Annotated in this window: 47 protein-coding genes, 1 tRNA gene and 1 pseudogene (2 of these 49 cut by a window edge); 29 read left to right on the top strand and 20 right to left on the bottom strand. The window is 35.1% G+C overall.

The annotated features are described in order from the left end of the window. Together IPM51_15955 and IPM51_15950 are read left to right on the top strand one after the other, a co-directional pair. A protein-coding gene (locus IPM51_15955; protein MBK9285790.1) for a carbohydrate binding family 9 domain-containing protein crosses the window boundary here: on the top strand, positions 1-982 show its final stretch. 1,421 nt of this gene lie to the left of the window's left edge; only the last 982 of its 2,403 coding nucleotides appear in the window; the start codon falls outside the window, past its left edge; the stop codon is at positions 980-982. A gap of 39 nt (positions 983-1,021) precedes the next feature. Beyond that, complete coding sequence (locus IPM51_15950) at positions 1,022-2,578, top strand: hypothetical protein (protein MBK9285789.1); 1,557 nt, start codon at positions 1,022-1,024, stop codon at positions 2,576-2,578. A 9-nt stretch (positions 2,579-2,587) separates the two neighbouring features. On the opposite strand, the gene IPM51_15945 is transcribed toward IPM51_15950, so the two are convergent. Then, the gene (locus IPM51_15945) at positions 2,588-3,940 is read right to left on the bottom strand and encodes a PhoH family protein (protein ID MBK9285788.1); all 1,353 of its coding nucleotides are present in this window, start codon (positions 3,938-3,940) and stop codon (positions 2,588-2,590) included. A 182-nt stretch (positions 3,941-4,122) separates the two neighbouring features. Between IPM51_15945 and IPM51_15940 the strand changes: the two genes are divergently transcribed. After that, positions 4,123-6,594: a T9SS type A sorting domain-containing protein gene (locus IPM51_15940; GenBank protein ID MBK9285787.1), complete on the top strand. Its 2,472-nt coding sequence runs from the start codon at positions 4,123-4,125 to the stop codon at positions 6,592-6,594. Positions 6,595-6,666: 72 nt separating this feature from the next. On the opposite strand, the gene typA is transcribed toward IPM51_15940, so the two are convergent. Beyond that, positions 6,667-8,475 (bottom strand): translational GTPase TypA, encoded by a 1,809-nt coding sequence (gene typA / locus IPM51_15935; protein ID MBK9285786.1) that lies wholly within the window; start codon positions 8,473-8,475, stop codon positions 6,667-6,669. A gap of 160 nt (positions 8,476-8,635) precedes the next feature. Here typA and IPM51_15930 point away from each other — a divergent pair, with 160 nt between their 5' ends. Then, on the top strand, positions 8,636-10,906 hold the full coding sequence (locus IPM51_15930) for a SpoIIE family protein phosphatase (protein MBK9285785.1): 2,271 nt from the start codon (positions 8,636-8,638) through the stop codon (positions 10,904-10,906). On the opposite strand, the gene hemE is transcribed toward IPM51_15930, so the two are convergent. The 3 genes from hemE to IPM51_15915 form a co-directional block, all read right to left on the bottom strand. Further along, entirely contained in the window at positions 10,903-11,931 is a 1,029-nt protein-coding gene (gene hemE, locus IPM51_15925) for a uroporphyrinogen decarboxylase (protein MBK9285784.1), read from the bottom strand. The two genes, IPM51_15930 and hemE, sit on opposite strands and share 4 nt — an antisense overlap. Positions 11,932-12,053: 122 nt before the next feature. Next, positions 12,054-15,734: a gliding motility-associated C-terminal domain-containing protein gene (locus IPM51_15920; GenBank protein ID MBK9285783.1), complete on the bottom strand. Its 3,681-nt coding sequence runs from the start codon at positions 15,732-15,734 to the stop codon at positions 12,054-12,056. A 233-nt stretch (positions 15,735-15,967) separates the two neighbouring features. Beyond that, positions 15,968-16,042, bottom strand: a tRNA-Arg gene (locus IPM51_15915). Between the two features lie 328 nt (positions 16,043-16,370). Here IPM51_15915 and IPM51_15910 point away from each other — a divergent pair. Then, entirely contained in the window at positions 16,371-19,094 is a 2,724-nt protein-coding gene (locus IPM51_15910; GenBank protein MBK9285782.1) for a T9SS type A sorting domain-containing protein, read from the top strand. Positions 19,095-19,126: 32 nt separating this feature from the next. On the opposite strand, the gene IPM51_15905 is transcribed toward IPM51_15910, so the two are convergent. Continuing rightward, positions 19,127-20,782, bottom strand: coding sequence for an AarF/ABC1/UbiB kinase family protein (locus tag IPM51_15905; GenBank protein MBK9285781.1), 1,656 nt, complete (start codon positions 20,780-20,782; stop codon positions 19,127-19,129). 140 nt (positions 20,783-20,922) lie between these two features. Here IPM51_15905 and IPM51_15900 point away from each other — a divergent pair, with 140 nt between their 5' ends. After that, positions 20,923-21,303: an SPOR domain-containing protein gene (locus IPM51_15900; protein ID MBK9285780.1), complete on the top strand. Its 381-nt coding sequence runs from the start codon at positions 20,923-20,925 to the stop codon at positions 21,301-21,303. Positions 21,304-21,307: 4 nt separating this feature from the next. Here IPM51_15900 and IPM51_15895 read toward each other — a convergent pair whose 3' ends face one another. The 3 genes from IPM51_15895 to IPM51_15885 are packed head-to-tail and all read right to left on the bottom strand — an operon-like array spanning position 21,308 to position 22,758. Then, a complete protein-coding gene (locus IPM51_15895; protein MBK9285779.1) occupies positions 21,308-21,649 on the bottom strand; it encodes a translation initiation factor in 342 nt (113 codons plus the stop codon). Next, entirely contained in the window at positions 21,646-21,822 is a 177-nt protein-coding gene (locus IPM51_15890; GenBank protein MBK9285778.1) for a hypothetical protein, read from the bottom strand. The genes IPM51_15895 and IPM51_15890 overlap by 4 nt, the downstream gene beginning before the upstream one ends. Positions 21,823-21,876: 54 nt before the next feature. Next, positions 21,877-22,758, bottom strand: coding sequence for a tetratricopeptide repeat protein (locus IPM51_15885; GenBank protein MBK9285777.1), 882 nt, complete (start codon positions 22,756-22,758; stop codon positions 21,877-21,879). A 38-nt stretch (positions 22,759-22,796) separates the two neighbouring features. Between IPM51_15885 and IPM51_15880 the strand changes: the two genes are divergently transcribed. From IPM51_15880 to cysQ, 20 genes are all read left to right on the top strand, one after another. Beyond that, positions 22,797-24,524: a M61 family peptidase gene (locus IPM51_15880; protein ID MBK9285776.1), complete on the top strand. Its 1,728-nt coding sequence runs from the start codon at positions 22,797-22,799 to the stop codon at positions 24,522-24,524. Between the two features lie 121 nt (positions 24,525-24,645). Continuing rightward, positions 24,646-25,116: a hypothetical protein gene (locus IPM51_15875; protein ID MBK9285775.1), complete on the top strand. Its 471-nt coding sequence runs from the start codon at positions 24,646-24,648 to the stop codon at positions 25,114-25,116. A 114-nt stretch (positions 25,117-25,230) separates the two neighbouring features. Continuing rightward, a complete protein-coding gene (locus IPM51_15870) occupies positions 25,231-25,635 on the top strand; it encodes a DUF4190 domain-containing protein (protein MBK9285774.1) in 405 nt (134 codons plus the stop codon). Between the two features lies 1 nt (position 25,636). Continuing rightward, positions 25,637-26,026, top strand: a complete 390-nt coding sequence (locus IPM51_15865) for a DUF2752 domain-containing protein (GenBank protein MBK9285773.1) — start codon at positions 25,637-25,639, stop codon at positions 26,024-26,026. 7 nt (positions 26,027-26,033) lie between these two features. After that, positions 26,034-26,561 carry a hypothetical protein gene (locus IPM51_15860; GenBank protein MBK9285772.1) on the top strand — a complete coding sequence of 176 codons (528 nt, stop codon included), beginning with the start codon at positions 26,034-26,036 and terminating at the stop codon, positions 26,559-26,561. A 9-nt stretch (positions 26,562-26,570) separates the two neighbouring features. Next, positions 26,571-28,208: a peptide MFS transporter gene (locus tag IPM51_15855; protein MBK9285771.1), complete on the top strand. Its 1,638-nt coding sequence runs from the start codon at positions 26,571-26,573 to the stop codon at positions 28,206-28,208. Positions 28,209-28,255: 47 nt separating this feature from the next. Then, positions 28,256-28,906: a pyridoxamine 5'-phosphate oxidase gene (gene pdxH / locus IPM51_15850; GenBank protein MBK9285770.1), complete on the top strand. Its 651-nt coding sequence runs from the start codon at positions 28,256-28,258 to the stop codon at positions 28,904-28,906. Between the two features lie 11 nt (positions 28,907-28,917). Further along, positions 28,918-29,970: an agmatinase family protein gene (locus IPM51_15845; GenBank protein ID MBK9285769.1), complete on the top strand. Its 1,053-nt coding sequence runs from the start codon at positions 28,918-28,920 to the stop codon at positions 29,968-29,970. 1 nt (position 29,971) lies between these two features. Beyond that, entirely contained in the window at positions 29,972-31,183 is a 1,212-nt protein-coding gene (locus tag IPM51_15840) for a TlpA family protein disulfide reductase (protein MBK9285768.1), read from the top strand. Then, positions 31,183-31,770 (top strand): riboflavin synthase, encoded by a 588-nt coding sequence (locus IPM51_15835; GenBank protein MBK9285767.1) that lies wholly within the window; start codon positions 31,183-31,185, stop codon positions 31,768-31,770. Before IPM51_15840 ends, IPM51_15835 begins: the two co-directional genes overlap by 1 nt. Positions 31,771-31,911: 141 nt before the next feature. Then, positions 31,912-34,143, top strand: coding sequence for a SpoIIE family protein phosphatase (locus IPM51_15830; GenBank protein MBK9285766.1), 2,232 nt, complete (start codon positions 31,912-31,914; stop codon positions 34,141-34,143). A gap of 9 nt (positions 34,144-34,152) precedes the next feature. Continuing rightward, complete coding sequence (gene mnmH, locus IPM51_15825; GenBank protein ID MBK9285765.1) at positions 34,153-35,184, top strand: tRNA 2-selenouridine(34) synthase MnmH; 1,032 nt, start codon at positions 34,153-34,155, stop codon at positions 35,182-35,184. After that, complete coding sequence (selD, locus tag IPM51_15820) at positions 35,181-36,230, top strand: selenide, water dikinase SelD (GenBank protein ID MBK9285764.1); 1,050 nt, start codon at positions 35,181-35,183, stop codon at positions 36,228-36,230. Before mnmH ends, selD begins: the two co-directional genes overlap by 4 nt. Before the next feature lie 33 nt (positions 36,231-36,263). Beyond that, positions 36,264-36,632: a VOC family protein gene (locus IPM51_15815; GenBank protein MBK9285763.1), complete on the top strand. Its 369-nt coding sequence runs from the start codon at positions 36,264-36,266 to the stop codon at positions 36,630-36,632. Continuing rightward, positions 36,632-36,982: a hypothetical protein gene (locus IPM51_15810; protein ID MBK9285762.1), complete on the top strand. Its 351-nt coding sequence runs from the start codon at positions 36,632-36,634 to the stop codon at positions 36,980-36,982. Before IPM51_15815 ends, IPM51_15810 begins: the two co-directional genes overlap by 1 nt. A gap of 54 nt (positions 36,983-37,036) precedes the next feature. Then, positions 37,037-39,940 carry a T9SS type A sorting domain-containing protein gene (locus IPM51_15805; GenBank protein ID MBK9285761.1) on the top strand — a complete coding sequence of 968 codons (2,904 nt, stop codon included), beginning with the start codon at positions 37,037-37,039 and terminating at the stop codon, positions 39,938-39,940. A gap of 142 nt (positions 39,941-40,082) precedes the next feature. Next, on the top strand, positions 40,083-42,782 hold the full coding sequence (locus IPM51_15800) for a gliding motility-associated C-terminal domain-containing protein (GenBank protein MBK9285760.1): 2,700 nt from the start codon (positions 40,083-40,085) through the stop codon (positions 42,780-42,782). 18 nt (positions 42,783-42,800) lie between these two features. Further along, positions 42,801-43,988 carry an RsmB/NOP family class I SAM-dependent RNA methyltransferase gene (locus tag IPM51_15795; GenBank protein ID MBK9285759.1) on the top strand — a complete coding sequence of 396 codons (1,188 nt, stop codon included), beginning with the start codon at positions 42,801-42,803 and terminating at the stop codon, positions 43,986-43,988. A gap of 2 nt (positions 43,989-43,990) precedes the next feature. Further along, the gene (locus IPM51_15790; GenBank protein MBK9285758.1) at positions 43,991-44,374 is read left to right on the top strand and encodes a rhodanese-like domain-containing protein; all 384 of its coding nucleotides are present in this window, start codon (positions 43,991-43,993) and stop codon (positions 44,372-44,374) included. Beyond that, a complete protein-coding gene (gene cysQ / locus IPM51_15785) occupies positions 44,328-45,194 on the top strand; it encodes a 3'(2'),5'-bisphosphate nucleotidase CysQ (protein MBK9285757.1) in 867 nt (288 codons plus the stop codon). The genes IPM51_15790 and cysQ overlap by 47 nt, the downstream gene beginning before the upstream one ends. Here cysQ and IPM51_15780 read toward each other — a convergent pair. Genes IPM51_15780 through IPM51_15770 form a run of 3 tightly spaced genes read right to left on the bottom strand, consistent with a single transcriptional unit; the run spans position 45,191 to position 46,809 of the window. Further along, entirely contained in the window at positions 45,191-45,784 is a 594-nt protein-coding gene (locus IPM51_15780) for a hypothetical protein (GenBank protein ID MBK9285756.1), read from the bottom strand. The genes cysQ and IPM51_15780 overlap by 4 nt on opposite strands. Further along, on the bottom strand, positions 45,778-46,164 hold the full coding sequence (locus IPM51_15775; protein ID MBK9285755.1) for a hypothetical protein: 387 nt from the start codon (positions 46,162-46,164) through the stop codon (positions 45,778-45,780). The genes IPM51_15780 and IPM51_15775 overlap by 7 nt, the downstream gene beginning before the upstream one ends. Then, positions 46,165-46,809, bottom strand: coding sequence for a hypothetical protein (locus IPM51_15770; GenBank protein ID MBK9285754.1), 645 nt, complete (start codon positions 46,807-46,809; stop codon positions 46,165-46,167). 106 nt (positions 46,810-46,915) lie between these two features. Here IPM51_15770 and IPM51_15765 point away from each other — a divergent pair. Together IPM51_15765 and IPM51_15760 are read left to right on the top strand one after the other, a co-directional pair. Next, a pseudogene (locus IPM51_15765) lies at positions 46,916-47,086 on the top strand (hypothetical protein). A gap of 138 nt (positions 47,087-47,224) precedes the next feature. After that, positions 47,225-50,101, top strand: a complete 2,877-nt coding sequence (locus IPM51_15760) for a SpoIIE family protein phosphatase (protein MBK9285753.1) — start codon at positions 47,225-47,227, stop codon at positions 50,099-50,101. Here the strand turns inward: IPM51_15760 and IPM51_15755 are convergent, their stop codons facing one another. The 8 genes from IPM51_15755 to IPM51_15720 form a co-directional block, all read right to left on the bottom strand. After that, positions 50,102-51,667: a caspase family protein gene (locus IPM51_15755; GenBank protein ID MBK9285752.1), complete on the bottom strand. Its 1,566-nt coding sequence runs from the start codon at positions 51,665-51,667 to the stop codon at positions 50,102-50,104. A 98-nt stretch (positions 51,668-51,765) separates the two neighbouring features. After that, complete coding sequence (locus IPM51_15750) at positions 51,766-52,974, bottom strand: leucine-rich repeat domain-containing protein (protein ID MBK9285751.1); 1,209 nt, start codon at positions 52,972-52,974, stop codon at positions 51,766-51,768. A 36-nt stretch (positions 52,975-53,010) separates the two neighbouring features. After that, a complete protein-coding gene (locus IPM51_15745) occupies positions 53,011-53,610 on the bottom strand; it encodes a hypothetical protein (protein ID MBK9285750.1) in 600 nt (199 codons plus the stop codon). Positions 53,611-53,641: 31 nt separating this feature from the next. Next, a complete protein-coding gene (locus IPM51_15740) occupies positions 53,642-54,457 on the bottom strand; it encodes a hypothetical protein (GenBank protein MBK9285749.1) in 816 nt (271 codons plus the stop codon). After that, positions 54,426-55,316, bottom strand: a complete 891-nt coding sequence (locus IPM51_15735) for a hypothetical protein (GenBank protein MBK9285748.1) — start codon at positions 55,314-55,316, stop codon at positions 54,426-54,428. Before IPM51_15735 ends, IPM51_15740 begins: the two co-directional genes overlap by 32 nt. Positions 55,317-55,345: 29 nt before the next feature. Further along, positions 55,346-55,738 (bottom strand): membrane protein insertion efficiency factor YidD, encoded by a 393-nt coding sequence (gene yidD / locus IPM51_15730; protein MBK9285747.1) that lies wholly within the window; start codon positions 55,736-55,738, stop codon positions 55,346-55,348. 3 nt (positions 55,739-55,741) lie between these two features. Beyond that, positions 55,742-56,869: a CofH family radical SAM protein gene (locus IPM51_15725; GenBank protein MBK9285746.1), complete on the bottom strand. Its 1,128-nt coding sequence runs from the start codon at positions 56,867-56,869 to the stop codon at positions 55,742-55,744. A 70-nt stretch (positions 56,870-56,939) separates the two neighbouring features. Beyond that, entirely contained in the window at positions 56,940-57,275 is a 336-nt protein-coding gene (locus IPM51_15720) for an MmcQ/YjbR family DNA-binding protein (protein MBK9285745.1), read from the bottom strand. Positions 57,276-57,481: 206 nt separating this feature from the next. Here IPM51_15720 and IPM51_15715 point away from each other — a divergent pair, with 206 nt between their 5' ends. Next, a protein-coding gene (locus IPM51_15715) for a MotA/TolQ/ExbB proton channel family protein (GenBank protein MBK9285744.1) crosses the window boundary here: on the top strand, positions 57,482-57,671 show its start. It continues 614 nt past the right edge of the window; only the first 190 of its 804 coding nucleotides appear in the window; its start codon is at positions 57,482-57,484; its stop codon lies off the right edge, out of view.

The following is a 57,671-nucleotide window of genomic DNA, read 5'->3' as shown; positions in this document are numbered from 1 at the left end:
TAATGTTTATCACACCATAAATTCTGATCAATTTGATCCCAATGATTTAGGAATTCTTAATATGAGGAATAATACAGAAGCCGGGTTGGTGTTACATTACCGGATTTTTAAACCCTTTTGGAAAGTAAATAATTTAAACAATACCTTACGTGTAGTGTATCAACGCATGTTTAATCCAAATGCTTTTTGGAATTTTGGAGTGTACGGTAATAGCAATACTACTTTTACAAAACATTTTTTTACCTGCGGAATAGATTATGGTATTGAGCCCATACTAACCTATGATTATTATGAAGCACGTATTCAAGGGAGATATTATGAATTTCCGATCAATTATAATATGGGTGGATTTATTTCAAGTGACTATCGTAAAAAATTTGCCTTAGACATAAGAGCAAACTATAAATACTTTATTGAAAATTTACGTACGGATAATTCAATTTCTATTTCACCTCGTTATCGGGTAAACGACAAGCTTTCATTTATCTATGAGGTTTCGAACACGTTGCAAGATGACAACATTGGATTTGTTAATTACAATTACTTAACCGATACAATTACCTTTGGAAGAAGAAATCTGCAAACCGTTAGTAACATTTTCTCCGGGGCTTTAAAATTCAATAATAAAATGGCCGTTACTTTTAGAATGCGTCATTATTGGTCAACCGCTAAATATTTGCAGTATTATACTTTATTAAGTAATGGCAAATTACAAGTGAGCAATTATTCAAATAACCACGATGTAAATTTTAATGCGTTCAATATTGATGTGGTTTATTTCTGGCAATTTGCTCCCGGCAGTGAATTAAATATTGTTTGGAAAAGCGCTTTGTTGAGCAGGGTTAATCAAATGGAATTCGATTATTACACCAATTTTAGAAGTTCATTAAATTCGCCGCAGGATAATTTGTTATCAATAAAATTACTTTACTATTTAGATTTTAACCAGGTTAAAAAAGGATTCAGAAAAAGAACTGCATAACTAAATATTTTCTTTTATATTTATCCGAAAGTATTAGTTATGAATCAAAAAATTGGGTATTTAATTTCATTTAATTTATTATTTATTGCTTTAAATTTATGTGGTCAGGATACGCATTATTGGACAAATCAATTCGGCCCACGATCAGCCTTATTAGGCGGAGCTGTAGTTGGAGGTGTAAGAGATAATAGCGCAGTTTATTATAATCCCGGAGCTTTGGCCTTAATTGATACGAATGCGCTTTCTGTTAGTGCTACCGGTTACCAATATGATATTTTAAACATCAAAGGAGGTGCAGGTGAGGGATACGACCTTAAATCAAATCAAACTCGCATTATACCTTTAATAATGACCGGGATTTTTAAATTAAAAAAATTACCAAGGCATTCGTTTGGCTATGCTATTCTAACGAAGGACCAAACGGGGATGAAAATGTCGGCACGAAATGATTCTGAAATGAAAATACTACCGGATAGTAATTGTGCGGGAAATCAGGATTACATTGGTCAGTTTAATTTAAAAAGCGCTTTGAATGAACAATGGTTTGGAGGTGCCTGGGCATATAAATTAAACGAACATATATCTGCGGGCATTACATTATTTGGAGCGTTAAGGGATCAAAGCTTAGAGTATTCATTTATTTCGAGAGTATCACCTGACGATACTTCATTTTACTCACTTTTTGTATCGCCGGTTATCTCATTCAGTGATGTACAATCAATTAACTATACTCACATGAGAGGATTTGCAAAAATGGGATTAGCATTTGATTATAAAAAGTTTAAGTTTGGTTTTGGAATTACAACACCCGGATTTAAAATATTTTCTTCGGGCTCTATCATCAGAGATGTTCAATACAATAATTTAAATTTAGATAATCAGAACTTAACAAGCTACACCGTTGGCGCGGTAAACTATGCTAATCTTGTTGTAAAAGCCGATTCATTTAGAACAAATTTACATAGTTATGTAATTAACGACAGACAAACCACAGATGAAAATAATCTACAGGTAAATTATAAGTCGCCAACCTCTATCAGTGCTGGTTTTGAGTATATTTTCAAAAGAAGTTCTCTTTCCTTTAGTATGGAGTGGTTTGCCGAAATATGGGATTACAGTTTAATTGAACCTGAAGACAGAGAAGTTATGCGACCAAAAAAATCAAAATTTGGAGTTTCGAGTTTCGATTTAATGCATGTATATGGCGGAACATTAGGTGTAACTAATTTTGCCTTTGCTTATCAATATCACATTAATTCAAAACTTACAGCCATGAGTAGTTTCAGAACAAATTGGTCAAGTAGCATAGGAGAAAATAACACGAGAAAAACCGGCGATGTAGGCATGATTGTAAATCAAACAGATTGGGACTTATACCACATAACACTTGGGGCCAAGTATAAAAAGAAAAAATCTGACGTGTCCATCGGCATAGGTTACGCCTGGTCTAACGCTGTTTCGCCACAGGAACAATTGGTTAATTTAAAAGAACCTTCAGAGGAATTTAACTTGGCCGGTGACACTTATGATCGACATGCATTTGTAGACTATAAATCCATTTCGCTCATACTTGGCTATACGTATTATTTTAAGTAATTTTTCTTCTTACAATAAATCATTCGCCAAATTAGCTAATGCACTTCTCTCTCCTTTTTCTAAAGTAATATGCGCATAAAGCGGTTGTCCTTTAACCTTATCAATCAAATAACTTAGGCCATTACTTTGTGCATCTAAGTATGGAGTATCTATTTGATGAACATCGCCTGTAAAAACAATTTTGGTATTCTCCCCCGCCCGCGTAATAATGGTTTTTACTTCGTGTGGCGTTAAGTTCTGCGCTTCATCCACAATAAAAAAAACATTACTTAAACTTCTTCCGCGTATATAAGCTAATGGACAAACCACTAATTTTTGAGATTCCACCATCTCATTGAGCTGTTTATGCTCTTTATCCTTTTCACTAAACTGACTTCTTATATATTTTAAATTATCCCAAAGCGGTTCCATGTAAGGATTCAACTTACTATTTACATCTCCCGGTAAATAACCAATATCCTTATTACTCAAGGGAACAATTGGGCGCGCTAAATATATTTGATGGTAGTTTCTTCTTAGCTCCAAAGCGCCGGCCAGCGATAATAAAGTTTTTCCGGTACCGGCTACCCCTTGAATTGTAACCAACTTAATATCCGGATTCATGATTGCATCTAATGCAAAAGACTGCTCTGCATTTTTTGGAATTACACCAAAAGCCGCGGTTTTAATTACACGCTCCATGGTTTCCTCTTCTTGATTATATCTGGCTAAAACACTTTGCGATCCGTTTTTTAAAATATAGTATTGATTAGGTAAGCTTTTTGTCTTTTTTAGCACAGCGCTGGCTTTACAATTTCCTTGATTATAAATGGCCGCAATATTGTTATTGTCTACCTTATTAATTTCAGAATATCCGCTATATAATTCATCTACCTCTTTTATTTTACCGGTTTCATAATCTTCCGCTTGCAAATTCAATCCTTTTGCTTTAATGCGTAAATTAATATCCTTAGTTACTAAAATAACTTTTCTGCCGGGATTCTGTTCTGAAACGTATAAAGCCGTGTTTAATATACGATGATCAGCTTTTCGATCATCAAAAATCTTTTCGGCGTTTACGGTGCTTTTCGAATGCATTTCGATTTTAAACTTTCCTCTATTCGGACCATTTATGGGTGTCCAGTCTTGTAAAGAGTTTTTACCGCTTAATTTGTCTACATATCTCGTGAATTCTCTGGCCGCGTAGTTTTTAGTATCGTTTCCTTTTTTGAAGTTGTCCAGTTCTTCCAAAACAGTTATAGGTATAACCACATCATGTTCTGCAAAATTTTTAATTGCGGTGTGGTCGTAGATGATAACAGAGGTATCCAAAACAAAGATTTTTCGTGCTCCGATACTTGCCTTTTTAGATTTTAAAGCCATGAGAAATAAAGTAAATAACTGGTATCAAAACTATTCATCGAAGTGGTTAATTGAGGGTTATACTCAAATTGATTTTAACATCTAACTGTTTATTCAGCCTAAAAGGCTGGATTTCAGAAAATAGACGAGCGGTTTGTTTTGAATCCTTTTTTTAAATACATTCGGTCATATAAAAATATACCATGAAAAAAATTTATTCTACCCTATTCTTTTTATTGAGCGCAATCTTAACACATGCTCAATGTATGTTAGTACCTATTTCATCAAACGAAAAGGTAAACAACAGTTCACTTATAATAGAAGGTGAAGTAATTTCTAAAAAAGCATTTTGGAATACAGCCCATGACTATATTTATACTTCAAATCTCATTCGGGTTGATCAAATTTTAAAAGGAAGCGTATCTCAATCTTTTGTAGAAGTGATTACGCAAGGTGGAATAGTTGAATCTTTTAAAATTGAAGTTGAGCCTGCCTTAATACTATCGGCTGAAGAGCATGGTGTGTTTATGTTGAATACTTCTGCCCTACCCAATCAGCATGGTTATAACACTTATGAAGCTTATGGCGATCCTCAGGGATTTATAAAATTTAATGTAGATGGTTCTGCTAACACTCCCTTTAAAGCATATAAGCAGATTAATGTTGAATTGAAAAATGAGTTGGCCTCATTATTAAATAAATCCTTAGCAGATTTTAAAGACTTAAATCCGCAATCTAAATTTTTAGGAGCTAACCAAATTATGGCTATGCCGGTAACTGCATTTTCGCCGAATAATATTACCGCCGGTACGGCAAGTCAGTTAACTATAACAGGCACAGGCTTTGGTGCAACTCAAGGCGCCAATTTTGTGCAATTCAGAAATGCGGATGATGGCGGTGCAACAAACATAACTCCGCACTCTACACAATATATATCTTGGAGCAATACACAAATAGTAGTGCAAATTCCTTCCCGAACTACGAGTACCGCCGGCGTTATGAGTGGTCAGGCTGGATCAGGAACCTTTACCGTAAATATTGGCGGTACACCAAACGTTAGCCCGTCTAGTTTAACCGTTACTTATGGGCATTTAAATATATTTACGACCAGCACACTAACTGCTCAAAAAATATTCGACACCCGTCATCATGGTTTAAATGGTTCTGGTGGAATGACCTGGAGAATGTTTACCGGATTTGACTCCAATACTCCGGCAAAAAATGATTTTCAAACCGCATTTGTTACCTGGAGATGTAATACCTATATCAATTGGCAAATTGGAGCAACCACTGCTGTGAATACAATAGCTTCTGATGGCACAAACGTAATACGTTTTGATATTGGAGGAGAATTACCGGGCGGCGTTTTAGGAAGATGTACTTCTTATTTCAGCGGTTGCTTTTCAGGTGGCACCTGGAGATGGCATGTAACTGAATTGGATATTGTATTTGACAGTGGAACAAACTGGCAATATGGAGCAGGACCCGTTGGTGGTTCTCAATTTGATTTTGAGTCGGTTGTTTTACACGAATTAGGACATGGTCATCAATTATCCCACGTTATTAATAACTTGGGAGTAATGCATTATTCTATTGGTGGTGGTCAAATAAAAAACACCTTAAATGTAAATGATATTGCCGGAGGAAATGCAGTAATGACTAGAAATTTATCCGGAGCAGTTTGCGGAAATCCAATCATGGTAGCATTAACACCGGGCAGTTGTAATTTGGCAGCACCGGTAGCATCATTTAATGTAACTTCTCCGGTTTGCACTGGACAAGTAATTAATTTAAATGATAATTCAGCTAACAATCCTAATCAATGGCTATGGACTATGACAGGAGGATCACCTGCAACAGCAACTACACAAAATGCAACCACCAGTTATGCTACTCCGGGTGTAAAAACTATCACCTTACAAGCTATTAACGGAATAGGCTCTAATGTAACAACAAGAACAGTAAATGTTATTTCCGGACCGAATGTAGCTGTTACATCTGCGTCCGTTTGCAGTGGAAGTGGCGGAGCTACCTTAACGGCTTCAGGTGCTAATGCATATACGTGGAATCCCGGTGGATTAACAGGAAGTATTCAAGCATTGAATCCGGGCTCAACCACCAACTATACGGTTACCGGAACCAATGGAACTTGTAATAATAATGGCGTTGGAACTTTAAGTGTTGTAAATGCTCCAAACATCATTGCTTTCCAATCTTCAACAGCAATTTGTGTTGGTGAAACAGTAACCATTACTATTGGAGGAGCAACCAGTTACACCACAAATCCCGGAAGCATAACAAACACTTTTGTTACTGTTTCCCCTTCTACAACTACGCAATATACCATTACCGGAAGTAACGGATCTGTTTGCCAAGGCACAAAAACATTAGATTTAGTTGTGAATTTGTGTACCTCTGTTTCTGAGTTAAATCAATTAAATGATTTACAAATTTACCCTAACCCCGCAATAGATAAATTATATCTTGAGTTTTCTGTTTTATTTAACGGAAATATTAAAATAGAAAATATTCTCGGACAAGAAATTTATTCTGAAAAATTAAATAGTACAACCAAACATGAGGTAAGTTTACAAAATATGGTTCAAGGGATTTATTTCATATCTGTTTCTGATGAAAAAAATAATCTAAGAATTATAAAAGTTATAAAAGGGTAATAATTTTTCAAATAACAAAAAAGGGAACCAAATTGGTTCCCTTTTTTTATGAATAAAAGATAAATTAAAATTTTATGCCTCGGCATGTTTAGAAACACGTTTACGTTCGTTTTCATCTAAAATAATTTTGCGCATACGAATATTATTTGGTGTAATTTCTACATATTCATCACCTTGAATATATTCCATAGCCTCTTCTAAACTGAATTTTACTTTAGGTGCAATTCTCATTTTTTCATCTGTACCGCTTGCACGCATATTGGTTAATTTTTTTTCTCCGCAAAGATTAATCACTAAATCGTCAGGACGAATATGCTCACCCACTACCATTCCCGGATAAATTTCTTCACCCGGATCAATAAAGAATTTTCCTCTATCCTGTAATTTATCAATACTGTAGGCTACGGAAGTTCCTCTTTCTTTACTTAATAAAACTCCGGCAATGCGATTTGGTATTACTCCCTTCCAAGGTTCAAAAGCTTTAAAACGATGAGCCATGATTGCCTCTCCGGCAGTGGCGGTTAAAATATTATTTCTTAAACCAATTATACCGCGACTTGGAATTTCAAATTCAATGTGTATTAAGTCACCTTTCGGTTCCATAATAAGCATATCCCCTTTTCGTTGTGTAACTAAATCAATTACTTTACTAGAAGATTCTTGTGGAACATCAATGGTGAGCACTTCAACGGGTTCACATTTTACTCCATCTATTTCTTTAACTATTACCTGTGGTTGGCCTACTTGCAATTCATACCCTTCACGGCGCATAGTTTCAATTAATACCGATAAGTGAAGAATTCCTCTTCCAAAAACTAAGTATGAATCCGGCGAACCTGTTTCTTCCACTCTTAATGCTAGATTTTTTTCAAGTTCTTTCATTAAACGATCACGTAAGTGACGAGATGTTACATATTTTCCGTCCTTACCAAAAAATGGTGAGTTATTAATGGTAAATAACATACTCATCGTTGGTTCATCGATATTTATTACCGGCAAACCTTCAGGGTTTTCGAAATCCGCAACAGTATCGCCAATCTCAAAACCTTCAATGCCGGTAAATGCACAAATATCTCCTGCGCAAACTTCAGTTACTTTAATTTTTCCTAAACCATCAAAAACAAAAAGTTCTTTCACTCTCGATTTTAAAATTCTTCCGTCACGTTTAACCACGCTAACCGGCATATTCTCCTTAATTGTTCCGCGATAAACACGTCCGATTGCAATCCTTCCAATAAAAGAAGAATAATCTAAAGAAGTGATTTGAATTTGTAAAGTTCCTTCGCGAACCGGAGCATCCGGAATTTTTTCAAGAATCACATCTAGTAAGTACGTAATATCTTCCGTAGGGTTTTTGTAATCCGGACCCATCCAACCTTGTTTACTTGAACCGTAAACTGTTGGAAAATCAAGTTGATCTTCCGTTGCTTCCAAATTAAAAAACAAATCAAAAACCTGATCATGTACCTCATCGGGGCGACAATTCGGCTTATCTACTTTATTAATTACTAAAATTGCTTTTTTACCGGCACTAATTGCTTTTTGAGTAACAAATCGGGTTTGAGGCATGGGACCTTCAAAAGCATCCACTAATAATAATACCCCATCAGCCATATTCATTACACGTTCTACTTCACCTCCAAAATCGGCGTGGCCAGGCGTATCAATAATATTAATTTTAGTTCCTTTATATTGAACGGAAACATTTTTTGCGAGGATAGTAATTCCCCGCTCTCTTTCCAGGTCATTATTATCAAGGATAAGTTCACCGGTTGCTTGATTTTCTCTAAACAGCTTACAGGTATGTAAAATTTTGTCAACCAAAGTAGTTTTACCGTGGTCAACGTGGGCAATAATTGCAATGTTTTTAATCCTTGACATGAATTGGTTTTAAGGGCGCAAATGTACGAAATTTTTGATGCAAATTTTTTAGTTAATTCATGTTATTTAATAAGAAATTGAGATTTTAATGCATTATTGACCCCTAAGATTGTTTATTGTCGGATAAATAACGAATTTTATAAATTCTACTTTCATTTATATGAAAATTGCCGTTAAACTAACCATTACCTTTTTTATAGTAGCCATTACGGCTATGTTGGTAACCGGCGCAATCAGTTATTATAATGCAAGAGCCACTTTAAAAGAAGAATCTTTTAATAAACTAATTGCCGTTCGTGAAATGAAGGCTAGTCAATTAACTGCCTATTTTTCGCAAATTCGCGATCAATTAATTGCTTTGGCAGAGGATCCTTTTATAGCCGAGGCCATGAATGAGTTTAAAAAAGGCTATTATAACATAACGGAAGAAATTAAAAAACCCGGACAATTAACGGCTTCGGCTACCCATATTAACGAGTATATTGATTCCGCATTTACGCCCTATCTTGATCAAAAAGGAATTTCGGTGAATCCAAAAAGTGTGTTCTCTCGTAAGCCCAATACTATTATTTTACAGGATTTTTACCTAGCCTCCAACCCCAATGAATTGGGGAAAAAACATTTAATGGATACCATACCCGTAAAGTGTACTTACAATTCGGCACATATTAAATACCATCCCGTTATTCGTAGTTTTTTAGAAAGATTTGGATATTACGACATTTTTTTAATTGATGTGAATGGCGCTGTAATTTATTCGGTTTATAAAGAAACTGATTTTGCATCTTCATTAACTGATGGACCTTTTGTAAATACCAATTTGGCGCTTTGTTATAAAAAGGCGCTGCACATTGGCAATAAAAATGAAGCCGCCTTGGTTGATTTTAGTGAGTACTTGCCCTCTTATAATGCACACGCCTCTTTTATGGGTACGCCAATATATGAAAAAGGTAAAATAATTGGTGTGCTTGTTTTTCAAATGCCGATTGATAATATTAATAAAATCATGACCAATGATAAAGAGTGGGAAAAAGTTGGGCTCGGAAAAACGGGTGAAACCTATATTGTAGGTGAAAATTACACACTCCGAAATCAATCGCGCTTTTTAATTGAAGACAGCAGCAATTATTTTAAAATGCTAAAAAGCATTGGCACACCACGCGCCACTATTAGTAAAATCCGAACTTTCAATTCTTCCGTAGGTTTGCAAGAAGTTAAAACAATTGGAACTGACGATGCCTTAAAAGGTCATTCTAATAATTTGTTGTTTAAAGATTATAGGGGTGTGCCGGTTTTATCCGCCTTTAAACCATTAAGTATTTTTGGGATGAATTGGGTAATTATGAGTGAAATTGATGAAGATGAAGCCTTTTCCTCAACCGAAACTTTAAAAATGACCATTATTAAAGCTTTTTTTGTCATGCTGATTTTAATGTTGATTGCCTCCGTGATTGTTAGTCGACAAATTACTAAGCCTTTAAAAGAACTAAAACACGATGCTGTTGAATTATCGAAAGGAAACTTGGATGTAAAAATAAATATTAATCGCAGTGATGAAATTGGTTCACTTGCGGATAGTTTTAGAATGATGCAAGCTTCTTTGAGTGATTTAATTCATGGGTTAGAAGATAAAGTAAAAGAAAGAACAAAAGAGGTTCAATCACAAAATCAAATTATTTTACACAAACAAAAAGAGCATATTGATAGTTTAAACTATGCGAAGCGTATTCAAGATACCTTATTAGCTACCGATAAATTTTTAAATAAATATTTACCCGATCACTTTTTATTATTTAAACCCAAGGATATTGTGAGTGGTGATTTTTATTGGGCTACCAAAAATGAAAAATATTTTTACATTGCCATTTGTGACAGTACGGGTCATGGTGTTCCGGGCGCATTTATGAGTTTACTCAATATGGCTTTTTTAAATGAAGCAATTAATATGCGTCACATTGAAGAACCACATGAAATTATGAATTTTGTGCGTGAAAGATTAATTGCCAATTTATCGAAAGATGGCAGGCAAGATGGAATGGACGGCGTATTATTACGCAAAAATATTAAAACCGGCGAATACGATTATTCGGCTGCACACAATGCCCCGGTAATAATTAGCAGCAATGAAATTATTGAATGTGCAGCCGACAAAATGCCGATTGGAAAAGGAGTGACTGATAAAGCCTTTACACTGCATGAACTCCAAGTGAAAAAAGGAGATGTAATTGTTATTTACACGGATGGTTATGCTGATCAGTTTGGTGGCCCAAAAGGGAAAAAATTAATGTACAAACCGCTCAAAGAAAAATTAAAATTAATTAGCGAATTGCCTTTGGGAGATCAAAAAGAAAAACTGGATTCCTTTTTCGAAGAATGGAGAGGTGATCAGGAACAGGTGGATGATATTTGTATGTTGGGAGTAAAAGTTTAATTCTCCCACTTATACTGCTTCACCACATCTACAAAATATTTTACTTTTTCTTTATCAATATCGGGATATAAACCATGACCTAAATTACAGATGTATTTATTCTTTCCAAACGCTTTTAACATGGTTTGAGTTTCATGCAAAATCTTTTTTTCGTCTGCATACAACAAACAAGGGTCCGTATTGCCTTGAAGTGTTTTGTTGCCGGATTCCTTACGCGCATTGAGTGGATCGATGGTCCAGTCTAATCCAATTGAACTGCATTTTGTTTCGCTGATCTTTTTCAAAGCATAATGCGCATCTTTTGCGAAAACTGTAACCGGAACCAATGACGAAAGCGCGTCACAGATCATTGAAATGTATTTGAGTGAAAATTCATAATACATCTTTTCACTTAATACACCGGCCCAGGAATCAAAAATTTGCAACATATCTGCTCCGGACTTCACCTGCCCTTTTAAATAATTGATAGAGCTGCTTGTGATTTTATCAAGAAGTAAATGGGAAAGCTCGGGTTCGGTATATAAAAATTGTTTGGCTTTACTAAATGTTTTGCTTCCTCCACCCTCAATCATATAAGCAAATAAGGTCCATGGTGCGCCACAAAATCCAATTAATGGTACACGTTGATTCAATTCTTTTTTTGTGAGTTTAAGTGCCTGCATCACATAATCCAAATCTCCTGCTTCAGCAATTCGTAATTCTTCAATGTCTTTTTTAGTCTTTATCGTTTTTTCAAATCGCGGACCCACAGCCTCTTTCATTTCATAAGGTAAACCCATAGCCTCGGGTATCACTAAAATATCGCTGAATATAATAGCCGCATCAACGCCTAAAATATCAACCGGTTGAATTGTTACTTCACAAGCAAGTTCCGGATTTTTTACAAAATCAATAAAATTTTTTGCTTTACTTCTAACGGCTCTGTATTCCGGCAAAACTCTTCCTGCTTGGCGCATTAACCACACCGGTGCTCTTTCTACTTCTTCACCACAGGCAGCTTTCAATATTAGATCATTTTTTAACATGGGCAAATGTAAATATTTTAAACTTTTTACAGTCATACATTTGTCATTAAAAATTCTGAATTACGATATAAATAAAAAGCCTTTATCAATTGATAAAGGCTTTTAAATAAATAAGTATAATTTTATTTAATCAATGTAACTTTTCCGGTAAACTCTTTTGATTTTCCAAATGTGTTTACCAATTTAATTTTCCAAACATAAACATCTTGTTTCAAAATTTCACTTCCTCTTTTCGCGTATGTTCCATTCCATCCTTGTTCAAAATCAGTAGTGCTGAATAAACGCTCGCCCCAACGGTCAAAAATATGCATCTCGTATTGATTAATTCCGAATCCTTTAGGCTGGAACACATCGTTAATCCCATCTCCGTTTGGAGAGAAAACATCAGGCACATAAATTCCGAAATCATCTCCAACAATTAATGATTTAACTACCGTATCAATACAACCATGATTACTTTTCACTATTAAAGCAGCTGCATAACTTCCCGGATCTGAGTATGACAAATTCACTACTGAGCTGAAATAAGGCTTAGTGCTTAGATGTGAGAAATTCCAGGTCCAGTTTGTAATCTCCGCTTCCCTGGATGCATCTGTAAATTCAATAGATTCGTTGATGATTGGTTTAGTTGGCGTGAAGTTAAAATCTGCAACCGGTATCGGCCAGGCGTTTACCGCTATTGAAGAAGTATTTTCACAACCATAATTATCCATATAATTAGCATAAATAACATAATGTCCGGGCTTAGTGAAACAATTAGCCGCTACTGAGCCGTTACCAACTGCTCCGTTTCCTAAATGCCAATTAGTAGATACTATCTGATTAAAAGTTTGTTGACCTAAATTAATGCATAACGGAACACAACTTTCCAATTTATCAGAAGTTATATTTAAGTTAGGTAAAGGCCTTACTAAAACTTCTACAAATGCATAAGCCTCACAGCCTATAGCGTCATGCACAAACACAGTATATATACCGGAAGCATTAGGCTGAAGATTCTCCAGTGGAGGATTTTGCAATACGGATAAGAAGTTGAGTGGACCATTCCAACTATAAAGCAATGCATTTTGAGCGCTTGCGTTTAATTGTATATTTTTTCCCGCACAAATTGGGCCACTATAATTTGCTGTAACAGTTGGCATAGGATTAACCGATAATTGAACCACGCCTGTATTCACACAATTATTAATATCTGTCACTGTTACTGAATACTCACCCATATGAATTGGGCTTGCGTTAGGAATATAGGTTGTTCCTGTACTTGCCGTAAATCCACCCGGACCAGTCCAACTGTATGTAACACCTCCCGCAGCAACTAATGTAGCCGTTTTATTCGCACAAACTGTAGATCCGATCGTTCCTACAAATGGTAATGGATATACACTTATGGCAATGGTATTTGAGCCTACGCAACCAAAATTATCTGTAACAACTGCTGTAAATGTTCCAACATGTGTCATATATGCATTCACATTAATATTATTTCCTACATGTGAGAAATTATTCGGGCCATACCAAACATAACTCAATCCGCCTGTACCACTGATCATCATCGGTGATTTTGCACAAACAGGTGCATTGGTTGTTAATGTTGGAATCGGTAATGCGCGAACCGTTGCGTCATAGGTTGCAAAGCTTGTACAGAACCCGATGGAAACACTTAAAGTATAAACACCGGCTTCTAACTGAGTAACACTAGGAATACTCACCGCAGGAAGATTACTATAAAATCCATTCGGGCCTGTCCAAGTATAAGATAAGGCACCACTTCCGCTTAAATTCAAAGTTCCTCCATAACATGGGATATCACCAATAATAACAGGAGCAGGAACGGGAATGATCGAAACGTTAGCAACGGCTGTACCCGTACAACCATCAATACTTAATGCATTCACAAAATACTGACCCGTCATGTTAGGTTGAGCATTCGGGATAACTGGATTCGGTAAATTCGAAGTAAATCCTTGTGGACCTGTCCAGCTATATGTTGCAGCACCTTGAGCGAGCAAATTCAATGGCTGACCACTGCAGATCGTTGGGCTGTTTACAGTTACTGTTGGAAGCGGATTCACGATAATCTGGAAATTCGCCGTATTGGTACAACCGTCAACTGATGTTCCTAAAACATTGTAATTGGTAGTAACCATTGGTGCTACATTGAAGAAATTAGTTAAAAATCCACCCGGTGTTGTAGTGTAATTTGCAGCTCCACTCAGTGTAACATTGGCACTATTTCCAATACAAATGGCTGAAGGGCTTGGAGTGGCTATAATGGTAGGAGTTATTCCAACATTAACCAGCACGGTACCTGTGCCCGTACAACCCACACTACTAGTTCCTGTTACTGTATAAATAGTAGAAACAGTTGGCGAAACAACTAAAGTAGAACCCGGAATTGCACCCGGATCCCAAGTATACGTACCGCCAACACCCGCACCGCTGGCAGTAAGGGATGATGAACCTCCATTACAAATAATTGTTGGACTAGCAATGCCGGTTACGGTAGGAGATGGACTGACATAAACGGTTCCGGTTCCACTGCAATTTGTTCCTGATGAAACCACAGCCGTATATGTTCCCGGTAAATTAAAATTAATAGTAAATGTATTATTAGGCCCAACAATACCCGGACCGGACCATAAAACTGTATTGGTAAAGTTATTCGGCGAAACCGACATGGTACTTGGTCCTGTAAAACAAGTTGGTGCAGTAATAATAGGAACCATTAAACCACCTTGACCAATTACCGTGAAAGTAGCTGTGATTGTGTAACCCGGACAACCGTTACAACCAAATAAAGTGTAGGAATAAACTCCCGGTTGATTCACTTGAATTGTTGGAGTACCTTGTCCGCTTACTATACCGGGCCCCGCCCAATTTATTGTACCACAAGTAGGACTTACAGGAGCTGTTGTTGGTGTGTTATATCCGCCGGTCCAACCTAAACTTGCATTTCCATTTACTTGAGCAACCAAAGGTATTTGAGGAAGATTACACGTTAAAGTCCCGCCATTAGGCGCAATAATTGATCCCGTTGGAATTGGTAAAGCACAGCAAGCATAATCACCTCCTCCGGGTAATGCTTGCACAGTACTAATAATATTTGCTTGACCAGGAATAATATTTCCAATATAATCTGTTCCATTACTATTGTAATACATTCTATGAATGGCCGGATTTGTAGTAGTTAAAATAGAAAAACCACCACCTGCTGTTTGATTAATCATTCCGGAAATTGACCAAGAACAGGTTAATACTCCATTAATGTTGTAACAATAAATACCTTGTTGTGCGCCAGGCGAAGCTTTTAAAATATAAAAGTTATCTGCCATGTCACAAACCACATCATATGGACCTTGACCCGAAAATGCCGGAACTAGTGTAGTAAGTAAAGTACCCGGACCTGCTCCGGTGTACTGCCAGATTTGTCCCGAAGCACCAATCAAATTATAAATTTTTGTAGCACCGCCACCAATGTTAACGGCTCCACCACCAACAACCGCATTACCCGTATTAGACCAGGTTCCACCGTTGTTATAATACCAATACGTTCCACCGGATGTTGTCCACCAAGTTGGATTAGGAGCCGGAAAACCAAAAGCAGGGCCAATAGCTAAACCACCCGCACCACCGGGTAAATTATTCAATACAATTGTTGCCGGTCCATTCGGTAATGTATGACCGTTTATTATTGTTCCGTTATGCGCATAAATTGATTGCGTGGGACAGCTGGGAGCTGCGGGTTGAGCAATTAATTTGCCAAAACAAAAAAGTGCAACGAAAGGAATTAATAATTTTTTCACTGTGTTTAATTTTTAGACTATAAATATATGTTAAAATGATTTTTTTCCTAAGAAAACCACTCATTATTAAGTTAAGTTCACTCAATCGTTTTGATATTTGGGAAATACGCTTAACTATTTGATATTAAATACTTTATGTTTCTAAATGGATAAAGTTACCGATTATAATTACAGATTCGTTATTAAAGCTGATTTTGGATTGTATAAATTTTGAAATTGAAAGATTCAAATCATGGTAGTCTCGAGCAGAATCGAACTGCTATCAAAAGTTTAGGAAACTTCTATTCTATCCATTGAACTACGAGACCAATTATTTACAAAGAACACTTCTATTCTATCCTCCGCCCAGGCGGAGAACTACCAGACCAATTATTTAAAAGAACATTTTTATTTTTTCACAACTTGGTAAAACGCTACAACACTAATTTTTTAAAGACGTTAAAAATACAAAACTTTAAGCGATACGATAATTCACTTTAATTTCATTGGTGTGATAGTCTTATATTAATCGATTTATAAGAGTAAATATACTAAACCTATACCGTTTTAGTATATAATTGATTGATATTCTGTGGTTTTTAATTTACCTTGCTTTTGCGTTTTGCACTTTTATTAATAACGATTAAATAAAATTAGATGAAAAAAATCTACATCGTTCTGTTTTTGCTGGCCACTAATTTTTTATTTAGCAAAACAACTCCTGCATTAAATGCGGGTACAAATTTAGCTTTTGTTCCTAACTACGGACAATATCAAACCTCTGAAGGAAACGCAGCAAATATGGTACACTTTAAAGCTAGTGTAAGAGGGATGGAATTTTATATTACGGATAGCGGGTTATCTTATGTTTTTGTAAAACACAATAGGGATAATTACGATCCTGCATTAGGAGGAAGCCCGGATCCAAATTTTGTACCTACAACTGAATATGGGCGCGTTGATATGCATTTAAAAAATGCAACTTTAAATAAAAATACAGTAGAAAAATCAAATCAAGCATTTAATACTACTAATTATTATTATGCCCATTGTCCTACTGGAATTATGGAAACCAAAGGATATTATAAATTAACTTACTTAAATGTGTATCCAAATATTGATTGGGTAATTACCAGTGATTCAAAATATCATTTGAAATACGAATTTATTGTTCACCCGGGAGGAAATCCGGCAAACATTCTATTAGAATATAAATACGCCGACTTAAATGTAACTAGTAACAGTATTCAATTAAGTACTCCTATGGGTCAAATTAATGAACAAAACTTATTTGTTTATCAATTAGAAACTAACCAGCAAGTGCCTGCATCTTATGTTCAAAACGGAAATATCGTTACAATCAGTACCCAAACTACAGCCGGAACAACTTTGATAATTGATCCTCCATTATATTGGTCAACTTATTGGGGAAGCGCCGGTTCAGAACAAACACAAGCACTAGTTTGTTCAACAGTTGGAGAATATGTATTTATTGCTGGATATACAAGTAGTACAACTTATCCAACAACTAATCCCGGCGGAGGAACATATTATCAGGCAACTTTAGGAGGAGGTACCGATGCCTTTATTGCAAAATTTGATACTAACGGTGTACACATATGGTCTACCTTTTACGGCGGAAGTTTAAATGAAGGCTCAACAAGTTATACCGGAATATCCATTGCTTGTGGTCAAAATACAGATTTGTGGTTAGTTGGTACAACCAATTCCGCAAATTTTCCATTGCAGAATATGGGTGGCGGAGCTTATTATCAAGCCGCTTTAGGTGGAGCCTATGATTTTTTTGTAGTTAAATTTAATTATGCCGGTGTAAGGCAACACGCCACCTATGTTGGTGGAACGGCCGATGATGGCGGATTGAGTCATGGTAATGGGGCAGATTGTGATGCCAATGGGAATCTTTATTTCGCCGGAAGAATGAACTCTACTAATTTCCCTTTGGTAAATCCGGGTGGAGGCGCCTATTTTGATAATACCCAAAATGGCGCAGATGATTTATGTATTGTAAAACTGAATGCAAATTGTCAAATGTTATGGTCGACGATTTTTGGCGGAAGCGGGGATGATATGAATTACTCAATGGATTTACATGTTGACCGAATCAACAGCAAATTATATTTAGGAACATGTTCTAATTCGGCGAACTTACCTTGCATTAACCCCGGAGGCAGTTATTATTTTGATAATACAATAAATGGTGGAACCGATGCTTACCTCTCTCAATTCAATTTTTCAGGTGTTCAATTATGGAGCACTTACATTGGGGGAAGCAGTGATGAATGGTTATCGATGTCTGTAAACACAGCACCTGATGGAGATGTTGCATTTATCACTTTAACCGGGTCATCTAATATTCCTTGTGTAAATCCGGGCGGGGGTGCATTTTTTGACAATACAATTAACGGAGGCACTTGGGATATGTACCTATGTAGATTTGAACAAAACGGCGCAATGAGTTGGAGTACTTATTACGGTTCATCAAATAATGAACATTGTCAGCATAACCTCACTATTGATGCTAATGGCAATATAATCATGTGTGGCGTTTCTGACGGAGCCGCAGCGCCACCTACCTTTAATCCAGGCGGAGGTAGTTTTTATGATGGAACCAAGGATGCTCAGGGAACGTATTGCCTTGTACAATTTAGTCCCGCCGGTGTTATGCTTTGGGGAACTTATTGGGGAGGTTCCGGACATGACCATTTATTCGGAACTGTTGGCGCATGCATTGGCGTAAGTTTTCATAGCGATATTTTTGTTTGTGGTGAAACTAATTCTACTGATTTACCCATGGTAAATCCCGGATTAGGTGCTTACTTTGATAATACATCAAACGGAGGATCGGACGGATTTGTAGCAAAATTCAATAATGATATAATTCCTATCATTCTTCCGGTTGAACTCAAAAGTTTTGAATGCGAACCGTCGGTTCTGGGCATGCGGTTGAATTGGACAACATTAAATGAAACCAGAAATAATAAATTTAACATTGAAAGAACTATAGATGGGTTAAACTACGATAATATTGGTGAAGTGCAAGGTTCTCTTAGTTCATTTAGCGCCCAACATTATAGTTTTACAGATAAAAATCCATATCCAGGAATTAATTACTATCGCTTAAGACAATCTGATCTGGATGGGCATGAAAAAACATTTGAGGTGATTACTTGTAATAAAGAATTAATAATTAGTAATGGTCAAATTGAAGTATTGAGTGTGACGGGACAGTATTTAGGAAAAGTTTCAGCCGACAACTATCAAAATGAGGTGAAGCGATTGAATCTTCCTGCCGGCATTTATATTTTAAGAGTAACTGAAAACGGGGAACAGAAGAATTTTAAGCATGTGATTAATCAATAATAATTAATCATTTAAAGGGATAAACTTTACTATTAAAATTTTAATCGGCCAAGTAATTTAAAAGCCATAATTACGCCCAAAACGCAGGAAATATAAAAGATTGCATCAACAAAAAAACCGGTATCGCCTCTACTCCTTAAAACTGCTGTGCCTGCAATTGAAAAACTCACCAATAACGATAAAGCCAAGGTTGCCCCGGCCTGACGAATTGATTTATTCATGTTCTCATTATTACCTAATTTAATATCGTGTGTTAATTTTCCGCTCTTGATGTTGTACAGTATTTCACCGATATCCTCGGGCAATGCTTGAGCTAATTCGGCGTATTTTTTAATGGTTTTAAAAAGCGCTTTTCCAACACGAGGCAAAGTATATTGTTTTTTTACCAAAGCCTCAGCATAAGGTCGAATTGCATTTGAAACCGAAACACTTGGATCCAGCCTTAATCCAACTTTTTCAATGGTGGCAATAGACTTAAGCAATAAAAATATGCTACCGGGAATTTGTAATCCAAACTTGCGGATGATAATCAAACATTCATCCATTATTTGTGCTATACTCAAATATTCATACGGAACAGACTTATACTTCTTCATCATTTCATCCAGCATAAATTCCAAATCATCTCTATTCTTGAATTTATTCGAATTCACATTTAATAACAATATTGCTTCACTCAACATCACACTATCTTTTAAATCCATAGCTCTGATAAACTTGGCCAGAAATTCCATTTGTGAAGGACGTAATGTACCCACCATTCCAAAATCAATTAATCCAATTACATTATTGGGCATAACAAAAATATTTCCGGAATGCGGATCAGCGTGAAAAAATCCATTTTCAAAAATCATTTTTAAAAATACATCTACACCATTGGCAGCTACTTGTTTTGGATCAAGCCCGTTTTCAGTTATTTCTATTAAATTGTCAGGAGAAATTCCTTCAATATATTCCAATACCAGCAATCTTGCTGTAGTTAAGTGAACATATACTTTTGGAATTTTACAATGAGGAACATTAGCAAACATCTCACCAAATCTTCTTGCATTAGCAGCTTCATTTAAATAGTTCAGCTCATTACGCATGGTTTCTCCAAATTCATGCACTATGCCTTCCAAATTCATTACAATAAATTCAGGATATTCCTCCGAAATCTTGTGCGCTATGTATTCTAATATCTGTAAGTCAAGATTAATTTTTTCTTTAATGAAGGGCCTTTGAATTTTAACTACAACTATTTCTCCGTTCCGGAGTTTACCTTTATAGACTTGGCCCAAAGATGCAGAGCCAATGCATTCGGGATTAAATTCAGAAAATATCTGATCCAAAGGCGCACTCAATTCAGCCTCTATTAATTTCATAGCATGCTGATGATCAAAAGGTTTTGCTGCTGTTTGTAACTTTTTAAGTTCAACTCTTAATTTTTCAGATACAATGTCAGGCCTGTCTGCCAGTATTTGTCCAAATTTCACAAAGGTTGGTCCCAGTTTTTCCAACATCATTCGTAAACGAACTTGAGGAGAAAGAATAATTCCTTTGTGTTTATATTTTGATGAAATTAAAAAATTAAAATACCTGGGTCTTCCTATCCAGCCTCTCCAGTAATAGCCAATTACAACAAACAAAATACTGAGCCCCCTGAAAATACGAAGTAATAGGTTTCTTATTTTAAATATTCCAAACATGTTATAAATTGATAAATATCTCGTTCTTTTAACAACGCTATTATTTACAAATATACGCTGTTAATGTCTGTTAACCTTTAATTTTCTGTGTTCTTTTAAATTGATTTGTATCAGGAATTATTGGTAACTTAGCTCTCACAATGAGAGTTGGTTTTTTAATCGCAATATTCCTTTTTTTGAATGGCATTTTGTACAGTCAAACCTCAACCAGCGGCGTTGAAGAACTTAAGTTGGCTCAACTGAAAGAAAAAAAATCAGAGTATAATAAATTAAATAATGGTGGTGTTGATGGTTACCGAATAAAAATTCATTTTGGAATTGATCGGGAACAGGCCAAAAACACAAGGGGTAAATTTAGTTCTAAATTCCCAGAAATTGCCACTTATGAAGAATATCAGCAACCTAACTTTGTAATATTGGCCGGCGATTATAAAACTAAATTAGATGCATTTAAAGTATTGAAACAAATACAAATTGAATTTCCTTCCTCTTTTATAGTGAAAGATAAAGTTAAATTGTAAAAAATCATCCCCCGGCCTTTTTTATTTTGTAATTCAAATCGTTTAATAATTTCACGATTTTATCACGATGATCACCTTGAATCAAAATTATTCCGTTTTTAACGGAACCTCCGCCTCCACACTTTTGTTTTATCATTTTTCCCAAATCTTCCAGATCTTTTTCATTGCCTATAAAGCCCGTAACTCTGCTTAGCAATTTTCCACCGCCCAGCCTATCGAGATACACTTTTAGTTGTTGCTTTTCGTTAGGCAATGTTTTAAGTTCTTCACCATCATCCTGCTCCACTTTGAAATTCGGATTTGTGCTGTAAATTATTTTATCCGACTTTTTATTTTTATTACTCATTTGTTGTTTTTAATAATTAACCAAACGCATAATAATACTGTTATAGCTAAAATATTGAGATAAATATAAGGAAATTTATGTTCGTGATTAATCCTTTCTGTTTCTGTTTGAGTTCCTAAAAACTGAACTTCAACTCTTAATTGGTCTTTTATTTTACGAATACTATCCTGCAAATTTTTGAATGAATTTAAATAGCCGAAAGCTGCTTCATGGTTTTTTTCTTCATACTATACCTTAGCCGCAATATTATACCACTGTAATTTTGATTCCGTTAAGTTAAAATATCGAATGAGACTATCTGCTTTTGTTAAGCAATCATTAGCCGAACTAACATTTTTTAAATACAAATTTGCCAATGCTAAGTTTAAATAAACATCGGCCTTCATGGCATCCAACTCCATAATATCGTATAATTTTAAAGCATCCATGCCATTGGCTACAGCATCTTCATTTTCTTGTTGAATTAAATTTAATACCGCAGTGTTATTTAATATTTCAGCCATCAATTCGTAATGATGCATTTGGTTTGCTGAACGAAAAGCCCTTTTAAAATAATCTTGTGCTTTCAAAAAATGTATGGAATCTTTTTGTAAGGAAGCTGCGGTAGCAAATAAAACACCCATATTCATTAAACAATTTGTAGCCTGCAGATGGTTTTGTGTTTGAACACAAATCTCATAGGCCGAATTGTAATTCGCTTCGGCTGTCAAAAACATATTCAGTTCGCTGTAAATATTTGCCAGATTAATATTCGATTTTACAATTCCATCTAAATCTTTAATTTTAGTTCGAAATTCTAATGCCTTACGATGATAATTTAAAGCTTTAGGATACTCCCCTTTTCTGTAAAATATAATTCCTTTTAAATTGAAAGCTTTAGCTAAATAATATGGGTTTTTAGATTCATTAGCGCTCTTTTCAGCCCATTCTGCACATTCAAAACTGTAAAAGGGATCTATGGCCCTGTATTTAAAACCTTCCTTATAAAAAAGCTGCACTTTTTCAGTATCACTTTTTAAGGTTAAGGAAATATTAATCAATGAATCTAAATTCTGCGCCCTTGCATGTAAAAAATTGATAAAAAGAATGGTTGAAATTATTGCTTTCATCTAAATCAAATATATACATTTAACGCAAATTCAATATTATGCCACGTTATTTAATTCAACAAAAAAACCCGGCTTCTCATTATATTTATTTTGATTTAGTTATAGAAAATATTAATGCCGACAAACTTCAATTGCAACTTCCTGCCTGGCGTCCCGGCAGATACGAACTGGGTAATTTTGCCAAAAATATTAAGAGACTGGATGTTTTTAATGCTTCCGGTGAAATCATTCCATTTACTAAACTAACAAAAGATCTTTGGGAAATCAACACACAAGGAATTAATAGTTTGAAAGTAACTTATAGTTATTATGCAGCCGAATTAAATGCAGGGTCTTGTTATGCCGATACAGATCAAGTTTATATTAATCCTGTTCATTGTTGTTTTCAAATATCCGGAAAAGAAAATGAAGAGCATATTTTAGAATTAAAATTACCCGATAACTACCAAATTGTTTCTTCTCTGAAAAAAAATAATAATTGTCTTATTGCTGAAAGTTTTGAAGAATTGGTTGATTCGCCTCTAATGGCTTCTGCCAATATTCAATCAGAAAAATATACGGTAAATGATATTGATTTCTATTTGGATTTTAATGGCATTTGCAGCCCTGATTTTGAACAAATGAAAAAAGATTTTATTTCATTCACCAAAAAAACTATTGAATTTTGGGGAGATATGCCTGTAAAAGAATATCGATTTCTTTTTCAAATATTAACCAATAAATTTTATCACGGAGTTGAACATCAAAATTGTACCGTTATTGCAATTGGTCCGGGTTATGCTATTAATTCCGGTAAAACCTATGAAGATATTTTGGGTGTAAGCTGCCATGAGTTATTCCATACCTGGAATGTGAAATTCATAAGACCGGCAGAAATGTATCCCTATAACTATACTCAAGAAAATTACGCCAAAACAGGATATGTTTATGAAGGCTTTACTACTTACTATGGCGATAAACTTTTGTATAGTAGCCAAGTATTTAATACGGAACAATATTTTGAAACATTACAGGAACGTTTATTTAAACATTTCCACAACTTTGGAAGATATAATTTGAGCGTAGCCGATAGTAGTTGGGAAACCTGGCTGGATGGTTATGTGCCCGGAGCTCCTTATCGTAAAACTAACATTTATGATGAAGGAAGCTTAATTGCTTTAATGCTCGACGTTCAAATTTTAAAAGCAACTCAAAATAAAAAATCTTTACGCGATGTTTGTGTTGCACTTTATAATGACATTGCCAAAAATAAAAAAGGATATACCGAAACGGATATTATTAGCTATGCAAATAAAATATCAGGAACTGATTTGAACGACTTTTTTAAAAAATTTGTTTACAACTCAACAGATTATGAAGAAGGATTGTTGACAGCCTTTGAATATTTAGGAATTGAATTTCGAAAAGAACAAAATCCGGCTTTATGCGAACACGCGTATGGTTTCAAAATAATTGAAGTAACCAACTCTGCAAAAGTAAGCCTGGTTGCGCCCTATTCTCCCGCGTGGAAGTGTGGGTTATTTGCCGGAGACGAAATCATAGCCATCAACGGAATAGTATTAAAAAATAACCTCAACAATTGGTTAAGTTATTTTGAAAATAAGGTGGAAGTGGAATTATTGGTGAATAGCGGAGATAAAATAAAAAATTTGAAGTTATCAAAAGACAAAAAAGGCAATAGCTGGTTTTTCATTCCTAAACTAACTATCACAAGCACGGCCACAGCAAGTCAAAAAGACAATTTTAAAGCCTGGATTCATTTTTAGCTAATAATCAAATAGTTAGATGAGATAATTGATGGTTTTGTTAAAAACTTTAGCTAAAATTTCTTAAAATCCTGATTTTAAACAGTAATTTCATTCTATTAATTAACTAAAAAAAAACATAATGGAAGAAACAACATCAACAGGAACTGGTACAGAAGCGGCTAAAAGACCGACATTTTTAACTGTACTTTGTATTTTATCATTTATTGCAGCAGGTTTAGGTATTCTTGCCTACATAGGAGCGATTGCAGTAGTAGGAGCAGTATCTGCAGCAGCAGGAGCAGTTGGCGACGCCATGTCATCTGAAGCCGGAGCAGCTATGGAAGCAGCATCAGCAGCCATGTCATCAGCTGGACCAAGCGCAGGAGTAATTTGGGCTTACATCATTGTAGGTTTCATTACAACTATCGTTGGTTTATTTGGTGTTATCAAAATGTGGAAACTTCAAAAAGTTGGTTTCTTTATTTACACAGGTTGCAGCGTTGCTTCTATGGTAATGGGCATGATTTACAGTGGATTCTCAGTAATGGGTGTACTTTTCCCTGTATTATTCATCGTTCTTTACGGAATGAACTTAAAGCACATGAAATAATATTTAATTATTTTTTGCAAAAAACCCCTTCCTAAACGAAGGGGTTTTTTTTATTTTAATTCTTTTCATTTACTGTTATTGATAAATAAAAACTTACATTTATAAAAAAATATTATGGAACAAAATAACGCAAATGACCCCAATGCCGGAAAAAGCTTAGGAGTTGCCGGTTTAGTAATTGGTATAATCTCCTTAATTTTCTCATTTATCCCTTGTCTTGGAGCTTGGGCTTTTATCCCTGCCATTGTAGGATTAATATTATCTCTGATCTCAATGAAACAAGCCGGACCAAATGGTTCAAAAGGAATGGCCATTGGCGGTTTAATTTGTTCGGCCATTGCAATAATTTTTGCTTGCTATTGGTTGTATCTGATGTTTTTTGGGGTAGGAAAAGTGGTTGATGAATTTCAAAAATCAGGAGCTATGGACTCTTTGAATAAAGCCTTTAAGATGATGGGAGACTCAATGACCAAAGCCGTAAAAATTTTGGAAGAAATGAAAGATACTACGCAGAAATAGTTTGATTTTGAAAACACCTTCCTATGTTTTAATATCCTGGGTGTTTTTTATCTTAATAGGAATGGTTTTTAGCTATTCCTATTTTTTTTATCCAAACCAACATCCTATTCCCTGTATAATTAAAGCAAAAACTGGCGAAGAATGTAATACCTGCGGCTTCTCAAAATCATTTGGACATTACACACACTTTGAATTTAACGAAGGAAAAATGATTAATCCCAAATCATATTTGGTATTTATTTACTTTTTGTTTCAGTTTTTCATGCGATTATCCATTCTACTAATTCATCATTTAAACCTGAGTTATTTAGGCGAAAAATTTATTAAAACAGATCTTGTGATTAGCATATCAGGTTTTTTATTTGCATTTTTACCTATCATAATTTCATAATTATATCATGGAAATCTCAAGCGAAAATCAATTTACAAACGATATAGAATCACCAAAACGAAATCAGTTTTTAACCGCTATATGTATTCTGAGTTGGCTGTGTTGCGCATATATTGTCATTACAGGTGTGGCCGGCATATTTACCAATACCCCCGAAAAACAAGCTGAACAAATTGAACAAATGCGAAGATTTAATCCGGAAGCTGCTGATAAGATGGAAACCATTTTAGCAGAACAAGGTTCAACGGGTCAAATTGTAAATAATGCTATTGGATTAATCGGCATGGGTTTAAGTGCATTGGGCGTTTGGTTTATGTGGAATCTGCAAAAAAAAGGTTTTTACTTTTATCTTTTGGGTGAATTAATTCCATATGTGGGAATAGCACTTGCCGGAAAAACAATGATGGCTACTTTCAGCGCGTTTGGCGGATCAGGAAATTTAATGGCCGTCATCATGATAGCCCTCATGGTTGTTTTTGATGCAGCTTTTATAATCATGTATGCGGTAAATTTAAAACATATGAAATCTGAGTAATATAAAATGATGAAGAACAAATACCCCAAAGGACTTTTTTTTCTGGTATTCACCGAATTCTGGGAAAGATTCGGATACTATTTAATGATTGGGATTTTCACCCTTTACATGACTGCCGAAGAAAAAGAAGGAGGATTTGGATGGGATAATGCACAAGCAGCAGACATATACGGCACTTTTATTGCAGCAGCATATCTAACGCCCTTCATGGGTGGTTTATTGGCCGATTTAAAATTAGGGTATCGCTTTTCCATAACCCTTGGAGGAATTTTAATGGGTATTGGGTATTGCTTATTATCAGTTCACGAACTCTGGGCATTTTACACAGCATTAATAATTATGGTTGTAGGTAACGGATTTTTTAAACCCAATATTTCTACTCTATTAGGTAATCTGTTTAATCATCCCGATTACAAAAGCAAAAAAGATACCGGCTATAATATTTTTTACATGGGTATAAACCTGGGTGCGTTTATTTGCAATTTCATTGGTGCCATCATGCTTAATAAAATAGGATGGAATGGCGCATTTATTGCTGCAGGTATAGGCATGTTCATAGGCGTAATCACTTTTTGGATGGGCATAAAACACTATAAAGCAGTTGATGTGAGAAAAGAACCTACTCCTCAGGATAAGCCTTTACTTATGCAGTTTGCCAAGCTTATGCTTATCGGGGTTGGCTTTGCCGTTATTGGCTGGTTTATTCCGGGTAGTATTTCAAGTAGTAATAGTACAGATGCTTTTTTTATGTTTTGCATTCCTGTTATTTATTTTTTCGCCTCCATTTATATTAAATCCAGTACGGAAGAAAAAAAACCGCTGAGCACCATGTACATTATTTTCCTCATCGTTATTTTATTCTGGGCAATTTTTAAACAAAACGGTACCGCACTTACTACCTATGCAAAGTATTATACTGACCGTGAGAGTCCGGCCGCAATTTCAGATCTAACAGCAAAACTTGGTTTTTCAGAAAAAGTAACTGCGCAGAACTCAGAGGAAAGTCAGCTGGATGAGCAATTCCGAAAAATTAAAAATGAAAATGGCGAAACAATAACGGTAATGGATTATCCGGCCTATTTTAAAAACTTAGACGCTTCTAAAATCCCGCCGCAAGGCGAATCATTACAATTATTTAATACAAGTATATTTCAGTCTATAAATCCCTTTTTTGTTGTTATTCTTACTCCATTAATAATTGCAGTGTTTTCTTATATGCGTAGAAAAAATAAAGAGCCTACCACTGCTTCCAAAATTGCAATAGGATTATTTATTTCAGCACTTTCTACTTTAGTAATGGTTGGTGCTGTTTATTACACGGGCAATGGCATAAATAAAGCTAGCGCGTGGTGGTTAATTGCCAGTTACGGTGTAATAACTATAGGGGAGTTATGTTTAAGTCCAATGGGATTATCCATGGTGTCTAAATTATCGCCTGCAAGATTTACTGCGCTCATGATGGGCGGATGGAGCTTGGCTACTTCCTTAGGGAATAAGCTTAGTGGAGAGCTAGGAAAAAACTGGGACAAAATGGACCATAAAGCTTATTTTTTTATGTTGAATTTTGCACTGCTTATGTTTGCTTTTTTTATTATGTTGTTTTTACTCAAAAAACTTAACAGAGTTTTCAGAGAAAATACGGCATAATTTTTTCTCAGCAAACTATTCAATTATTCATTTAAAATTAAATGCTTATGGCAACACACAGTGATGAATTTTTAAAAAACCTTAGGGAAGATTTTACAAAAGGTACTTTAAGTGAGTCTGATTTATTATCAGATCCCATGCAACAATTTGAATTGTGGTTTAAACAGGCTAACGAAACTCACATGCCCGAAGTACAGGCCATGACACTAGCTACGGTTGAAAATAACCAACCCTCAGCACGAATAGTTTATCTTAGAAAAATCCATAATAACAAATTTTGGTTTTATGGAAATTATAATTCACGTAAAGGTCGAAGCCTGGAAAAAAATCCTAATGCATGTTTAAACTTTTTCTGGCCCGAATTACAACGACAAATTCGCATTGAAGGAACGGTAAAAAAAGCTTCTGCCGATAACAGCGATAATTACTTTCAACTTCGACCTTACGAATCTAAACTTGGCGCTTGGGCTTCTAATCAAAGTGCTAAAATAAATTCACGAAAAGATATTGAAAACAATTTAGAAAAATATAGATTGGAATTTGAAGGAAAAGATGTTCCGCGTCCGGAACATTGGGGTGGATGGATATTAAAAGCAAATTATTATGAATTTTGGCAAGGAGGAATTAGTCGTTTGCACGACAGGCTTTGTTATAATTTACAAAATGATAAATGGGAGATTAGCAGACTCGCCCCTTAATAATTATTACTATGACCAAAAGTGAAAAAATAAAAAATTTTGACCCTAATGGAGTCGGACAATTAAATGATGGAATGTTCGGACTTCCATTTACACTTGAAGAATGTGAAACCGTTCTGATTCCCGTTCCCTGGGAAGTAACCGTGAGTTATAGCGGCGGCACCGTAAACGGACCCAAAGCCATCTTAGATGCAAGTTATCAGGTAGACTTATACGACCCCTTAGTAAAAGATGCTTGGAAAAAAGGAATTGCTATGGATAAAATAAATAATTCCATAAAACAAAAAAGCAATTTATTAAGAAAAAGTGCCGAACGTTATATTGAGGAATTGGCTAATGGAAAAAATCCGGAATCCCCAAAACTAAAAAGTCAGGCGAATAAAATACAAAAAGAATGTCTGGCTTTAAATAAATGGGTGAAAGAAAAATGTTTGCATTTTCTGAATCAAAATAAAACGGTTGGATTAATTGGAGGTGACCATTCCACTCCATTGGGCATGATGCAGGCTTTGGCCGAGAAATTTGGCAACTATACCATTTTGCAAATTGATGCGCATGCCGATTTACGAATTGCCTATGAAGGATTCGAATTTTCGCACGCATCTATCATGTACAATGCTTTAAAAATAAAAGAAATTGATAAATTAGTACAAGTAGGAATTCGCGATTATTGTGAAGAGGAACTCGAAATCATACAAAACAGCAAAGGAAGAATTGTAACCTTTTTTGACAGAGATATTAAATACAAAATGTTTAATGGAGATAGCTGGGATAGAATTTGTAACAGAATTGTGAATGAACTTCCGCAAAATATTTATTTGAGTTTTGACATCGACGGTTTGGATCCAAAATTATGTCCAAATACCGGCACTCCTGTTGCAGGAGGATTTGAAACCGAACAAATTCTATTTTTGTTTGAAAAAATAGTAAAAAGTGGTAGAAAAATAATTGCATTCGATTTAAATGAAGTTACTCCGGGTAAAAATAATGATTGGGACGCTAATGTGGCCGCACGTTTATTATACAGAATCTGTAACCTGGTTGCGTCGAGTCAAAATAAATAAATTGAAAATAATTATCCCCATATTACTTGTTCTTCAACTTCACGCCGGATTAAAAGTGGGTCCTTACCGGGCTGTCCTTTTTCTAAATGAAAAAGAAAATATACTACTGCCTTTCAATTTTGAAGTTACTGAAAAAGGGAAAAAAATAATTATAAAAAATGCAGAGGAAAAAATTGAAGTAAGCGAAATAAAATTTAAAAAAGATTCCGTATTTATTCAAATGCCCGTTTTTGATACTGAATTTAGATGTAAAATTACCAATGAAGGTTTACAAGGACATTGGATTAACCATTACCGCAACGAAAATAATATTATTCCATTTAAAGCCTATTTCGGTCAAACAAATCGTTTTGATTTTGTCCCGGGTAAAGCAAATCCGTATTTTGAAGGCAAATGGGAATGTACTTTTTCGCCAACTAGTCAAGATAGCTCTAAAGCAATAGGCATTTTTCATCACTTAGAACAAACAGATTATATCTCCGGAACGTTTTTAACGGAAACCGGCGATTATCGATTTTTAGAGGGAATGAAAAACGGAAATAAAATGTATTTATCCTGTTTCGATGGCAGTCATGCTTTTCTTTTTGTGGCCGAATTAAATACCATTAATGAAACTTTGTCGGGAGTGTTTTATAGCGGGGCGCATTGGCAAGAAAGCTGGACTGCTAAGCGAAATGAGCATTTTGAATTAAAAAATGCCGATGAAATAACATTTGCACTTGATAAAAACAAAGTTGTAGATTTCAAATATCTAAATTTTGATAAAAAATTTGTTTCACTCACTGATAAAAAATTTGAAAATAAACCGATAATTATTCAGGTAATGGGGAGTTGGTGTCCCAATTGCATGGATGAAAGTGCTTACTTAAGTGAACTGTATTCCGTATACAAATCGCAAGGACTTGAAATTATTGCCTTAGCATTTGAGAAAACTACCGATTTTGCCAAAGCTAAAACTCAGGTTAACAGATTAATTAAAAAATTTAATATTAAATATACCGTTTTATTGCCCTTACAAACCGGAAAAAATAAAGCTTCCGAAAGTTTAAATTTTGTAAATAACATTACCGCTTTTCCTACCACTATTTTTTTAAATCGTGAGCACAAAATTGTGAAAATCCACACCGGATTTAGCGGCCCCGCCACCGGAAATGAGTATCTTCGCTTTAAGGAAAATACTGAATCGCTCATAAAAAATTTATTGAAACTTTAATGTTCACCGGAATTATAGAAACATTCTCCAAGTTGGAACACATTCAAAAAGAAGGTGAAAATATTCATTTTACTTTTTCTTCACCAATTGCTCAAGAATTAAAAATTGATCAAAGTGTGGCGCATAATGGTGTATGTTTAACTATAACTTCCTTAAACCAAAATTTATACACCGTTACCGCAATAGCCGAAACTTTACAGAAATCTAATCTCGGTGAATTAAAAGAAGGCGATCAAGTAAATATTGAAAGATGTTTACAGGTTAATGGTCGATTTGACGGGCATATAGTTCAGGGACACGTAGACACAACTGCAATTTGTAAATCTATCAGTGACCAAAAGGGAAGCAAAGAATTTTTGTTTGAGTATTCAGCCGATAAGGGGCACATCACCGTTGAAAAAGGAAGCATTACAGTAAATGGGGTTAGTTTAACGGTAGTAAAGTCTTTGAATACTCAATTTTCAGTATGCTTAATTCCATATACTTTAACACATACCAATTTTAACAATTTACAGGTGGGAGACCAAGTGAATATTGAATTTGATATAATTGGCAAATACCTGGCCAAACTAGCTTCAAAAAACTGATTTTTTACAGTTAAAAACTTCCATTTCACTTATTTTTTTAACTTTACCTTTGCTCTGAATAATTGCAGATACATATTCTTATTACTGATATTTATATCGACAAACTTAGTTTTCGGTCAGTATAAAGATTTTGACACTTTTTTGGGTGACACAATAAACATCGTTGATAAAAATGGCAGAAAACAAGGTCGCTGGCTCTTTTTTGGACGAGACTCTAAAGGATTAAAAAACAAACTACTTAAATTCAATCAAATTGTAACCGATGGACATTATACTGATGGTGTTAAACACGGCGCCTGGAAGTCGTACCATCAAAATACAAATAAAATTAAAAACGAAGTTAACTATGAATACGGTGAATTAAACGGAACCGTAAAATTATATAACGAAAAAGGTAAACTTACCCATGAAGGTACCATGAAAAAAAACGATTGGATTGGGGAGTATTTTATTTACAGCAGTAGCGGAGATAAAATAAAAAAAATTGCCGGAGGAGTAGCGCATAAAGGTTATCTTAAATTTAGCGGCATTGTTACCAAAAACGGAAAGCCTGTTGAAGATGTAGTTATTTCCATTGATCGTAATGAATTGTTTTATAAAAAAGATAGTTCTAAAGCCGATGGAAGTTTTACTTTTAATCTCGAACTTTCTAATGTGTACATAATTAATTTTTCTAAGAAAGGATTCAACAGCCAAAGTTTATTGATAAATACCTATACGCAAGAAATTGGTGATGAAACCGTGTACGAATTACCCGATTGGAAAGTAGCCATGACGGATAATTTTGCAGCTTCCGCCACTTCCGATCTTTTTGGCTTTATCATTAACAAACCAAGTAATAAAATTTATTACCTCAAACGAAAAAAAGGATTTGGAGCTGATGGTTCCTATGAACATTTATTAAAACGACAGCTTAAAGGAATCTCTAATTCTACTAAATTGATTATGGCCACCACTATGGAGACCAATAAAAAACTGGAAATAGAAAACCTAAGAATTGAACAAGAGAAAAAATTAAAGGAAATTGAATTGCTTCAAAAAGAGCAAATGTTGCATGAAGTTTCATTAAAAGAAAAAGAAAATGAATTGCTGGCCAAAAAAATGGAAGCCGAAAAAAAGGAAATCGCATTAAAATTGTTGGAACAGGAGAAAAAAGTAAAAGAACTGAAAATTCAGGAACAACAAAATGAAGCGCTTCAAAAACAACTAGAAGCAGAAAAAAGAGCCAGAGAAATTGAACAATTAAGTGCACTTGCAAATAAACAAAAACTAGAGGCACTTGGCCAGAAGAAATTATTAAATGAAGCTGAAGAAAAACTGGAACAAGATAAATTATTGCAGGAAATGGCAGCCAGAGAATTAGATTTAGCCAATAAAGAAAAAAATGTAAAAGAAGCAGAATTAAGCTCAAAGCAAAAATCTTTTAATTTGGTATTAATAGGCGCAGCTGTCTTAAGTTTATTACTTTTTGTAATGGTCAGAATCTATCTTCAAAAGAAAAAAGCTAATACAATACTTGAAAATCAAAAAATTGAAATTGAAAAACAAAAAGATGAAATTGTTGAGAAAGGCAAAATTATTGAAGAGAAGAATGAAGAAACTTTACAAAGTATTCTCTACGCTAAACGCATTCAACATGCCATTTTACCTCCGCCTTCTGAAATTGACCCTTATTTAAAAAATTATTTTATTCTATATAAATCCAAAGATATTGTGTCCGGAGATTTTTACTTTTTTTCCGATAAATACGCAAAATCTAAAAAAGAAGTAATTATTGCCGCCGCCGATTGTACTGGTCATGGCGTGCCCGGTGCTTTTATGAGTATGATTGGAAGCGAAAAATTAAAGGACGGCGTAGATTTAACTTCCGACCCCGGTTTAATCATAAAAGAATTAAATAACGGTTTAAAAACTGCATTACGTCAATCCGGCGAAACAGGCACCAGAGATGGTATGGATATTTCTATTTTGAATATTCCGGTTGATTATAAAACTTCTGAAAAAATAAAAATTTCATACGCAGGCGCTAATCGTCCGCTTTGGGTAATCAAAAATAATCAAAATTCAATATTAGAATATAGAGCCACAAAACACGCTGTTGGAGGTCATACCCAGGATGATCAGGAATTTGAAACACACACTTTTGAGTTTGAAGTAAATGACACCTTGTATATATTTTCTGATGGATATGCCGATCAGTTTGGCGGTGATAAAGCAAAAAAAATGATGACCAAACGATTTAAAGATATTTTGCTGAAAATAAAAGATTTAAAAATGCAGGATCAAAAACAATACCTCATTGATCATTTTGAAGAATGGAAGGGCGGTAATGAACAAGTGGATGACATTCTGGTAATAGGAGTTCGGCTTTAATTTATTTTCTTGCATACTGCCTTAGATATTCAATCCTTCCTCCAACAATCAAATTTGAACGGCCCCGTTTTTGATGTTCGCTCCCCTTCCGAATTTGCACAGGGGCATATTCCGGGCGCATTTAATTTAATATTGTTTAATGATGAAGAACGTGCCCAAATAGGCACTTTGTATAAACAAAAAAACAGACAAGAGGCAGTTTTACGTGGACTGGAAATTGTTGCTCCAAAACTCACAAGGCTGATCAGCGAAGCTGAAAAAAATGTTCAAGGCAAAGAAATTTATATTCATTGTTGGCGCGGGGGGATGCGAAGCGGGTTTGTTGCCCAACTTTTAGACATGTACGGTTTTAAAGTGTATACACTCAAAGGAGGCTATAAAACTTTTCGGAATTTTGTTTTGAATGGTTTTTCTTTGCCCTATAAGTTTTATATTCTAGGAGGTAAAACCGGATCGGGAAAAACATTTATACTCGAAAAATTAAGAGAGAAAAAAGAACAAATTATAAATCTTGAGTTTATTGCCAATCATAAAGGATCGGCCTTTGGTGCACTGGGACAAGCACCTCAACCTTCACAAGAACAATTTGAAAACATATTATTTACTGAACTTTTTTTTATGAATAAAGAGAAGCCAATATGGCTGGAAGACGAAAGTAAATCTATTGGAAAAAATATGATTCCTAATCCAATTCGGGAAGCTATTCGGAGTTCTAAAGTTTTTTTTCTCGATATTCCTTTTGAAGAACGATTGAATCATATTTTAAATGAATATGGAAAATTTGATAAACAGGATTTAAAAAACTCCATTTTGAAAATAACAAAACGATTAGGTGGCGAACAAACCAAAATTGCCATCGACGCTATTGATGCAAATGATTTTAAAACCGCATTCGATTACTGTTTACGTTATTATGACAAAACCTACACCTTTGGTTTAGAAAGCAGAGTCAACCCCGATGTTTTGAAAATAGAAATTGAAAAATTTAGTATTGATTATTGCACCGAAATTTTATTGCAAAAAGTAAATGAACTGAAATGAATGAAAAACTAAAATTAACCGATTACAGCAGAGGCAGCGGTTGCGGATGTAAAATTGCACCGGACGTGTTACAGCAAATATTACAAAAAACAACACCATCACAAAAAAATGCAAAACTCATTGTTGGAAATGAAACCAATGACGATGCTGCCGTTTTGGATATCGGAAATAATCTCGCATTAATAAGCACCGTTGATTTTTTTATGCCCATGGTTAATAGCGCATTTGACTTTGGGAGAATTGCCGCAGCAAATGCAATTAGTGATGTTTATGCCATGGGAGGAAAACCAATTTTAGCTACGGCCATTTTAGGTTGGCCCATTCAAAATCTTCCTGCTTCACTTGCTTCAGAAGTTATTTCAGGTGCACGGTTAGTATGCAATGAAGCTAATATTACGCTTGCCGGCGGTCATAGTGTTGATAATTTAGAACCGCTATTTGGACTTTCTGTAAATGGACTAACACACATTAATAATATAAAAAAAAATAATACCGCAAAAAACGGCGACCTGTTATATTTAACCAAAAAATTAGGAGTTGGCATTTTATCCTCTGCACTTAAAAGAGAGAAATTGAATGAAAATCTAACGAAAAACTTAATCGCTCAACTCACCACGCTAAATAGTATTGGCGAAAAAATTGGCGAGTTAAATTACGTTACGGCAATGACTGATGTAACCGGTTTTGGTTTAATTGGGCACTTAATTGAAATGACGGAAAACGCAGGATTAAGCGCGGAAATTAATTTCAACGCAATCCAAACCATTCAGGGATTAGAAGATTGCATTGCGCAGGGAACTATACCTGATAATTTGTACAGAAACTGGAATAGCTATGAAAAAGAAGTGGAAAATATTGGCGCATTCTCATTTTATCCGCTCAATGATCCTCAAACCAATGGGGGTTTATTAATAGCAGTAAATCCAAATCACCAATCTCCATTTGAGTTATTTTTATCTCAAAACGGATTGGAAGAATTTAGCAATCCCATTGGAAGAATAATAAATGAAAAGGATAAGCGTGTAATCATTTTAAATACGAAATAATTTATTTATCTTCAATTTACTAATTCTTGAAATATGAATAGAGTAACGCACTTTGAAATTCCTTGTGATAATCCGGAAAAAACAATTGCCTTTTTTAAAGATGTTTTTGGATGGAGCTTTCAGCAGTTTGGCGACGAGCCCTATTGGATTGCTTTATCCGGAGATCTAACTACACCGGGTATAAACGGAGCAATCATGAAAAAACAGGATCCTAATCAACCTGTTGCCAATTCCATTATGGTTGAAGATATTGATCAAGCCATGATTGCCATTGAAAATGCCGGTGGCAAAATTGTGGTTAACAAAACGCCTATTCCTACTGTAGGTTGGCTTGCTTATTTTAAAGATCCGGACGGAAATATTCACGGAGTTTGGCAAGAAGATAAAAACGCCGGTGTATAATGAGGATTCCAATTTTAATACTTTCTTTTTGCTTTGCGTTGAAGTTATCGGCTCAATCCAATACAAATTTCAAATTGGCAGGCTATGCAAATAATGTCCCCATAGACAGTTTAATGAAGCATCCCGGAATCACCGGTCAATCGCATCACATCATTGATAAATTCAAAGTGGTTTACAACTCCGCTCAGGGGATGGCCATTTACGAAATGGGCGGAAATCTTTTTAACGAGGAACTCTTGCAACAAATTAAAAAAGGTAAACCCAAAGAACTGCACTTAACCATAACCGTTATTGAAAATAAGGACACCAAAATCTATAAGGATATCCCCTTTCAACTTATCTATAAATAAGTAAAATTTATTTAATTTTTAATTCCATTTTTTGTATCTTAGACAATTGTGAAATTGAACAGTTCTATATTTACGCAAGGGCATTTAAAAGCGATTACTATTGCAATAATATTCTTTTTTGCATTTCACTTAAAATCACAATCGCAAAATTCTGCCTTTTTATTTACCGAAAATAAAGGGCAGGTTTCCGATCAGAATCATTTGCCTCAAACGGATGTTCTTTTTGGTGGTAAAAGTGGGCACCTGGTTTTTCACTTAAAAAAGAAAGGTTTTTCTTATCAACTAGACAAGGTCTTAAAATGGAAAAATGACGATCTATTCGAAAAACTAGGCTTACCTACACCTGATCATAAACCAAAACTTATACCGGAAAAAAGTATAATTTGTAGAGTAGATGTGAGCTGGTTAAATGTTTCGGCATTACCACAAGTCCTGAAAGAAAAAAAAGCTTCTTTTTACGCCAACTACTATTTACCGGTTTGCCCTCAAGGTGTGCACGAGGTTTCTTCTTATGAAGAAATTACCTATAAAAATATTTATAATGGCATTGATGTGAAATGGCATGGATTGGACGGAAAACTTAAATACGATTATTTAATTGAAGCCGGCGCTAATCCTCATCAAATTCAATTAAAAATTGAAGGGGCTGAAAGTATTCACATCAATTCCAAAGGAGAACTAATCATTAAAACAGCTGCAGGTATAATTGTTGAAGAGAAACCAATTGCTTATCAAAATGGAAAAACAATTGCTTGTTCCTGGAAACTCAATGGCAATATCGTTTCTTACGATTTAAATCAATACAATACAACCCTACCTCTCATTATTGATCCCGGTGTAAGAATGTGGGGAACCTATTACGGAGGAAATGATCCGGATGTGGGATGGGGAATTTCCTGTGACAGTAATGGTAATGTGTATCAAGCCGGTTATGCAGTTACCCAAGGTGGCACAGTAATAGCCACCTCCGGCTCCCATCAGGTTCTTCATGGTGGCGGTTATGAAAATGCTTTTTTGGCTAAATTCAACACTAACGGTGTGCGATTATGGGCAACTTATTACGGTGGCAGTGTACGTGATTTAGGTATGTTTTGCGCGGTTGATCCTAATGATAATGTTTACATGAGCGGTCACACCTTAAGCAGCAATCCGGGTGTAATTGCTACTCCCGGCTCACATCAACCAAACGCCGGAGGTGATTGGGACGGTTATCTGGTAAAATTCAATAGTGCCGGTGTTCGCCAATGGGGTACTTATTATGGAGGTCCCACTATTGAATTTGGCGTTAGCTGTGCAGCTGCAAAAGATGGTACAGGTGATGTTTACCTCTGTGGTAAAACCCAACAAACTAGCGGAACCGTTATTGCTACACCCGGGTCCTTTCAATCCTTTTTCGGCGGACAAGAAGATGCCTATTTAGTAAAATTTAATTCTGCCGGTGTTCGCCAATGGGGAACCTATTACGGTCTGGAGGGTACCGACCAGGGAAATCACGTAGCTACCGATTCACAAGGATACATTTATTTATTGGGAAATACCAGTAGTACAGCCGGAATTGCAACACCCGGTGCTTATCAAACTAACTACGTTTTTGATTTCGATGCTTTTCTTGTGAAGTTTAACAATAGCGGAATCAGACAGTGGGGAACGTATTATGGAGGAAATGGTGACGACCGAGCTCATGGTTTTGCCAGAGATCCTGCAAGTGGGGCCCTGTATATTGGAGGAAGAACCAGCAGTACCAATTCTATTTCTACCGATGGTAGCCATCAACCTGTTTATGCCGGAGGAAATTGGGATGGTTTTTTGGTTAAGCTAAATTCTACCGGAAGTATTCGCGATTGGGGAACCTATTATGGAGGTTCTGCAGAAGATTTGATTTTCAGTTGTGCCATTAGCAACTTAGGCTATCCTTATATAATCGGTTACGCCGGAACAACAAGTACTTCATTAGCCAGTGTGGGTAGCCATCAACCGAATCACGGAGGTGGTTTATTTGATGCGGTAATTGCGCAGTTTAATACTACCGGTGTACGTTTATGGGCCTCTTATTATGGAGGTAACGGTTATGATGTAGGGCAATGCTCAGCCACGGATAGCAACAGTAATGTTTACTTAGGAGGATTAGCAGATGCCGCCGGCGTAGGAGTAATTTCTACCGCAGGAGCTCATCAAAGTGTATTTGGCGGGGGGGGAACCGATGCTTTTCTGGTTAAGTTTTACGACTGTTCCGTGCCCGATGCGCCAACCAACTTTACACCCTTTTCAGTAAAAAATACTTGCTTAGGTAGCGCACCTTCGCTAACCGTTAGTAGTTTAGGCTCAGTGAATTGGTATACTGTTCCTAGCGGCGGCACTTCCATTTTTACAGGAAGTATTTATCCAACCGGAACTTTAAATATAGGAGTTCACAACTTTTATGCAGAAGCATTTACTTGCACAAACAGCGCGGTTCGTGTTCCGGTTTCTGTTACAGTAAATCCATTGCCTAATTTAAACATCACCAGTTCAAACACTATGTTATGTATAGGAGCATCCTGTTATTTATTTGCTTCCGGTGTAACATCACACACCTGGAATACAGGTTCAAACTCAAGTTCATTAACTATATCGCCCACTGTAAACACGACTTATACAGTTAACGGGACCGATATTAATGGTTGTATCGGACAAGCCACATTCGAGCAATCAGTAACTATTTGTGTTTCTATAAATAAACTTGATTTAAATGAAAATGTACTCCTTTACCCCAATCCCTTTCAAGAAAACATTCAATTCGAAAATTTACCGATAAACTCAACTATAACAATATATAACCTCTTAGGTGAGATTATTATTCGGGGAGAAAATTCAGATTCCAGGCATCTACTTGACACTCAAATTCTCCCAAGCGGCATATATCTATTGAGTATAGAAAACAAATCTTACACCAAAGTTTTCAGGGTCATTAAAAATTAATTTTACCTTCCTTAACGGACTAATGCTTTCAATAAAAAACAATGTTAAATTCCTTTAAAACCTGCCAATATATGCTCCGGTTTTCGGGTAATAATCGCTCAAAATTAGCGTTTATTCATTACCTTTAAAGGAGAATATGTACATGAAGAAAATTTTATCGCTTATTGCCCTTGCGCTTTCTCTTTCCTTGCACGCAACGCATAACAGGGCCGGTGAAATTTTATATCAACGCATTGCTCCTTTTACCAAAGTAGTGAACGGTCTTACCGTACAGGTTTACACTTATTCATTTACTATCATTAAATATACTAACGATGGAAGTTCGGTAGCTGACCGCTGCGAAGACACTTTATATTTTGGCGATGGAGAACGAGGTGTTGCACCCCGAATAAACGGATCGGTGTGTGGAGATTGTTCTTGGCCAATTACTTGTGGAGTCATTATTTACAACCAAAACGGATATGTCGTTAAAAAAAATATTTACACCATTGTTCACACCTATGCAGGGCCGGGAAACTATCTGGTAAGGTCATTGGACCCAAACAGGAATGAAGGTGTAAAAAATATTCCCAATTCAGTTAATCTGCCTTTTTATATTGAATCGTTTTTGGTAATTAATAGTTTTACCGGAGCTAACTCATCACCAACCTTTAGCTTTGATCCGATCGACCGAGCCTGCTTGGATAAATGTTTTTACCATAATCCGGGCGCATACGATATTGACGGCGACAGCTTAAGTTATGAATTAACCACTTCACGAGGAGCTGATGGCAACACGGTGCCTGGTTATTTTATGCCAAACGCAGAAGGTGGTACATATACAATTGATCCTATTACCGGTTTAATGAGCTGGTGCTCTCCCAAATTTGTATCGCAATACAATTTGGCATTTATTGTAAAAGAATGGCGTAAAAACACCAGCGGTATATATCAATTAGTTGGTTATGTTTTAAGAGATATGCAAGTAATCGTTTTAGCTTGTCCAACTAATGATCCTCCTACACTTCAATTACCCACCGATACTTGCGTGGAAGCCGGCACCTTAATTGATAAAGTTATTTTAGCCGACGATCCTAATCAAAATACCACACTAACGGTTATCGGAGGTGGTGGTGCATTTTCTGCCCCATCCCCAACAGCTACACCTTTTTCCGTTGTATCTTCGGCCCCACTATCTTTTAATTTTACCTGGCAAACCCAGTGCCAACACATTCGTCAGCAACCCTACATTTCTATTTTTAAAGTGAAAGATAACCATTCAACCAATGAATTGGTTAATTTCGGAAATTACAGTATTCGAGTTGTAGCCCCTGCCATAAAAAATGTTTCAGCTACTCCAACCGGATCTGACATGAAAATTACTTGGGACCTTTCTCCTTGTAATCCAGCAAACAATCCTATTGTAGCTTATAAAATTTACAGAAAAGGCGATTGCACACCGGTAGTATTTGACCCGTGCAAACCCGGAGTAGATCCCACTTTAGGATTCACCAACATCGGACAAACAGCTTCAACTTCAACTTTTTTTATTGATACCAATAATGGAAATGGTTTAGTTGTTGGACAGGACTATAATTATCTGGTTGTAGCAGAATATAGCGATGGATCGCTAAGCTATGCTAGTGCTCAAGTCTGCTCACAATTAAAAAGAGATGTTCCAATATTATTAAATGTAGATGTTTTATCCACTTCAGCAAATAGCGGTTCGGTGTTTGTCCGTTGGGCCAGACCGTTAACTAACAACGGAAATTTAGATACGCTCTTATTTACAGGTCCTTATACTTTTAATTTGTTACACCGAAGTAATGGCGGAACTTTTACCCCAATTTTTTCTACTTCTAATGCACTATTTTATTATACCGACACTTCATTCACTCACACCTTACTAAATACAAATGATATTCATCACGAATACAAAGTTGAATTTTCGGCCGGCACCACAACTATAGGAACCTCACAAAAAGCACATTCCATTTTTTTAAGTGCTGTAGGCGGAGACCGGAAAGTGTCACTGAACTGGGTTTCTCAAACCCCATGGATAAATAGTAATTATACAGTATTTAGAAAAGATCCGGGTGTACCTGGATTTGTGGCCATTGGTAATTCAAGTACCACCAGTTATGTTGACGAAAATAATGTGGTGAACAGATATGAATACTGCTACAAAGTATTAGGTAATGGTGCATATTCCGACCCAAGCATATTTAAGCCTTTATTGAATAATTCACAAGAAGTTTGTGCTAATGCTGTAGATCAAACCGCTCCTTGCTCCCCAACTTTAAATATCACATCAACCTGTTTAGGGGGTTCCGTTAAAATAGATTGGAATGATGTAAGCAAATCCTGCAGTGATGATGTAATCAAATATATTTTATACAGAAAAGAAACTGTAAGTGATGAATATGTAAAACTGGATACCATACAAGGCTCAGGAAATATTAGCTTCACTTTTGATTATAATGATTTGGTATCAAGTTGTTATGCAATTCAATCTGTTGATTCAAGTGCCAATGTAAGTGCTATGAGTGCTGATTACTGCATTGATAATTGTCCCGAATTTGAATTACCCAATATTATTTCATTGAACGGCGACGGCATTAATGATTTCTTTAAAGCCATAAAAGTTCGACAAATAAAAGAAATTGATTTACATATTTTTGACCGATGGGGAAATTTAGTTTATAAAACCAAAGATCCATATTTTAAGTGGGATGGCAAAAGCATTCAATCCGGTTTAACCATATCTGACGGAACATTTTTTTATATATGCGATGTATATGAACCACGTGTAACCGGCGTAAAAAAACGCAACTTAAAAGGTTATATGCAGGTGGTAAAATAAAATTCGCACAAGTACTTCATGAAACTCTATAAAAACTTAATTCAATCCAGCGCCGATACGCTCAAAGAAATTTTCAGTAATCACCGATATGCCGACAAAAGCATAGAGCACCTCTTTAAAAAAAATCCACAATGGGGAAGTCGAGATAGAAAGTTTGTTGCTGAAACCATTTACGATGTTGTGAGAAATTTCAGATTATTGGCAGAAATAACCGGAAACGATAAAAACTATTGGTATATGATTGGCGTTTTGCTTGTAATAAAAGGAGTTGAAATTCCGGAATGGCAAGAGTTTAAACATCTCAATCCGCAGGAAGTTTTATCACTAAAAACTCAATTAAGCATTAATCCGGCAATTTCAGAATCCTATCCTGATTGGCTATGGAAAAAAGGAGAGCTAGAATTAGGGAAAGATACTTGGTTAAATGAAGCTGCACAATTAAACAAACAAGCGAAGGTTGTTTTACGAATGAACACACTTAAAACAGATCACAGCACGTTCTTATCGAAAATGGTAGCGGAAAATCTGGAATTAAATAAAATTAGTGAAGGAGAGAATGCCTATGAATTGGCTGTGAGAAAAAATGTGTTTTCCTCCAAACTATTTAAAGAAGGCTGGTTTGAAGTACAGGATTTAGGATCACAACGCATTGGAGAATTTGCCAACCCAAAGCCCGGGGAATTAGTTATTGATGCATGCGCCGGGGCCGGAGGAAAGTCGCTTCACTTAGCCGCGTTAATGAAAAATAAAGGGAAAATCATAAGCATGGATGTTGAACAATGGAAATTAAATGAATGTAAAAAAAGAGCTTCCAGGGCCGGCGCATTTAATATTGAAACCAAGCTAATTGAAGAAAATAAAACCATAAATAATTACAAAGGAAAAGCAGACCTCTTGTTATTAGATGTTCCCTGTAGTGGCACCGGCGTAATAAAAAGAAATCCGGATACTAAATGGAAACTTAGTGAAAATAAATTAAATGAATTACTGAATTTGCAACAACAGCTGATGAATGAATATGCTTCAATGCTTAAACAAAACGGTCGGTTAATTTATAGCACCTGCAGTATTTTTCCTTCTGAAAATAAAACACAAGTTGAAAATTTCCTGAAAACGAATTCAGAATTTTCTTTTATAAAAGACGAAACTATTTTACCTTCGCGGGGGTACGATGGATTTTACATGTGTGAAATTCTAAAAAATTGAAAATGAAAAAAATAACATTAATTCTATTGTTTGTTGTGCTTACACAAGGTGTTTATTGGGCACAAATAAGAAATGTAAACTCAGAGCAATTCAGAACTGAATTGAAATCTAATAAGAATGCGGTTTTAATAGATCTAAGAACCAATGACGAATTAAAGTCAAAGGGGAAAATTAAAGGAGCAACCCAAATTGATTTTTTTGAAGCAGGAGCGGAAAAAAAGTTATTATCCCTTGACAAAAATAAAACCTATTTACTTTATTGTGCCGGCGGTGGAAGAAGTGGCGATGCAGCTGAACTCATGTTAAAAAATGGATTTAAATCTTTATACAATTTAGAAAATGGATTTGGCGAATGGCTCAAAAAAGGTTTTGAAGTTGAAAAATAAAACTGAAAATACACCTGAACTATTAAGTTTAGCCATTGAAGCGGCAATCATAGCCGGCGCGGAAATTCTAAAAGTTTACGAAACTAATTTTTCCGTTGAATTGAAATCGGATAATTCTCCCGTTACCATAGCCGATAAAAGAGCTAGTGATATTATTATTAATCATCTAAAAAATACTGCTATTCCGGTTTTAAGTGAAGAAGATGAGCAAATAGAATACCGTATAAGGAAAAATCTTAAACACATTTGGATAATTGATCCTTTAGACGGCACTCGCGAATTCGTAAAGCGCAATGGAGAATTTACGGTAAATATTGCCTTAATTGAAAATGGCAAACCGGTTATTGGCGTAATTTATTCTCCCGTATCCCGAAATCTATATTACTCGTCTGAAAAAGGCAGTTTTAAAGTAGAAGGACATGCGCTGCTTGAAATACTGAATAATCAAAATGACCTGAATTTAATTCAAAAAGCTTCCCATAAATTACCGCTTCATGAAGCACCTGCCGCATATACTCTTGTTGCCAGCCGATCTCATTTAAGTCAAAAAATTAATGAACGAATCAATCTCGCTAAGCAAAAATTTGAAAAAGTAGATATTATTAATACCGGCAGCAGTATAAAATTTTGTTTAATTGCCGAAGGTTTAGCCCATGAATATCCCCGGTTTGGAAATACCATGGAATGGGATACAGCTGCCGGCCAATGTATCATCGAACAAGCAGGCGGTAAAGTGATAGATTTAGAAACAATGAGTTCTCTCCAATATAACCGAGAAAACCTTTGCAACAATAGCTTTATTGCGTATTGTAAAAATTAATCTATTTTAGATTCTATTCGTTTAGGGTCAAAAATAATTTTAGACAAAATATAATCACCTTCTATAACCAGTTGTTTAAACTCTTTGGTTTTCTTAATGATTACTTGGTTAGTATTATACTTTGTAATTGCAAAGTCATACTCCGTAGGTTCTTTTCCTTTGAGTTGAATGGCTCCCAAAATTTTCAAATCTCTTTCATTCAATGTTTTTTCTGAAACCAACTTGAAATTCCAATACTTTCTTTCCTTAATTTTTAATCCGGAAAATCTTCTGTTTGGTAATATAACCATTGACGAAACAAAATATTTTGCCCTGTATACACTATCGGTCAAATAAACAATTATTTTTTCAGTGATGGAATATTTTTGAGGTGCAGTTTGTAATGTTTGGCCGCCACTTGTTTTTAATTCCTGCGTTGCACTTTCTACATGACACTGATAAAATACCAACGAGTCTGGCGAAGTTAATTCCGCTATCATGGTATGTTTAATAGATTCCGGGAAATTATAAGTTTGCGCTTTAACTTGCGTAGTTACAATGCCCCACAGGAATAAACATCCAAATAAATTATGCATAATACGTTTCAACATTTTAAGGCACTTCCTATATGAATTTTTAAAACACAATTATTAAACGCTTCAGGTAATTTAATTTTTTTAAGTATAGCTACAAACTCCTTTCCACGTTTATTCATTTTTGTCTCACCACAAATTTTTAGGTTAATTACTTTAATTCTTGTTTCTGAATTTTCTTTTATAATAAAAAGGTGGGCCATAATTGATGGACAATTGGAACAGTTTAATTTAATTTTATGGCGTTCTATATATGAGCTAAATTGGTTTTGCTTCCATTCGAATTCTATTTTTTTCCAGGCTGCATCTTGTTGAGGCGTCATATTTCCATAATGTAAAGTATCTTGCGCACTTAAAAGCGATTGAAAAATAAACAGAATATATACAATACCCCTCAACTATTTGGAAAAACCTATATCCACATTTTCAGGATATGAATTATGAAAAATTGCATAAATAGTATAACCTACCACTAAACCTATTGTGCCCGAAAAAATCGAATGAATTCTCCGGCGATGTCGCGCAACCCGCTCGTAACCTAAAATATATCCATCGCTTTCAATATAAGAAGGGTGACTTACGGTTGAATGACGAATTCTAATTTTGGTAATCCCACTAAATGCCATGTAACCGTATGGAAGCACAGGGCCCCAAAAGGTACCGGTCATTCCTCCAATTAAACCGGCGATTCCCGAACCAATATTTACACCTATAGGCTTAAATCCTTTTCTTGCATCGCGCTCTCCTTTCATATACATCCACATTTCGTCTCTGGTGAAATAATTTAATAAAAATGTGTCCTGCCTATAATAATAGCGTTTACCTCCATTAGCAAAATTCACCATATATAACTGAGGTAATTCATAGTGTATTTTCTTATTTGCTTTTGTGGGGTTCATAATGGTTACCGCACCCAAAAGTGTATCAATTACTTTTTCAGCAACAACATGTCCGTTCATGAGATAAATTGTGTCTTGCGCATTAGTTTGCGCTCCGGATTTTGCACACCAAAAGACTAAAAATAATAACAGAAAACGGCTCATGAACAAATATAAGGATTAGAATTATTTACTTAATCATTTAATAAGCCATTTATTCGATAATCTAAATTTAAAATGTATTTTTGTTAAACACATTTAATTTTTCCAGATTATTAGCGCATATCTAAAATATGTAATCTTTATCACTTTACTCCCGTCTTGGCTTTGTGCGCAGCAGTTTAATTTTATCAATTATAACGTAGAAGACGGATTACCACAATCTACTGTATTTGAAATATTTCAAGATAAAGAGGGGTATTTATGGATTGGAACCGATGGCGGCGGACTATGCCGTTATGATGGATACCGGTTCAGAACATTTGGCTCAGCCGATGGTTTTCAGGCTAACATTGTACGCAAAATTGCCCAGGAAAAAACAGGAAATCTTTGGATAGCCTCTAATAAAGGCCTATTCACCATGAAAAACGGAACCATTGCAGCCGTGAAAGAAATAAATGATAACACCAATACGTATTTCATGTCTGTTTTTATCGACAGTAAAGAGCGTATTTGGGCGGCCAGTTCGGGAAAAGGATTATTTCAAATACAACAATCACCGGAAGGAAAAATTAATGTTATACATTATACAGCAGAAGATGAATTAAGTAGTAATTATATTTTTGATATTACGGAAGACGCCGAAGGAAATTTATGGTTTGCAACTTTTGGAGAAGGATTACTTAAGTACGATGATCAAAACAAATTTTCTGATTTCAGATTTAGTTTGCCATCGGCAAATAACGTTATTTGTATCCAACCCATTAATAATGATGAACTGATTTTTGGCACAAGAACTTCAGGGGCATTCCGAATACATAAAAATAATCCGGAACAATTACAACAAATTTCGGGCACCGAAAACGAACAAGTATGGAGCATTTGTGCCGAAAAAGATAGATTTTGGTTAAGCACCAAAAATAAAGGTGTTATTTGTTCAGACCCTTCTTATTCCATGAGCATGAAAGAAGGATTGGGTGCCAATGAAATTTTTAAACTTCTTGCCGATCGTGAAAATAATATTTGGATTGGATGCAATAGCGCCGGTCTAATAAAATTTTCAGGGAAAAAGTTTGTTCATATTACGAATAATGAACTACCCGAATTAAATTTTCCGTCTTCATTCAGTAAAGACCAATTCGGAAAATATTTTGCAGGCTCTTCAACCGGACTCTATCACTTTAGTTTTACCAATAATAAAATCAATCACCTAAAAAAATACGGAATTGCAGAAGGATTAACTACTTTAAAAATTACTTCCTTGTGTCATGATCAAAATCAAAATTTATGGATAGGAACTGAAAAAGGATTATGCAAATTAAACCCGAATCAATCAATTGAGCAGATTGCATCAGAAAAAATAATTGATCCCTTTATTAATTCTGTTTTTTGCGATTCTAAAAATCAAGTTTGGATTGGAACACCGGCCGGATTAAGTATTTTAAATGCAGAAGGAGAAATTCGGGATATATCAGAATCGAATGGATTAATTAATAATGAAGTACAATGTTTTACGGAAGATAATATTGGAAATATTTGGATAGGTACATTTGGGGGCTTGATGCGGTTTGACGGGAAAGTGCTCGAATCATTCAGCAAAGAAGACGGTTTACTGGAAACAAGAATACAATGTTTAGACAAAAACACAAACGGAACTATTTATATCGGAACATTTGGAGGTGGAATATTTCAATATAATCCGACAAATAAAAAAATAAACCGAATTTGTGAAACCGGAAAACTTATTTCGGGAAATATTTATTCTTTAAAAATTTCAAATGATTCGTTGCTGATTGCCGGAACTAACCGGGGTTTGTGCAAAATAATTTTGGGCAAAAACAGCGAAGTACGGTATATTAAAAATATTGATCGTTTTGATGGGTATAAATTTGTGGAGAGTAATTTAAATGCAATTACATTAGGGCCTGATCACATTTTATTTGGAACTCCTAAAGGAATTACGGCTTACTATCCGGGATTGGATGAACAAAATCAAGTAAAACCAAATCTCATTATTGACGAAGTATATATTAATAAAGAAAAAGTTACACTTACCGAAAAATTTGAACTTGAACATAATAAAAATTCAATTATCATAAAATTTAGCGGGGTAAGTTTAACCAATCCAAATAACAATAAATACTTTGCAAAATTAAGTGATGTGGATAGCACCTGGCACAAATTAATTATCGACAAACAAAATCCGGACGAATTTATTTCCGTTGAATACAAAAAATTACAACCCGGCAATTATAAACTCTTATTGAGAGCTTCTAATAATGATGGTGTTTATTCGGAAGAAAAATTAATTGAATTTCATATTGACAAGCCCTTCTATAAAAAAGCGCCGTTTATTATTTCTTCAGTGCTATTTATTTTAATTTCATTCTTTGTACTATTAAGAGTTAGAGAGAAAAAATTACAACGTGAAAAAGAAATTTTGGAAGAAATTGTGGTGGAAAGAACGGCTGAAATTGTTGCCAGTAAAAAAGAAATTGAAGCTCAAAAAGATTTATTGGAAATTCAGAAAACTGAAATCACCGACTCTATCAATTACTCCAAGCGAATTCAGAATGCAATTCTTCCTGAATTACCCATATTTCAACAAGAGTTACCTAACGCATTTATTTTATATAAACCACGGGACATTGTTAGTGGTGATTTTTATCACTTCGGTAAACTGAAAAACGGAAGCTTTTATGTAGCTGCCGCAGACTGCACAGGGCACGGTGTACCCGGCGCATTCATGAGTATGATTGGAAGCAAAGAAATTTATGAATCGGCTAAAAACTGCAATGAACCCGGAGAAATATTGGCCTTGTTAAATCAAGGGATGAAATTTAGTTTAAAACAATCTAATCCCGAACTCGGAATAAAAGACGGTATGGATGTTGCCTTGGTGTCAATCCAAAAGACTGCTGAAGGCGCCATTGTAAAATATGCCGGCGCTAACCGACCGTTTTTATTAGTAAAAAATGGAGGCGATGAAATAGTTGAAACCAAGGCAACTAAAACTGCAATTGGCGGTTATACTCCTGATGAACAAATATTCGAACAACATGAGTTTAATTTGAAAACCGGAGATACTTTTTATTTGAGTTCAGACGGTTACGCCGATCAATTCGGCGGAGCGAACGGTAAAAAAATGATGACAAAAAAATTTAAAGAGATTTTGGTTGGAATCCATCATCTTCCTATGAAAGAACAACAAACCTATCTAATGGAATATTTTAATAACTGGAAAGGCAAGAATTACGAGCAGGTGGATGATGTATTAATTATTGGCGTTAAGGTTTAATTATTTTTTGATAAAAATAAAATTCCCCCCTTCATCACCCGTATTCTTAATAGGATTAAAACTTGGTGTTTGATCTGAATTATTTACAACCGGTATTTTTATTTTTCCAAATAATTGAGTTGCATCAAAATATTTACCGTTATTTCCCTTTAATGCTTGTAGCATATAATAAGCAAAAACAGAATGTCCGTCTTTTCCCCCATCCATTACCGGTTCAATTCCACCGGAAGAAATCGCCTGACGAGACTTATTTTCATAGGTTTTAATATAATACTTATCTGAATTTTCAAATGGAACAGAAGCCACAGTCCCTCTGAAAATATCGCCGCTGAAACAAGCATCGGAAACTAACAAAGTATGTTTGGAAGGAATACCAGATAGAAATGTTTGAATTTCGGAATTTGAAATAAATTGAGAGGTAGAAGCAGATTTAGCATCACTCGGCACCCAATATCCTTTATTCAATTCTTTTTTAAATTCACCGTGTCCGGAATAATAAATTAAAACGTTATCGTTACTTTTTACATTGGCCACCAACCATTCCATTTCTTTAATAATATTCTCACGGGTTGCCTGTCCATCGTACAAGTTACGTATCACATCAAAACGATATTGCGTTTTACATAAATTTTCTAAAGCTTTGGCATCATTTACTGCATTTTTTAATGGAGTCCATGTGCCGGTGTATTTGTCAATTCCAACAAAGAGCGCATAATATTTTCCGGTTTTTAATTCTTTAGCCACGTTTGCTACATTGGTACCTTTAAACGGATCACTTCCTCTGTATGTAACTTTATTTGTTTTTTCATTGTTGCTTGCAACATCATTAACTACATGCAATACATTAAATGTTTTTTTACCTACCTCATCGTTCATATCTACCATCTCAATGGTAATGCGATTCATCCCTTCTTTTAATTTAACGTGAGTAGAAAAATTTCCTAAATCATCGGATGTTTGCAAATCACCGTTAATGGTTACTTTTTTAATATTAGCAGTAGCTTTTGAATAACCCGAAACTTTTAATGACTCTTCGGTAACCGTTATTTCTTCTCCTTCTACTGTAGGTGATAATAAAATAATCTGCGGCTCGTATGAAGAGGAGGAGGAGGATGAGCTTGTTGACGAAGATTCTTTATTAACTTCGCCCCAGGGTTTATTGTCATTCATCACAACACTTCCCCTGAAATCCTGATTTCTTTCAAACTCTGATTTTCCTACAAATTCGTTAACCAATTCAATTGATTTTCCTTCTCCACGTATATAATACACCTGTCCTTTTTTAATATCTAAAGTTATATTATCAGTATATCGATCCATACCACCATATTCCGAAAACACACCACACATAATATCCACCTTACCTTCTTTATAGTATTTATATTCTAAACGACCGCCATTATGGATCTGACCAATTTCAAGCTTATTTAAATAGGCTTTAAAACTTACACCGGCAGAAATGATTTTCTTTTGACGATACAGATAAATGGTGGCATATTCTTGTGCCAATGCATTAACCGATAAAAAAATGCTTAAGGCAATGAACGAAATCTTAACCCGTTTCATTTTAATATATTTAGTAAAATTTCCAACTATTTTCATGATATTCAAATTTAACCCTTCCCAATGAGGTGTTAAACAAATTTAAGAAAATTTAGTGGATTTTAGTTGGACTTCAATTTGTTGTCCTTTAGATATTTGCGATAAACGCGAACAATTCTGTGGTTTATTTTATTCACTTTTTGAACGCGGGCATTAGAAGGTCCTTGGTCAATTAGTTTATTTGCATCTTCCTGTAAATAGAGAATTTTAGATAATCGGAAATTATTCCTGTGATTAGGCGACGAAATCCAATGTAATCCAACAACTACCGGTCCGGCGGGTGGTAGCAAAAAACAGCCTAAAACTTTAATTGCACCCGTAGTTCTCACTTTCGAAATACGTTTAAAGGAGTGATTTCCAACTTTTACTCTTTTAAATCCGCTTCCTACACTTTGAGTTTTAATATTGTAATCGTAATCTACAACTTGTTCTCCAAAACTTCCAAGGCCGAGAAAATCAGTGTTCTCTGTCGATTCATCACCTGCACTTGATGCAGATTTAGCATAAGCTACTGGTCCGCCATATAAAGCTTTATATAGATAACGTTCATCCACCAATTGAGGATAAAACACATAATGAATAATTCCATTGTGCTGAAACGCTTTCGGTTCATCCACTATTTTGTTGAACTGTACCAATAAAACTTCCAACTTTTTCAATTTCAACAAATCTTCATCTAAGCGAGTAATTTTATTGGAGTGAACAGAAAGAGTTTTTAATTGTGACAGGTTTTCTATACCGGAAGGTATGCTTGTTAAATCATTATTGTTTAAATAAATTCTTTCAATAGAATTGGAATTGATTGAACCCGATGAAATTTTATTGCTGCTTAAATTTAAACTAATTAATGACGGAAGTGAATTTACATCGGATGGTATTTCAGTTAATGCGTTTCCGCTCAAATTGAGGACTTGTAAATTTTTTAAGCCGCTAAGTTTGCCGTTAACGTTAGAAATATTATTTCCGGAAAGATCTAACTCAACTAAATTTTTGAAAGAATTAATTTCTTTGGGAACCTCGGTTAAATTTAAGCGATTTAATTTTAAAGTGGTTACCTGATCGGCGTGTGCAAGGGCATCTGATAATTCATAATACGCAGCTCTTTCTGTAAATTCAAATTTGTTTGCAAGAATCTTGCTTAATTCTTTTTCACTTACAACAGGAGTAGGCTCAGCAGGTGGCGTGGTGTTATTTTTACCACCTTTTTTGCTTTGAGCAATACTTGTTGTTGCAAGAAAAAATACAAATAATATAAAACTAGCTTTCTTCAAAAAAATCAGGATAAAAAATTAAAATTAATTACTGAATTAACCGCCAAAAACGTTGCAGCCTTTTTTAGTTTTGCTTCCACCAAAAAATCCACCTGACTTTTTAGCGAAGTTTCCTTTGTGATCTAATTTAATAATAGACTGTCCTAATTCTAATTTCTCATAATTATAGTAGTTAAAAGAATGACGTCCGGTTTTAGCAATAAACTGTATGGTATTATTTTGAACCAATAAATCTTCAGAATCTTCACGACCCGCATCAGTAACTAAAGAACTTACTTTTCCGTTATTAAAAAGAACATAAACCTTTTGTTCTTTCTCATAATATGAACTACCTACTGCTAAATTTTCTTCTTTTGAATAGAAAGGATCAGCAATACCCCACTTCTCTAAAACACCGCATCCGGTATTTTTTCTGTTTTTAAGTTTATAATTATACAATAATACCGTGCTGCCATCTCCGGCCATGTGATAAATTTCATATGGAGGAATACCCAAAGTACCTGACACATCAGAGGCAGTCATACCCGGAGCAACTTTCACCAACTTTTCAACTGTAGTATAAGGAGGTGCAATTCTTTTAGCGCATGAGGCTAATAATAAAACGGTAACTGAAAATAAAGCGATTTTTTTAATCATAACAAGTTAATTTTGCGCCAAAGCTATAGGTTTATTTACTGATATCAAAATATATTTTCTGAATATTTTCTTCGCTGGCTATAATATATTGTAAATAGGCTTCTCTGTTTTTCTTTGTTGATATTTTTAAACCCGCTCTTTTGCCGCCATTGTAAAATCTAAAAAACTGACCCAATCCGGTAAACGCAGATGTGATATAATGCTGCGTGTAAATACTATAACCCGCATAGCCCAAGCATATTGCATTCAGAAAAAAACTTCCGAAGGCTTTTCCTTTTTCGCCGGCGTAATATAATCCTGATCCCGGCAAAAAGCTTGACCTTCTTAAAACTTTCCTGACATTAATCAGTTTAGGTTTATTAACGGAAAAAACGCGTTGTGCTAAACCAACCGTATCCATACCCGAAGTAAAAGATTCATTAACTAATTGTAAATAAACTTCGTTTTGATTAAGTAGTCGATTGTGATTTAATATTTTTAGTAATCTGAATTCTTTCTTAAAATTATTAAATAATTTTTCTTCGTTGAGCGCATTGAAAAACGACAAACTGCCTTCATGATTTTCATTTAAAAATTCGGCTTTACCGGCAATAAATAATTTCACATCTCTATTATTCGGATTTTCTACTATTCGATCGTTTAAAGCAAATGCACTTTGATAATTGCCTTCATTAATATATGCATCTGCTATCAATAACTGCAAACTATCCTTCTCCGAGTTATTCAGACTTTGATTAGCTAAATATTGAAGTTCCAGTCTGCGCATCTTCACATCCTGTGCTTTAATATTTGCGACAAAGCAAATAAGCAGAATTTTAATAATATTTAATGAGTTTATAAATTTCAAATTCAATATTGTTGTTGTTTCTGATTTTAATTTCTTCGTTTTTTCTTTTTGCTGCTTTTGCGCTTCCATATATATTGGAGGCATAAAACACCGTACCAACAGTTCCGAAAAAGTAAAGATGTGGGCTGTCTAATTTCTTATAATAATATCCTTCGGCTGCTTGTGCAAAATTTGCAACAACCGGTAAAAAACTATAAAAAGCTTCGCGAGGTTTACCGGCATAAATTTTTCCGGTGCCCGGAATGATTGCCGAAAGCAAACCGGCTAAAAATCTTTTTTTGGTTTTAAGTTGCGCCAATTTTTGTTTTTGAATATATAAGGCGAATTCGGATACCGAACAAATGGGATCGCTGCATTTACTATTATTAAATAACAAGTCGAAGTCATCCCACTTTTTTTGAAATAACATGGCGGCCATTAATTGAATTTTCCATTGTTCTTTGTGCTGCAAATGTTTTATGCAACTAGGTTCATTTATTGAATCATATAATCCGAGCATCAGATAAGCATGATTTTTTAACATCACTTTTGTGCACCCTAAACCTGAACTATCGATAATATTAAAATTTTGTAAATCAACTAAAGCTTCCTTTTCTTTTCGCAACAACAATTGAGACTGAATCTGTAAGAGAAATAAACTTTCATTTTGGATTTGGTTGTTTAATTTTCTCGCCAAATAAATAACATCATCCAATTGTTTCTGTTCCATTAATTCTGACAGAAAATTTTTCTTTTGTTGCAATGATATAGTATCAAAAATTTGTGCCTTACCAATCATTACAAAAAACAGAATAAATGATGTGACCAAATAAACAGTTTGGATCTTATATAATTTTAATTGTGTTTTTTTAGATGGCATTAATTCCCGATTACATGTCGGTTACAATTTTATGGGTTATCTTCTGCTAATCCGTTCTCATCAAATTTGAAATCGGGGATTTCTTTGGCGCAAGGAAAAGAGCAACGAGACAAACGGTCGGCTGTTTGTAATACTCCAATGATAAGACCATGTTTATGAATGGATTCGCGCGAAAATCGGGAACAGGAAAGTGCATAAACGCAATCGGCTGCAATTAGAGGTGAAATTTTGGATTGATAAAAATTCAGCATGGCATTGGCCAAACCTTTTTTATGCTTGGTGATTTTTTCCGATTGAATCAGATGCAATTCTTTTTTAAATTTTTGGGTTTGGGTATCAACCATTAATATTTGTGAATTGCATTTAACAACAAAAGCCAGAAATAAAGTGGCGAAAAGAAGGTATTTAGTTGTCGCCGTCAAATCTTAATAATTAATAACCTGTTCTTCGATTTCGACAGGCAAAGTTCTTTCTTCATATTGTTGATCGCGCAATTGCGGCTCAAACCCGGCTTCGCGAATTGCGTTTTGAATGGTTTTATAGGTGAAACGATGAGGAGCGCCCGCTGCGCTAACCACATTTTCCTCAATCATAATACTTCCAAAATCATTAGCTCCTGCGTGCAGGCAAGCTTGTGCTGTTTCTTTACCAACAGTTAACCAACTCGCTTGTATATTAATCACGTTAGGCAACATAATGCGACTAAGTGCCAACATTCGAATGTATTCATCAGCCGTCACATTATTTTGAATCCCTTTTATTCGCTTTAATAAAGTTCCGTCATCCTGAAAAGGCCAGGGAATAAATGCCAGAAATCCCTTAGACTCTTTGGGCTTAAGGGCTTGCGCTTCTCTAATCCAAACTAAATGTTCAAACCTTTCATAAATTGTTTCTACATGACCAAACATCATAGTAGCACTAGTGGTTATATCCAAAACATGTGCAGCCTTCATCACTTCCAGCCATTCTCTTCCTGTGCATTTCCCTTTGCTAATTAATCTTCTTACGCGGTCATTTAATATTTCCGCGCCGGCGCCGGGCAAGCTATCCAAGCCGGCATTTTTAAGTGCCATTAAAACTTCAGTATGTGTACTTTTTTCTAATTTAGTAATGTGAGCTATCTCAGGTGGTCCTAACGCATGTAATTTAATATTGGGAAATAAAGATTTGATTTGTTTAAAAAGATTTACGTAAAAATCAAGTCCTAAATCCGGGTGGTGCCCTCCCTGCAAGAGTAACTGATCGCCTCCAAAACGTATTGTTTCTTCTATTTTAATTTTATACGTATCAATGTTTGTTATATAAGCCTCCGCGTGACCGGGAATTCGGTAAAAATTACAAAACTTACAATTTGCAATACAAACATTTGTTGTATTTAAATTTCTATCTATTTGCCAGGTAACCTTATTGGAATTATTTTTTTGAATTTTGCGCAATTCATTCGCAACAAACATCAGTTCACTTGTTGAAGCATGTTCATAAAGGAACACCCCTTCTTCTGCGCTTAAAAAATCAAACGTCAAGGCTCTTTCCAACAAATCATTTATTATCATCCTCCAAATTTACTATTTGTATGGCTTACTTTGATAATTATCGCCATACAAAAATTGCTTAGCCGTTTTACTATTTATTTTTTGGAGTTTTCGCCTGAATTAAGGCAAAGGAGTCGTTTATCCATTTTTTGAGAAGCGGGAAATTAATCCCTCCGGAGCAAATTACCGTGTTCCAGTGTTTTTTGTTCATATGGTAACCCGGTACTACATTATTGAATTTTTCACGTAATTCCAACGCATACGCCGGATTACATTTCAAATTGATTCGCGGAGGATTTTCGTCTAAAGAAAGAATAGCAAAAATTTTGCCTTTATGCTTAAAAACCAGTGTTTCAGCATCAAAAGGAAAAGATTCTTCAGATTCAGGTAAGCTTAGGCAATATAAGCGGATTTCTTCGTGATTCATTTGGTCTTTAATTTACCAAATATCCGAAAAAAGATACCAGTTATAAATTGATTGATTAAATATCCGGGGGTTTTTAAAATATTTGCCGCATGAATACGTTATAAAACCTAATAAAATAGTAACACAAAGGGGTTTTTTCTTCAAAAGTATTTTATTATGTTTGGCATTCGTAAATTAAAATTAACAAATAAACAAATAACACAATTATGAGTAACAAGAAAACATCGGGAGGATTCCCATTGGTGGTATCGGCACTGGCAATTGCAATATGCATTTGTATTGGCGTTTTTATTTTTAAAATGATTTTGGGTGCGCCTTCTAACTTTGAAGGTGGAGATCCGGACAAAGGACATCCGCATAACATTTTAGGAACAATGTATAAAGGTGGATTTATTG

It is taken from the genome of Sphingobacteriaceae bacterium (genome assembly GCA_016715905.1).
In the GTDB taxonomy this organism is placed as follows: Bacteria; Bacteroidota; Bacteroidia; order B-17B0; family Aurantibacillaceae; genus Aurantibacillus.
The sequence above is the reverse complement of the archived record's forward strand: the minus strand, read 5'-3'. Positions and strand labels throughout refer to the sequence as shown.

Coding starts and splice junctions, on each gene's coding strand:
- IPM51_15950 (MBK9285789.1), top strand. CDS start 1,022: ATGAATCAAAAAATTGGGTATTTAATTTCATTTAATTTATTATTTATT.
- IPM51_15945 (MBK9285788.1), bottom strand. CDS start 3,940: ATGGCTTTAAAATCTAAAAAGGCAAGTATCGGAGCACGAAAAATCTTT.
- IPM51_15940 (MBK9285787.1), top strand. CDS start 4,123: ATGAAAAAAATTTATTCTACCCTATTCTTTTTATTGAGCGCAATCTTA.
- typA (MBK9285786.1), bottom strand. CDS start 8,475: ATGTCAAGGATTAAAAACATTGCAATTATTGCCCACGTTGACCACGGT.
- IPM51_15930 (MBK9285785.1), top strand. CDS start 8,636: ATGAAAATTGCCGTTAAACTAACCATTACCTTTTTTATAGTAGCCATT.
- hemE (MBK9285784.1), bottom strand. CDS start 11,931: ATGTTAAAAAATGATCTAATATTGAAAGCTGCCTGTGGTGAAGAAGTA.
- IPM51_15910 (MBK9285782.1), top strand. CDS start 16,371: ATGAAAAAAATCTACATCGTTCTGTTTTTGCTGGCCACTAATTTTTTA.
- IPM51_15905 (MBK9285781.1), bottom strand. CDS start 20,782: ATGTTTGGAATATTTAAAATAAGAAACCTATTACTTCGTATTTTCAGG.
- IPM51_15900 (MBK9285780.1), top strand. CDS start 20,923: ATGAGAGTTGGTTTTTTAATCGCAATATTCCTTTTTTTGAATGGCATT.
- IPM51_15895 (MBK9285779.1), bottom strand. CDS start 21,649: ATGAGTAATAAAAATAAAAAGTCGGATAAAATAATTTACAGCACAAAT.
- IPM51_15885 (MBK9285777.1), bottom strand. CDS start 22,758: ATGAAAGCAATAATTTCAACCATTCTTTTTATCAATTTTTTACATGCA.
- IPM51_15880 (MBK9285776.1), top strand. CDS start 22,797: ATGCCACGTTATTTAATTCAACAAAAAAACCCGGCTTCTCATTATATT.
- IPM51_15875 (MBK9285775.1), top strand. CDS start 24,646: ATGGAAGAAACAACATCAACAGGAACTGGTACAGAAGCGGCTAAAAGA.
- IPM51_15870 (MBK9285774.1), top strand. CDS start 25,231: ATGGAACAAAATAACGCAAATGACCCCAATGCCGGAAAAAGCTTAGGA.
- IPM51_15860 (MBK9285772.1), top strand. CDS start 26,034: ATGGAAATCTCAAGCGAAAATCAATTTACAAACGATATAGAATCACCA.
- IPM51_15855 (MBK9285771.1), top strand. CDS start 26,571: ATGAAGAACAAATACCCCAAAGGACTTTTTTTTCTGGTATTCACCGAA.
- pdxH (MBK9285770.1), top strand. CDS start 28,256: ATGGCAACACACAGTGATGAATTTTTAAAAAACCTTAGGGAAGATTTT.
- IPM51_15845 (MBK9285769.1), top strand. CDS start 28,918: ATGACCAAAAGTGAAAAAATAAAAAATTTTGACCCTAATGGAGTCGGA.
- IPM51_15835 (MBK9285767.1), top strand. CDS start 31,183: ATGTTCACCGGAATTATAGAAACATTCTCCAAGTTGGAACACATTCAA.
- selD (MBK9285764.1), top strand. CDS start 35,181: ATGAATGAAAAACTAAAATTAACCGATTACAGCAGAGGCAGCGGTTGC.
- IPM51_15815 (MBK9285763.1), top strand. CDS start 36,264: ATGAATAGAGTAACGCACTTTGAAATTCCTTGTGATAATCCGGAAAAA.
- IPM51_15810 (MBK9285762.1), top strand. CDS start 36,632: ATGAGGATTCCAATTTTAATACTTTCTTTTTGCTTTGCGTTGAAGTTA.
- IPM51_15800 (MBK9285760.1), top strand. CDS start 40,083: ATGAAGAAAATTTTATCGCTTATTGCCCTTGCGCTTTCTCTTTCCTTG.
- IPM51_15795 (MBK9285759.1), top strand. CDS start 42,801: ATGAAACTCTATAAAAACTTAATTCAATCCAGCGCCGATACGCTCAAA.
- IPM51_15790 (MBK9285758.1), top strand. CDS start 43,991: ATGAAAAAAATAACATTAATTCTATTGTTTGTTGTGCTTACACAAGGT.
- cysQ (MBK9285757.1), top strand. CDS start 44,328: ATGGATTTGGCGAATGGCTCAAAAAAGGTTTTGAAGTTGAAAAATAAA.
- IPM51_15780 (MBK9285756.1), bottom strand. CDS start 45,784: ATGTTGAAACGTATTATGCATAATTTATTTGGATGTTTATTCCTGTGG.
- IPM51_15770 (MBK9285754.1), bottom strand. CDS start 46,809: ATGAGCCGTTTTCTGTTATTATTTTTAGTCTTTTGGTGTGCAAAATCC.
- IPM51_15760 (MBK9285753.1), top strand. CDS start 47,225: ATGAAAAACGGAACCATTGCAGCCGTGAAAGAAATAAATGATAACACC.
- IPM51_15755 (MBK9285752.1), bottom strand. CDS start 51,667: ATGAAACGGGTTAAGATTTCGTTCATTGCCTTAAGCATTTTTTTATCG.
- IPM51_15745 (MBK9285750.1), bottom strand. CDS start 53,610: ATGATTAAAAAAATCGCTTTATTTTCAGTTACCGTTTTATTATTAGCC.
- IPM51_15735 (MBK9285748.1), bottom strand. CDS start 55,316: ATGCCATCTAAAAAAACACAATTAAAATTATATAAGATCCAAACTGTT.
- IPM51_15725 (MBK9285746.1), bottom strand. CDS start 56,869: ATGATAATAAATGATTTGTTGGAAAGAGCCTTGACGTTTGATTTTTTA.
- IPM51_15720 (MBK9285745.1), bottom strand. CDS start 57,275: ATGAATCACGAAGAAATCCGCTTATATTGCCTAAGCTTACCTGAATCT.